We start from the raw sequence: 54850 nt of genomic DNA on the forward strand, positions 1-54850 counted from the left end.
TCTTGACCGCGCTGCCGCCGTTGTTCTGCTGGGCGTTCTGCGCGCTCCCGGTCACCACGAGCCACGCCAGGGCGCCGGCCGCCGCGGCGGCCCCCAGGGTGCGGCCGATCAGGCGCTTTCGTCGTGCCACGTGGGTGGTACCTGCCTTCATCACAGTCCTAGTCGTCGATTCCGAGCCCAAAGGCCTGAAACGTTCTAAAAAGGGCGGGAAGGCTACGGCGCCGCAATGAGGAAATTAGGTGAAATTGACGCCGGGTACGCATGTCCCGAAATGCGCCTGGTCATGGAAATCCCCCTCATAACATGCGGCTCTTATCCGCAGCCTCTCGCATATAAGTGCGGGACTCCGACCCCTGTCCAACGGAAAAATGACTCGAAAAGCGGACGTAGGTAATCAGTCGAACGTGAACCACATCACACCCGGGAAAGGTTGCACGGGAACGTGTGTGGAAGTTGTGAAGAATACGTGAGACTTATGAAACTCAATTTCCCGGTGGGGCCGCACGCATTTCGACCCGTCAGATAGCGTCGCGGCTGTTTGCAGGAGCCTTTCCGACAACTGCCACCGGGGGACCACCTCTTGAACACCACGTACTGGAGCAGAAGGCGAATCCTGACCGTCGCCGGCGCGACCACCGCCGCCGCGGCCCTGCCCCTCACCACCGGCGCCCGCGCCCTCGCCGCCACCCTCGACGACGTACCGGCCATCCCCTCCCTGCCCGACACCGCACGCGGCAAGACGGTGTCCGCCTGGAAGGCCGGCGGCGCCGCGGTCAAACGAGCGGCCGCCGCCGCCCTCACCGGAACCCCCGCCGACGCCGAGCAGTTCGTCACCACCGCGCTGCCCGCCGCCGTCGCCGAGGACAACCGCGTCGCCCTCCTCAAAGCCCTCGCCGCCTCCGGCAAGGGCACCGCCGACGCCATCAGCACCGCCCTCGGCGCCGGCGACGACGCCATCGCCGCCTTCCTCGACGGCGGCTACACCACCGCCCAGCTCGAAGACCTCCGCGTCCTCACCCTCACCCTCAAGAACCAGGGCGAACGCGGCGTCCAGTCAGCCGCCGACACCGCCCTCGCCGACGGCACCCGCGACGCCCTGACGAACTTCGTCTCCGACACCCAGTTCACCGCCCGCTACGAGGACGAACAGGCACAGGTCTTCAAGATCCTCGCCAACGCCTCACCCGAGGTGGCCACCTACGCCCAACGCGCCCTCGACCAGGGCACGGCCGGCGCCATCCACTGGTTCCTCGAAATCGGACAGCACATCGCCCGCGCCCGCGACCAGGAGCGCGCCACCATCGACCAGCTCGTCGCCGTCGTCGAACGCGAGGGCAAGCGCGCCCAACTCACCACCGAACAGGCCAAGGCCGAGTCCGAGAAGGCCCAGACCGCCGCCGCCAAGGCCAAGCAGGCCGCGGAGGAAGCCGCCGCCGAGGCCCAGGCCGCACAGAACGACGTGGAGAAGTCCGGCCGCGCCGCCCGCAAGGCCGCAGGCGCCGCCAAGGGCGCCGCCCAGGCCGCCCGCACCGCCATCTCCGCCTCCCACGCCGCCCAGTCCGCCGCCCGCCGCGCCGCCTGGGCCGCCAACGCGGCCGCCGCCTCCGCCGCCAACGCCGCCCGCGCCGCCTCCGCCGCCTACCGGGCCGCCATCGCCGCCTCCAAGGACGCCACCAAGGCCCAGGCCGCCCGCGACGCCGCCGTGGGCGCCCGCAACGCCGCCGCCAAGGCCCGCACCGCGGCAGCCGCCGCGGACCACGCCGCCACCGCCGCCTCCCAGGCCTCCTCCGCCGGCAACGCCGCCGCCTCCGCCGCGCGCAACGCCGCCGTCGCCGCCAACTCCGCCGCCGCGGCCGCCACCTCCGCCGGCGCCGCCCAGGCCGAGGCCGCCGCCGCCCGCGCCGCCGCCGAGGAGGCCGACGCCCAGGCCGCCCGCGCCACCCGCGCCGCCTCCGCCGCCCAGTCCCTGGCCGCCACCGCCGCGAGCGCCGCACAAGCCGCCCGCAACGCCGCCAACTCCGCCGCCGACCACGCCGACAAGGCGGCCGACGCCGCCGACGAAGCCGCCAAGTACGCCGGCCAGGCCATCGACTACGCCAACCGCTCCACCCAGTACGCCGCCGAGGCCAAAGCCGCCGCCGACGCCGCCGTCCAGGCCGTCAACGACGCCAAGGAGGTCGAACGCCAGGCACGCGAGGCCGAACAGGACAAGATCGACCAACACACCGAGCAGGGCCTCGACGAGGCCCGCCGCCTCGCCGCCCTCCAGCAGCAGGACGTCGCCGCCGCCCGCGACCAACTCACCCAGCAACAGGCCCTCGACACCGCCACCCGCGACCTCATCGCCCAGGCCGAACAGGCACTCGCGGCCGGCGACCACGCCACCGCCCTCACCGCCGGCCGCCAGGCCTGCCTCAACCTGCTCACCTCCCACGGCACCTGGACCCGCGAGGCCGCCGAGTTCGCCCTCGCCGGCGACGACCAGTCCGTCCTCACCTGGATCGACACCGACCGCACCATCGCCCAGCACCAGGACGACCGGGAAACCGTCCTCTACATCGGCCAGATCTCCACCGCCAAGGTCGCCGAGGCAGCGCAACTCGCCCTCGAATCCACCGACACCGCCGCACCCGCCGCCTTCCTCACCGGCGGCATGATCGACGCGGCCAAGGACGACAACACCGTCGCCGTCTTCCGCATCCTCGACCAGAACCCCGGCCCGGCCGTCAAACAGGCCGCCGAACAAGCCCTCGCCGACGGCTCCGCCCAGGCCCTCCACGACTTCTTCGCCACCAAGTACGCCGCGGCGCAGAAGGAGGACGACCAGGTCGCCATCCTCTCCGTCCTGTCCACCGCCGCCCCCTACACCAAGATGGCCGCGAGCGTGGCACTGGAGGGCCCGGACTGGATGGTCCGCGACTTCCTCACCACCGTCCACCCGCGCATGCTCCAGCTCGACGCCGAGGCCGCAGCGCACATCGCCGCCATCCGTGCCTCCCTCGCCCACGCCGCGAAGGTCGCGCAGGACGCCGTCACCGACGCCGCCGAAGCGTCCAAGGCCGCCGCCGAAGCCCGCAAGGCCGCCGACGAGGCCCAGCAGTGGGCCGACGCCGCCAAGGCCTCCGCCACCCAGGCCGCCGCCTACGCACAGGAAGCCGACGCCAACGCCGACGCGGCCGAACAGTCCGCACAGGACGCCTCGGCCTCCGCCACCACCGCCAAGAACGCCGCACTCGCCGCCCGCGGCGCCGCCCGCCGCGCCAACTACTCCGCCAACCGCGCCACCGCCTCCGCCAGCGCGGCCGTCCTCTCCGCCAACCAGGCCCAGGCCTCCGCGAACGCCGCCCACGCCTCCGCCGTCCAGGCCGGCAAGAGCGCACAGGAGGCCGCCCAGGCCGCCTCCGAGGCCCGGCAGATCGCCCTCGACAAGTACCGGGCCGAACAGGAGGCCAAGGCCCGCGAGGCGGCCGAGAAGGCCCGGCAGAACGAACAGAACGGCGTCGACCCCTCCGACACCGCCGACAACGACAAGGCGGACCACCCCAAGACGTTCCTCGGCGGCGACAAGGAGGACTGGCAGGAGATCGCCAACGTCCTGTCCGCCGTCTCCACCGTCAGCGGCGGCATCGCCGCCGCCTCCCTCCTCATCCCGCCGCCCCTGGGCGAGGCGATCGCGGGCGTCGCCGGCGTCGTCTCCCTCACCACCGGCGCCGCCGCCGCCATCATCACCGGCTTCACCGACGGCTGGACCTCCAACGCGTTCCTCAGCTCCGCCGCCGGCGTCCTCATCGGCGTCTTCACCGGCGGTGTCCCCTTCGCCAAGTTCGGCAGCAAGCTCGGCGGGCTGTCCGGCCTCATCGACTGGGGTGCCGACGGCCTGCGCTCCGGAGCGGTCATCGCCGCGCGCCTGGAACAGGAACTGATATCCCCGGCCATCGGCGCCTTCACCACCAAGTGGGACCAGGCCGTGGACACCGTCGGCGACGCCGTCAGTGACACGTGGGACGCGCTGACTCCGTGGTAATGACCGACTGATACGATCCGGGACGGAATACGGACGAACGGACGAATGCGGACGCGAAATGACACGCGGTGAAATGCCGCATTACGCATCCGCATCCGCATCCGCATTCCGTCCCGGAGAGGACCGCTGCCGATGTTTCTGTCCTTGCCCAGCTACGCCTGGTTCCTGATAGCCGCCGCCGTCACCCCGCTCCACATCGCGGTGATGCGATGGGCCATGCCGACACCGAGCGGCAAGAAAAGCGTTTCCTTCATCCCCGTGGTCCTCGGCGCGACCTTGCTCCTGTTCGCCGTGGTGAAAAGCTATTCCGTCGCCACGACGCTCTACTTCTACAGCGCCACCCTGCTCATCTTCGTCGTGATGGTCGCCCCGGTACGCAACCGCGTGGCCGCCGACATCCTGAAGCAGGAACAGAACCCTGACATCAAGGTGAAACTGAACACGTTGTCCCTGGTGTGGGTCACCTTCTCGATGCTGCTGAGCATCGGAGTGGTGGTGGGCGTGTGGGCGGCGAACACATGAGGTGGGCCCGGTGGGACTCGAACCCACGACACACCGGACCTAAACCGGCGCCCTCTGGCCAGCTGGGGTACGGGCCCAACGCCGTTACTCTACTGGGCGCGCGAGGTTCGCGTGCGACGTGGTCGGGAGTGGGTCCTCGTCTGACTGTGACAGGACGGGCAGAGGTAGCGCAGGTTCTCCAGCCGGTTGTCCAGGTCGTCCCCGTTGATGTGGTCGATCTCCAGCACCAGAAGTCGGCCCTGCCATGTGCCACCGAGACCGCACGCGGCACAGCTGTGAGGGACGCCGAGGTCGTCGAGGGCGCGCCTCAGCAGAACGGTCTTCGTCCTGGGTGATCCAGGCGGCTGCCGACGAAGGATCTCCTCGGCGGGCTTGCGGTGCGGTGAGACGAGGCCCCTGCGGTGCGCCTGGCCGGTGAAGTGGTGCGTGGAGATTCGGTGCTTGTCCAGACTGAGCCTGACCCGCGTCCGGCTGGTGGTGTTGTCCGTCAGGCCCAGTGCGTTCAGGACCCCCGCCATGCTGCTGGAGCCGGCGACGGCCGCCGCTAGGGGCGCGGCCGGGAGGAGCCGCGGGCCGTATCCCCGGCCCGAAGTGAAGTGCGAGGTGTCGATCTCCCACCGCTCCAGCTTCTTCCGGATGTGACCGTACAGACTGTCGCTGACCGGGACGCCCAAGTGGTCCAGCACCTCCCGGATACTGGTGGACCGTGCTGCCGCGTCCGCCAGCACCTCACGGGAATAGGTCTGCCGCTCGCGAGGCGGCAGGGGCTCAGGGACGAAGTGCGAGACGTCGATCCCGTAGTGCTGGAGCCGGGACCGCACATAGCGCAGTGTCTGGCTGGTCAGGGGCGCGTCGATGTGGCGCAGCAGGTCGACGAGGCTGGTGGAGACGGCTGCCGAGGTGGCAAGCGTCTCACGGGGAAACCGGGCCCGGTTCATCCGAGCCTCCGCCTGCGGCCACGGTAGGTGTCGGTCACCGCGTGGCAGTTGGGACACAGCAGGCGCAGGTTCTCCGGCCGGTTGTCCCACCAGTTGCCGTCGACGTGGTCCACTTCCAGGGTCAACGGCTTGCCGTTCCACTCGCGACCGGTTCCGCACATCGCGCATCGGTCCCGCACGCCGATCCGCAGCAGTTCGCGTCGCAAGCGCTCTCCGGTGACCCGTCCGTCGTCGGGACTGCCCAGCGAGAGAAGTCCGCCGCGCGCTTCCTTGCGGGGGCGTGGTCCCCGGCCGGCCGTGAAGTGCGAGGTGTCGATACCGAGCGCCGCGATCCGACGAGCGATGTGGCTCTGGTTGCCCCCGACCTGACTGATGCCCAGGTGCCGGACGACATCCCGGAAGCTGGTCGACGCCGCGACTGCGGCGCGCAGGCGCTCTTCCGAATGGCGCACCTGGTTGGTCTCCAGATGCCTGATGTCCACGCCGGCCTCCGCCATCTTCCGGCGCAGGTACCTGCGCGTCCCGGGCGTGGGACGGCCTCCGCACCACCGGATGGCGTCGTCGATGTGCCGTGTCTCGCGGGCTGCCTCTGTCAGCAGCTCACGGGTGTAGCGCGCGCCCATGCCCCCTCCGACCGGATCGAACGTTCCCCTCTCGCACGGATCAACGAGCGGGCGGGGAACCGGTCACGCCCGGTCCGGTCGGTGGGGCGGAGGCGTCAGATGCCCAGGTCCTTGATGATCTTGGCGACGTGGCCGGTGGCGCGGACGTTGTAGAGGGCGTGCTCGACCTTGCCGTCCTCGTCGACGATCACCGTGGAGCGGATCACGCCGACGTAGGTCTTGCCGTAGTTCTTCTTCTCGCCCCAGGCGCCGTACGCCTCCAGGGCCTTCTTGTCCTGGTCGGCCAGGAGGGTGACCTTGAGGTTCTCCTTCTCGCGGAACTTCGCGAGCTTCTCCGGCTTGTCGGGGGAGATGCCGATCACGTCGTACCCCGCGCCGGCCAGCAGCTCCAGGTTGTCGGTGAAGTCGCAGGCCTGCTTGGTGCAGCCCGGGGTGAGGGCGGCCGGGTAGAAGTACACGATGACCTTGCGGCCCCGGTGGTCGGCGAGGGACACCTCGGTGCCGTCGGCGTCGGGCAGGGTGAAGTCGGGGGCCACGTCCCCGGGCTGCAGTCGTTCGCTCATGGCTCCGAGCGTAACCGGGGGTCCTGACAGTGCGGGCGGGCCGAGAGCTGACAGACTGTCCGCAGCAGTATTCCAGTCGACTTCGGAGGCCCCACGGTGGCGGACACGTCGGACACCAGAACCCCGGCGCAGATCGAGGCGGACATCAGGCGCCGCCGCGAAGTGCTGGCCGAGACGCTCGACGAGATCGGGGTGCGGGTGCATCCGAAGACCATCGTCGGCGATGCCAAGGCCAAGGTCGCGGCCAACGTCGACCACACCCTCGGCCGGGCGTACGTCCAGGTCAACCGGGTCGTGAGCGACGTCCGGGCGCAGTTCACGGACGAGGAGGGCGCGCCCCGGATGGAGCGCGTCCTGCCCGTCGCCCTGCTCGCGGTCGGCGTCGTGGGTCTGCTCGTGATGAGCGGCCGGCGGCGCAAGGACTGACCCGGTCGCGTGCGGCCGGGGCGAAGGCAGGTAGGTTCGAGTCGTGAGCGCCAACAGAGACGAGCAGAGCACTCCCCATCACGACAAGCTGCCCATTCGGATGCTGCACGACCGAGTCCTCGTGCGGCAGGACACGTCCGAGGGCGAGCGGCGTTCCGGCGGCGGCATCCTGATCCCCGCCACGGCGGCCGTCGGCCGTCGGCTGGCGTGGGCCGAGGTCGTCGCGGTGGGGCAGAACGTACGGACGGTGGAGACGGGTGACCGGGTCCTGTTCGATCCGGAGGACCGAGCCGAGGTCGAGGTGCGTGGCGTCGCCTACGTGCTGATGCGGGAGCGCGACCTGCACGCGGTCGCGGCCGACCGTTTCGAGGGCTCCGAGGACTCGACCGGCCTGTACCTCTAGATCCACGTACGTCCGCCGGTCGGGGTACGGCCGCGCAGGGCCAGAGACAGGGCCAGGGCCAGGGTCAGGGCCAGGGGCCGGCGGCGAAGGGCTGGTGACCGTCGTCACCAGCCCTTCGTGCTGCCCGCGCCGCCTTCTCGCGGGTCGCCGTCGTCGGCCGCAGGCGACCGGCGGCCACTGACCCCGGGCCGACCGGGCCGGCCGGTCTCGCGGCGGGGCGGGCCAGCCGGTCTCGCGGCGGCCGGGTCAGCCGATCTCGCGGCGGGTGGTCAGCTGGGTGCCCGGGCCGGTGGAACCCGTGCCGCCGCCGCCCGAGCCGCTGCCGCCGGTGGTGGTGCCGGTCGTCGTGCCGCCGGTGATCAGGCCGCCCGTCGAGCCGGTGTCCGTCGAGCCGCCCGTGGTGGTGTCCCCGGTGCTGCCGCCCGTCGTGGTGTCGCCGGTGGCGCCGCCCGTGGTGGTGCCGCCCGTCGTGCCTCCGGTGTCGCCGCCGGTGGTGGTGCCGGTCGTCGGGTCGCCGGTGGTGGCGCCGGGGTCCGTGCCGTCCCCGGTGGTGCCCTGCGAGGTCCCGCCCTCGCCGGAGTCCTGGCCGCCGGTGGACGGGTCGCCGCCGTCCTCGTCGCCGTCGGTGGTGCCGCTGTTCGACGGCTTGCCGCTGGGCACCTCGGTGACGACGTCGGCGCCTTCCTGCAGCTCCAGGTCGAAGTCGCTGACCGGGGTGTTCTTCAGGGCCTCCCGGGTGAACTGCGCCCAGATGTCCGTCGGTGCCCCGCCGCCGTTCATCCGGGGCAGGCCCAGCGCGCCGTACAGCTTCTTGTGCTCGGCGGTCACCGGGTCCTGGCCCATGACCGAGACCACCGTCGCCAGCTCGGGCGTGTACCCGGCGAACCAGGCCGCCTTGTCCTCCTCCGCCGTGCCGGTCTTGCCCGCGGCGGGCCGGCCGGCCTCCTGGGCGGCGGTCGCCGTGCCCTTCTCCACGACGCTCTGCAGGACCGCGGTGGTGGTGTCGGCGGCCTCCCGGCTGACGGCCTGGGTGGTCTTCCGCTCCGGCAGGGGCACCGAGACGCCGTCCTTGGTGACCTTGTCGACCAGCGTGTACGTGCCGTGCTTGCCGTGGTTGGCGAGGGTCGCGTACGCCTCCGCCATGTCCAGCACGCTGGCGTTGGCCACGCCCAGCGCGATCGACGGGTAGGGGTGCAGTTCGGGGGTGTCGGCGGGCAGGCCGAGGCCGATCGCGGTCTGCTTGACCTTCGCCGGGCCGACGTCCACCGCCATCTGCGCGTACACCGAGTTGACGGACTTGTCGGTGGCGGTGCGCACGGTGATGTCGCCGTAGGAGCGGTCGTCCTCGTTCGCCGGGTCGTAGCCGCCGCTCCAGCCCTGCACCGGGCGCTTGTTGGTGCCGTCGTACACCGTGTTGGGGGTGATCGGGCGGCCGTCCTGCGTCTCGGAGCCGTTCTGGACGGCCGAGGTGAACACGAACGGCTTGAAGGTGGAGCCGACCTGGAAGTCCCGGCGGGTGGCGTTGTTCGTGTACTGCTTGAGGTAGTCGATGCCGCCGTACATGGCGACGACGTGCCCGGTCTTCGGGTCGACGGCGGCGCCGCCCGCGCGGACGTAGGTGTCGACCTTGCGGTTCTTCTTGTCCAGCTTGGACATGAGCTGGTCGTTCACCGCGTCGACGAAGGCGTCCTGCTTGTTCTTCTGCAGGGTGGTGGTGATGCGGTAGCCGCCGGCGGCGAGCGACTCCTCGTCGACGATGTCGTGCTTGATCAGGTAGTCGCGGATGGCCCGCACGATGTAGCCGCGCTGCCCGGACATGCCGGTGTCGGCGGCGCTCTCCTCGCGGGGCGTGGGGAACTTGGCCGCGTCGCGCTCCGCGGGGCTCAGCCAGTTCTCCTTGACCATGCCGTCGAGGACGTAGTTCCAGCGCGCCTCGGCCGCCTTGCGGTTCTCCGGGTTGGCGACCACGTCGTACTCGCTGGGCGCGTTCAGCAGCGCGGCCAGGTAGGCGCCCTGCGCGGCGGTGAGTTCGGCGGCGTCGACGCCGTAGTAGGCCTGGGCGGCGGCCTGGATGCCGTAGGCGTTGCGGCCGAAGTAGCTGGTGTTGAGGTAGCCCTCCAGGATCTTGTCCTTGGACTGCTCCCGGTCCAGCTTGATCGAGATGAAGAACTCCTTCACCTTGCGGGTGACGGTCTGCTCCTGCGCCAGGTAGTAGTTCTTCACGTACTGCTGGGTGATCGTCGAGCCGGACTGCTTGCCCTTGCCGGTCGCGGTGTTCCAGCCGGCCCGCAGCATGGCCTTGAGGTCGACGGCGGACTCGGTGTAGAAGTCGCGGTCCTCGGCGGCCAGCACGGCGTACCGGGCGGCCTTGGAGACCTGGGCGAGGCCGACGTTCTCCCGGTTGACCTGCCCGTCGCGGGCGATCTCGGTGCCGTCGGCGTACAGGTACAGGTTGGACTGCTTGGTGGCGAGGGCGTTGGCCGGCGGGATCTTGACCATGGAGTAGCCGAGGAAGAACAGGCCGGCCAGCAGCGCCACGCCCACGACGAAGGTGGCGAGCACCATCCGCCAGGTGGGGATCAGCCGGCGCCAGCCGGTTCGCCTGGGCCGCTTGGCCTTCTTCGCCCCGCCTCCGGCGTCGTCGGCGGGCTGCTGCGGCTGCGGCTCGTCACTCATGTGCTGCACGGACTCCTGTTTCGCGTCGTACGTTCCCGTACGCCTCGTACGCCTTGTTGCGTCCCCCTCGTTGAAGACTCTCGCACCGGGCGATCCGTTCCCGGCAATCGGCGCGCGTTGCTGCGCGCGTTGCTGCGCTTCACTTCGCCCGGTGCGCCCGCACACCGGTGAAAACGCGTGGCACCGGGGCGCCGGGTCGCACTAGGGTCCTTCGCTTCGGTGTCTTTTCGGCGGTTCGGGCGGGTGACCCGGGCCGGTGGCTCGGAGTGTCCTGGGCCGGCTCCTCGCGGGCCGGCGGTCGAGGAGGGCGGTTGCCGTGGGATCGGCGCGGTTGTACGCGGCCGTCGTCTCGGGGGGATTCAGACGGTACGCGACGTATCGGGCGGCCACTGCCGCCGGTGTGTTCACCAACACGGTCTTCGGCCTGATCCTGGTGTACACGTATATGGCGCTGTGGGACGTCAAGCCCCACCTCGGAGGGTACGACCAGGCGCAGGCGGTGACGTTCGTCTGGCTGGGGCAGGCGCTGTTCGCGACGCTGGCGATCCAGGGGGGCGGCTTCGAGGTCGAGCTGATCGAGCGGATCCGCGACGGCGGGGTGGCGATCGACCTGTACCGGCCGGTCGACCTGCAACTGTGGTGGCTGGCGAACGACCTGGGGCGGGCGGTGTTCCAGTTGCTGGGGCGCGGCGTCGTGCCGTTCGTCTTCGGCTGGTTCTTCTTCCCCACGGCGCTGCCTGGCGATCCGGCGGTCTGGTCGGCCTTCGCGGTCGCGGTGGCGCTGGCGATGGTGGTGAGCTTCGCGATCCGCTATCTGGTGGCGCTCAGCGCGTTCTGGCTGCTGGACGGCACGGGCGCGCTGCAGGTGCTGATGGTCACCGGGGTCTTCTGCTCGGGCATGACGCTGCCGCTGAACGCCTTCCCCGGCCCGCTCGGTGACGTGGTGCGGGCCCTGCCGTGGGCGGCGCAGTTGCAGATGCCCGCCGACCTGCTGATGGGGGAGGCCGACCCGCTGCCGGTCTTCGCCTTCCAGGCGGTGTGGGCGCTGGTGCTGCTGGGGACGGGCCGGCTGCTGCAGTCGGCGGCGACGCGGCGGGTGGTGGTGCAGGGTGGCTGAGCGGACGGGGGATCCGGGGGGCGGCCCGGCTGTGGCCGGGGGCCGGGCCGGGAGACCGGCGGGGGATCGGGTTGGAAACGCGGCGGGAGAGGCGGCGGGAGAAGCGACGTGGGACCGGGCGGGGGAGAACAACCGTCTGGCGGAGGGGCTGCGGGCCTACGGGTTGATCTCCGGGATGTGGATCCGCTCCACCCTGGCCTACCGGGTGTCCTTCGTGATGACCGTGCTGGGCGGGCTGCTGGTGACGGGGCTGGACTTCGTCGCGATCGTGCTGATGTTCGCCCAGGTCGACACGTTGGGCGGCTGGACGCTGCCCGAGGTGGCCTTCCTGTACGGGCTGTCGGCGACCTCCTTCGGCCTGGCGGACCTCGCGATGGGCTCGGCGGGCCGGCTGGGCGGCCGGGTGCGCGACGGCACCCTCGACACGCTGCTGGTGCGGCCCGCGCCGGTACTCGCCCAGGTGGCCGCCGACCGCTTCGCCCTGCGCCGGGTGGCGCGGCTCGTCCAGGGGGCGCTGGTGCTCACGTACGCGCTCCTCGCGCTGGACGTGGGCTGGACGCCGGTCAAGGTGCTGCTGGTGCCGGTGATGCTGGTGTCCGGCGGCGCGATCTTCTGCGCGGTGCTGGTGGCGGGGGCGGCCTTCCAGTTCGTCACCCAGGACGCGGCGGAGGTGCAGAGCGCCTTCACCTATGGCGGTCAGACGCTGCTGCAGTATCCGCCGACGGTGTTCGGCAGGGAACTGGTGCGCGGGGTCACCTTCCTGTTCCCGCTGGCGTTCGTGAACTGGGTGCCCGCCGCGTACGTGCTGGACCGGCCGTACCCGCTGGGCCTGCCGGCGGGCGCCGCGTTCGCGCCGCCGCTGGTGGCCGGGGTGTGCTGCGCGCTGGCGGGACTGGCGTGGCGGGCGGGGCTGAGGTCGTATCGGAGCACGGGGAGTTAGGCGGGCGGTTGGGCATGGCCATGCGGCAGGACGGCGTCGGAGCCGACGCGTTCATCGAGGTGGACCGCCTCGAGAAGGTCTTCGACGTGCGCAGGCGGACGGGCCTGCTGAGGCGGGAGCGCCGGACGGTCCGGGCGGTCGACGCGATCTCCTTCACGGTGGCGCGCGGCGAGATGGTCGGCTACATCGGCCCGAACGGCGCCGGGAAGTCCACCACGATCAAGATGCTGACCGGCATCCTCACCCCGAGCGGCGGCCGGCTGCGCGTCGCCGGCCTCGACCCGTCCCGCGAGCGGTCGCGGCTCGCGCGGCGCATCGGCGTGGTGTTCGGGCAGCGCACGACCCTGTGGTGGGACCTGCCACTGATCGACTCCTACCGCCTGATGCACCGCATGTACCGCATCCCCGACGCCCGCTACCGGGAGAACCTGGACCGGCTGGTGGACCTGCTCGACCTGGCCGGCCTGCTGGACGTCCCGGTGCGCCAGCTCTCCCTGGGCCAGCGGATGCGCGGCGACATCGCGGCGGCCCTGCTGCACGACCCGGAGGTGCTGTACCTCGACGAGCCGACGATCGGGCTGGACGTGATCTCCAAGGCGAGGGTGCGGGAGTTCCTGCGCGAGCTGAACGCCGAGCGGGGCACCACGGTGCTGCTGACCACCCACGACCTCCAGGACATCGAGCAGCTGTGCTCGCGGGTGGTGGTCATCGACCACGGCCGGATCATGTACGACGGTTCGCCGGCCGGCCTGCACGAGGCGGGTGAGAGCGAGCGGATCCTGGTGGTCGACCTGGAGCGGGAACTGCCGCCCGTCCAGGCCGAACCCGCGCGGGTGGTGAAGGTCGAGGGCCCGCGGCAGTGGCTGGCGTTCCCGGCGGACCGGTCGGCGGCGCCGCTGGTGGCCCGGATCGCCGCGGAGTACCCGCTGGTGGACCTGTCGGTGCGGGAGCCGGACATCGAGGCGGTGATCGCCAGGATGTACGCCGGGGAGGGGCGGGAGGGGCGGGAGGGTCGAGAGGCGCCGAAGCCGGTTCGGTAGCGCCGGCGCGCTCCGGGCGGCGGGTGGCGGAACGGCGGATGGCGGGCGGTGGGTGGTGGGCGGTGGGCTCCTGGGGCGGTCGGGCCCATGACTTCCATGGCCTCCATGGCCTCCATGGCTTCCAAAGCTTCCATGGCCTCCATGCCCGGTCAGCTCGTAGGCTGCTTGCATGACCGACGAGTTGCCGGAGCTGCGCGCTTCCGACGCCGACCGTGAGCGTGTCGCCGAGATCCTGCGGGACGCCCTCGCCGAGGGGCGTCTCGACATGGCGGAGTTCGAGGAACGGCTGGAGGCCGCCTACCGGTCCCGCACCTACGGTGAGCTGGCCCCGCTCACCCGGGACCTGCCGGTCGCCGGGACTCCCGCACCGAAGATCGACATGGTCAAGCGGCCGGAGGACCGGGGCGGGTGGGCCGAGCGGATCGTCGGCGGCGAGGGCTCGTCGCACTGGGCCGTCGCCGTGATGTCAGGGTTCCAGCGCCGCGGCCGGTGGACCGCGCCCCGGCGGCTCAACTGCTTCACCCTGTTCGGCGGCGGCGAGGTCGACCTGCGCGACGCGTACTTCGCCGACCGCGAGGTGCAGGTCAACTGCGTCTCGGTCATGGGCGGGGTGAACGTGATCGTGCCGCCCGGCGTCGAGGTCGTGGTGCGGGGCTTCGGCATCATGGGCGGCTTCGACCACAAGGAGGACGGCGTCCCGGGCGAGCCGGGGGCGCCCCGGGTGGTCGTCACCGGGTTCGCGCTGTGGGGTGGCGTCGGCGTCGAGCGCAAGGTCACCCGCGAGGAGCGGCGGCGGATGCGCGAGGAGCGCCGCCTGGAGCGCGAGGAACGGCGCCGGGAGCGGGCGGAGCGGCGGCTGGAGCGCGGGAACGGCCGGCGCGGCAAGCAGCTGCCGGAGTAGCGCGGGCGGCCCGGGGCGGCGCGGGCCGGGTGGGCAGGCCGCTCAGGCAGGTCAGGCAGCTCAGGCCGCGAGGCGGGCCGGGGCCGGTGCCCTCAGCTCCCGCAGGTCCAGCAGCCCGGCCATCGCCCGGTAGCCCTCGTCACCGGGGTGCAGATGGTCCCCGGAGTCGTACTCCGGCAGCAGCCGCCGGGGGTCGGACGGATCGCGCAGCGCCTCGTCGAAGTCGACGACCGCGTCGTACACCCCGCCGCCCCGGATCTCCTCGTTGATGTGCTGCCGTACGGCCTCCCGCTGCGCGGTGTGGCCCCGGTGCCCCAGGAACGGCGTGAGGGTGCTCCCGATGACCTTGACGCCGTGCGCGTGGGCGCGGTCGACGAGCGTGCGCAGCCCGGCGAGGATCGCCTCCGGTGCGGCGGGCCCGCGCAGGATGTCGTTGATGCCGAGGTCGACCACCACGACCCGGACGTTCGGCCGGGACAGGACGTCCCGGTCGAAGCGGTGCAGCGCGCTGGGGTTCTTCAGGGGGGCCGTCTGGACGTCGGTGAGGACCCGGTTGCCTCCGACGCCCGCGTTGACGACGCCGTAGCGCGGCACGTCGGCCCCTTCCCGCGCGGCCTCGCGCAGCCGGTCGGCGAGGACGTCGGGCCAGCGGTGGTCGGCGTCGCGGGTGGCGGTGACCCCGTCGGTGATCGAGTCGCCGAAGGCGACGAGCGTGCCCTGCGCCTGCCGGCCGTACACGTCGAGCGCGGTCAGCCAGCGCCAGCGGTCGCCGTCCGCGGCGTACGCAGCCCCCGAGAGGTCGGCGGTCCGCTCGCCCTCGGCCACGTAGCCGGTCTGCCGGGCGAGGGGGTGGTGGGTCACCGGCCCGGCCCCGCCCGGCGCGTACACGCTGACCAGCACGTCGGAGTCGTACGGCACGGTCAGCGCCACCGCGTCGCTGACCACCTCCCCGCCGGCCGGCACCACGACCTCCGGGGACCCGCCGAAGGTGACCCGGCGCATGGTGCCGAGGGCGGCGGCAGCGCCGCGCCCGCCGGCCGGCCGCTCCCCGCCGGTCCGCTCCTCGCCGGTCCGCCGGTCGGCGGCGAGCGCGATGGTCGCGTGGGTGACGGTGAGGTCGGCGGTGCCGAAGAGGTTGGAGAGGGTGATCCGGGCGAGCACGCCGCCGACGCTGGTGTGCACGACGTTGCGCACGGTCCGGCCCGCCATGCCGTCGGTCTCGGTACCGGGTTCGCCGCTCACCGGGGAGGCCGACCAAGTGCCGGTCCAGACCCCGGCCGCGGCGGGTGCGGCGGGTGCGGCGGCGCCGCCGTTCTTGCCCGGGGCGGTCCCGTCCGAGGCCGCCGGCCTCCCGCCGGCGGGCAGCCCGGCGTACCACCAGGCGGCGGAGGCGGCCACGATCAGGGCGACGATCGCGGACAGGAGGGCACCACCACGTCGTTCGGCCATGAACTCATAGTGCGGCACGGGTGGGGAACACACCCGCAGAACCGGCGTGCCCGGTCCCTCTTCCGACCGAAGGCGGGAACTCCTGTCCGGTGTGGGGAGTAGGTCAGGAAGGACAATGGATCCGGCGCGCGGGTGGGCGGCGAACGGGCGGAGCGAGCGAATGGAACGCAGGGAAGCGACGGGCACGAGCCCCGAAGCGGGGACCGGTAGCGCGGCGACCGCGGGGCCGGGACCGAGCGCGAACTCGGGAGCGACGGCGGGTACCGGCTCGGCGGGTGCGGGTGCGGGTGCGGGTGCGGGCTCGGCGGGTGCGGGCTCGACCCGTACGGGAACGGCCGCCGGCACCGGCGCGGCGACCGCCGGCGGCCCGGCGGCCGGCACCGGCCCCGAGGCCGGTACGGAACCGGTGGCGGCGCCGGGCCGGTCCGGCACGCCGACCCACCGCACCATGACCGCCTTCACCCCCGCCGACGAGGAACGCCGGCGCGGTGTGCGGCGCATGAAGGTCACCGCGACCGGAATGCTGCTGTTCGTCGCCGTGGTGTACATCCTCGCCACGTGGGCCTCGCACGCCGGCGCCGGCGCCTGGGCCGGCTACGTGGCGGCGGCCGCCGAGGCGGGCATGGTGGGCGCGCTCGCCGACTGGTTCGCGGTCACCGCCCTCTTCCGACACCCCCTCGGCCTGCCCATCCCGCACACCGCGATCATCCCCACCAAGAAGGACGCGCTCGGTGTGTCGCTGGGCGAGTTCGTCGGCGAGAACTTCCTCTCCCGGGACGTCGTACGGCAGCGGCTGCGGGCCGTCGGCATCGGCAGCCGGCTGGGCGCGTGGCTCGCGGAGCCGGAACACGCCGACCGGGTCACCGCGGAACTGGCCACGGCCCTGCGCGGCGCGCTGACCGTACTGCGCGACTCCGATGTCAAGGCGGTCGTCGGCGAGGCGATCACGCGCCGCGCCGAGGCCCAGGAGATCGCGCCCGGCCTCGGCAAACTCCTGGAGCGCGTGGTCGCCGACGGCGGCCACAAGCGGGCCGTCGACCTGGTGATGACCCGGGCGCACGACTGGCTGGTGCTGCACAGCGACTCCGTCATGGACGCGGTCAAGGGGGGCGCGCCCGGCTGGACCCCGCGCTTCGTGGACCGGCGCGTGGGCGACCGCGTCTACAAGGAACTGCTGCGCTTCTGCGCCGAGATGCGCGACATGCCCTCCCATCCGGCCCGCGGCGCCCTCGACCGCTTCCTCACGGACTTCGCCGCCGACCTCCAGGGCGACACGGAGACGCGGGCGCGCGTCGAGCGCCTCAAGGGCGAGGTGCTGGGCCGGGGCGAGGTCCAGGACCTGATCACGTCCGCCTGGACCGCCGTCCGCGCGATGATCGTCGCCGCGGCCGAGGACGAGCGCAGCGAGCTCCGCCTGCGCGTGCGCGCCTCCCTGCTCTCGCTGGGCGCCCGCATGGCCCGCGAGCCCCACGTCCAGGAGAAGGTCGACAGCTGGGTCGAGGGAGCGGCGGTCCACGTCGTCACCACCTACCGCAAGGAGATCACCTCCCTGATCACCGACACCGTCGCCGGCTGGGACGCCGAGCACACCACCCGCAAGATCGAGGCGCACATCGGCCGCGACCTGCAGTTCATCCGCATCAACGGCACGGTGGTGGGCTCCCTGGCGGGCCTGGTGATCTACACGGTGTCGCGGGCGCTCGGCGGGTAGGGCACCCGGGCCCGGACTCTCCCGGGGCACGTCCCGGGCGTCACCGGCGGTTGCCGGGGAACCCGGCGCGGCGCATCGACGCCGAGCACAGGGAGGGAGCATGGCTCGCGACACCACCGTCGCCGAGACCGGCCGTACCGTCACCACCGACATCCCCGCCAGACTGGACCGCCTGCCCTGGTCCCCCTGGCACTGGACGATCGTCGTCGGGCTGGGCACCGTCTGGATCCTGGACGGCCTGGAGGTCACGGTCGTCGGCAACATCGCGAGCCGGCTCTCCGAGCCCGGCAGCGGACTGCCGATCACCTCCGGCCAGGTCACCGGCGTGGCCGCCGCGCTGTACGTGGCCGGCGCCTGCTCCGGCGCCCTGTTCTGGGGCAGGCTCACCGACCGGTTCGGCCGGAAGAACCTCTTCATGATCACGCTGGCGGTCTACCTGGCCGCCACCGCGCTGACCGCGGTCTCCTTCGACACGTGGTGGTTCCTGCTGTTCCGGTTCCTCACGGGCTTCGGCATCGGCGGCGAGTACGCGGCCATCAACTCCGCCATCGACGAGCTGATCCCGGCCCCCTACCGCGGCCGGGTCGACCTGGTCATCAACGGCAGCTTCTGGCTCGGCGCGGTCGGCGGGTCCCTGCTGTCGATCGTCGCGCTGGACACCTCGATCTTCGCCGCGAACGTCGGCTGGCGGCTGACGTTCGCGCTCGGCGCCGTCCTCGCCCTCGTCATCCTGCTGGTCCGCCGCCACGTCCCGGAGAGCCCGCGCTGGCTGCTGATCCACGGCCGCGACGAGGAGGCGGAGGAGATCGTCACCTCGATCGAACGAGAGGTGCGACAGCAGCACGGCGACACCCCACTGGAGCAACCCCGAGGCGAGATCACCATCCACCAGCGCCGCAGCGTCTCCTTCCTGGAGATCGGCCGGACCGTCTTCTCCCGCTACCGCCGCCGCGCGATCCTCGGCTTCGCCCTCTTCATCGGGCAGGCCTTCCTGTACAACGCGATCACCTTCGGCTTCGGCGCGATCCTGACCACGTTCTACGACGTCCCCGCCGCGCACACCGGCTACTACTTCGCCGTCATCGCCGTCGGCAACTTCTGCGGCCCGCTGCTGCTGGGCAAGCTGTTCGACACGGTCGGCCGCCGCGTGATGATCTCCTCCACCTACCTGCTGTCCGGCCTGCTCCTGTTCGGCACGGCCTGGCTGTTCGGCCTGGGCGTGCTGAGCGCGACCACCCTGACCGCCTGCTGGTGCGCGGTGCTGTTCTTCGCCTCGGCGGGCGCGAGCAGCGCCTACCTGACCGTGTCGGAGGTCTTCCCGATGGAGACCCGCGCGATGTCCATCGCCTTCTTCTACGCGCTCGGCACCGCGGCCGGCGGCATCAGCGGCCCGCTGCTCTTCGCGGACCTGACCGGCACGGGCCGGACCGGCGACACCGTCATCGCCTTCTGTATCGGCGCGTTCCTGATGTGCGCGGCCGGACTGGTGGCCGTCTTCCTCGCGGTACGGGCCGAGCGGCGCTCCCTGGAGGACATCGCCCAGCCGCTGACGGCGGTGAGCGGGTCGGCGGGGAAGAGCGCCGACGCGCCGGGCGGCGGCCGGGGAGGGCCCGGCTCGCGGCCCGCGACCGCCTGAGGCACGACGCCCGGGGCCGGGCCGTGCCGGGGCCGGGGCCGGGGCTGAGGCCGGGGCCGGGGCTGAGGCCGGGGCCGGGGCTGAGGCCGGGGCCGGGGCTGAGGCCGGGGTGGCGGCCGGGGGACACCCCGCCCCTCCCCGGCCCTGCCTCCCGGCCCCGCCCCGGCCGCACTCCGCGCACGCTTCCGCTCAGCGGTGGGGACGAGTCCCCGGGGCCGGAACCCTTCCGAGGCGGCGCCGCCGGGGCGCGTCACCCCTCGCCGGTCAGCCTGCCTGCCGGCTTGCCGGTCAACCTGCGTGTGGGCTTGCCGGCGAGTTCCGCCCTGCCGAACAGCAGCGCGTAGCCGGGCGGCAGTTCGGCGATCAACCGGTCGACGAGACCGTCCCCGACGAACTCCGGCAGCACACCGAGCACGGAGCTCACGTCCCAGCGGGCGGTGGCCGGTGTGGCCCCCTCCACGCGGGCGGCGACCCCGTCCACGAACCGGGCCGCCGTCTGCGGCCGGGTCACCGGAACCTGCGCGGCGACGACCGCGCCCCCCTCCGGGGGCAGCGCACGGGCCAGCGCGACCCGCTCGTCGCCGATCACATGACCGCCGAGGGCGGACAGCACGATACGGACGATCCGTTCCGCCTCCGCCGCGGTGGTGTACTGGCCGGCCTCCCGGACGCGCCCCACGAGCCGGGACCACCCGGCGCTCGCGGCCGCGCCCCCGGGCTGACCACGGCGGCCTCCGGCCGGGGCGGGGATCACCGCCCGGGCGGACGGGCCGGCGGGCTCCAGGACGGACGTCGTGAACGTCGTCGATGGCGCGGTCATCTACTGCGACTCCTCCTTTGCTCATGAAGCGCCGGCCCGGCGGGCACCGGACCGGCGCGACGGCAGACATCGGTTGGCCGGGCCGCCCGGTCGGCGGGCTGCCCGGTCGCTGGCCGCCCGGTCGGCGGGGCGGCCGGATCGATCAGCCGCTACTCAGCTGCCTGCGGTCGTCCGCGTCGCCGCCGGTGATCTGGATACGGCGGGGCTTGGCCTGTTCGGCCACCGGAATGCGCAGCGTGAGCACGCCCGCCTGGTACGAGGCGTCGATACGTTCCGTGTCGAGGGTGTCGCCGAGGAAGAGCTGCCGGGTGAAGGAACCCGTGGGCCGCTCGGAGACGATCATCTCCGCGCCCTCAGGGGCGGGGGTGCGGCGCTCGGCGCGGACGTTGAGGACGTTGCGTTCGACGTCCAGCTCGATCGTCTCGGGGTCGATGCCCGGAAGGTCGAAGTGGACGAGGAAGTCGTCCCCGGACCGGTAGGCGTCCATCGGCATGGCGGCCGGCCGCGCGGTGGAACCGAGTACCTGCTGCGCGAGGCGGTCGAACTCGCGGAACGGGTCGGTACGCATGAGCATCACAGTCCACTCCTCTCGTCGCTGTCACGAGTGCGATGCCCTACGACTTCTTATATAGCGCGGAGGAGGAAACTTGACAAGAAGAGACTCAGGTCCGCGCGGAGGTCCGGTGCGGGATAGCCTCGCGATCGGCGGCCCTGACCGCCGGCAGGCAAGGCATGAGGGATGAAGGAGACGGACATGGCGGCGAAGATCCCCAGCTCACTGATCGCCGCGGGCGGCCTGGTCGGCGGCTACGGCGTGGCCCGCTGGACCGGGAAGCGCCGGCTCGGCGGCGCCGTCCTGGCGGTGGCGGGCGCGGCGGCGGCCCAGCAGTGGCACCACCGGGCGGGCGGCAAGGCCGCCGGCGCCCTGACCGCCGCCTACGCGGCCGCGTTCGCCGGTTCCCACCCGCTGGCCAAGAAGGTGGGCGCCTGGCCCTCGGTCTTCGGCGTGGCGGGCGCGGTGGCCCTGGCGTCCTGGGCAGTGGCCGACCGCCGCGGCTGACCGCCCCGGCTGACCGGACACCGAGAACCGTGCATCCGAACCGGACCCGGGACGTGGACCTGGACCACGCGCTGGCCGTCGCCGAGGACCTCGCGGCACGGGCGGCGCGAGCGATCCGCACCCCGCACGAGGGCGGGGTCCGCGAGAAGGCGGGCCCCGCGGACATCGTCACCCGCACCGACGAGACGATCGAGGCGTACGTCCGCGAGGTCCTGCACCGGGAGTTCCCCGACCACGGCATCGAGGGCGAGGAGTACGCCGACCGGCCCCCGGCCGACCCGACCGCCCCTCACTGGGTGGTCGACCCCGTCGACGGCACCACGAACTACGCCCACGGCATCGGCTGGTGCTCCTTCTCCCTGGGCCTGGCCGCCCCCGACGGCACGCCCCTGCTCGGCTTGGTGGCGGACCCCTGGCGAGGCGAGACCTTCACCGCGCTGAAGGACCGGGGCGCCCACCTGAACGGCACCCCGATCCGCGCAGCCACCCACACCACCCTCACCGGCCACCTCTTCCTGACCGAATGGGCGGCCCACGCCCACTGGCCCGGCCTGGACCCCCTCCTCACCGCCCTGGCCGCCCGCCACTGCACCACCCGCGTCATGGGTTCCACGGCCCTCTCCCTCACCCAGGTGGCAGCGGGCAGAGCCACGGCAGCCGCCATCGGCGCCTTCCACGCGGTGGACGGCCTCCCGGCCTACCTGATCGCCAAGGAGGCGGGAGCCGTGGCACTCCCCGACCCCCCGGCCCTCGACGAGCCGTTGCTGTTGGCTGCGCCGGGGGTGGCGACGGAGATGACGGAGCTGTGGGCCAGGCACACCTTCCTCACCTGACTCCGCCAGCCGCAACGGCTACAGCGTCCCTACGGCGGTAACGGCCCGATCAATACCACCGGACGGTCCCCCCCCCGCTGCGACGGTGCCGAGGTGGAGCCGGGGGCGGCGTAACAGACAGGCCAGGTTACGGTCTGCGCATTTCCGCAGCGGTCAGTATCAGGGCTTCAGCGCTGGCTGGGGCACCGGACCTGAGGAGTTCCAGCGCGGTGCGCAGGACTTCACGGTCGGGCTTGTCTCGTCCATAGATGTGGAGAAGGTCCCTTACCAGATCCCTCTGGCCGTGCTGAGTCAGCAGGACGACCAGCAAGGCCGTTTCCGCCGGGCTGTAGGCGTCCGTCGTATGCCGTAGGAGCGCCAGCACCTCATCCGCTTGCCGGCCACCGTCGCACAGAGCTTCCGCTCGCCCGGCGACGTGCCGGGCGGCAGCCGTATCGAGTTCAGTCCGCTGCCGGTCCCCCGCCTGACGGGGTACCGGCAGCGGAGCGGCGGCCGGAGTGCCAGATGAGGGGGCTGGAGGAGCTGGTGAGCCGGCTTCGAGGAGGCTGACCCGTTTCTGTAGCGAGGCGGCTTTCCGGCGCAGCACCGCGTACTTCCGCTGGAGAGACCGCAACCTGGCGGCCTTCAGGGAGGCTTGCTGGCGCAGCTTGTCATGCTGGGCGCGCAGCTCCGTGCACGCGCTGCTGAGCTGCGCGTTCTCATCAAGAGCCGCGTTGAGTTGTCTGGACGTCGACTCCAGGTCCGTGCTCAGGCGCGTGGCGGTGATCCCGTTCTGATCCGCCGCCTCCTTGTGCAACTGGCACAAGTCGGCCAGGGTGATGCCGATCTCGATGCCCTGCTTTGAGGCGTCGGTGCTCGCCGCTTCGAAGAGGACCTCTACCGACCGCCTCACAGGCAGGACCTTTCCGCTGAGCGCCCTCGAAAGTGCGCTTTCGCTCATCGCGAGCCGGTTGGCGACCTCACCCTGGGTTGGGTTGGGGGTAGGCGCGTCGGCGCCATCCGGCGTGATGAGGACCAGAGCGCAGAGGCTCTGGAGGGCGGCAGCGAGTTCACGCCTTGCCGGTGAAAGGTCACTTTCGAAGGGCTTCTTCGCCCACGCGTATGGAGGGCGACTTGTTCTGCTGTACGGCACGCTCCTGAGACCTCCCCGTTCTCCGGCAAGTAGGCCTGCCAGCACCGCCGTTGCCGGGATTCATGCTCATTCTGCCGCAGTGGTGATGGAGTTGTGCTTGCTTTTGATGAGCAAGGCTTGCTTTGTGTCGGGCAAGTGTTCAAACGGGATTGATTCTCGGCATTCGTGGTGTTCACTGAAGCCCAGCCGCTCTTGAAGCGGGGGGTGGCCGAGAGGCAAACATCTGCATCACAACGGAGCCTTAAGTGCCGTTATGTGATGGTGCACGCCTTAAAGCCAGATTCAGGTGATTCCCATATGGGAGGGAACGGATGACCACGCTGCCGTCTTGGCGGGACACGACCTACGGGTCCAGCAAGCTCGGAACCAAGGCGCGCGTCGCGCTGTGGCTGATCCAGGAGGTGAAGGAGAGCGGCACCTTCACCAAGGCCGACCTGCGGGCCGCCTTCCCGGATGTGGCGCAGATCGACCGGCGTATGCGTGACCTGCGTGACCACGGGTGGGAGATCGCCACGAGCCGTGAGGACCCGACTTTGCGCCAGCAGGAGCACCGCTTCCGGACCAGAGGGGCTGACGTCTGGGTCCCTGGGAAGTCCAAGGCACCCGTCCACAAGGGCAGCATCACCAACGCCCAGCGGGCCAAGGTGTTGCAGGACGACGGCTACCTCTGCCGGACCTGCGGCGTGTCGGGTGGCGAGACGTACGGAGACGGGGGGCTGGAGCAGGCCGTGCTCAACGTGGCGCGCCGGCCGGTCGTTCAGCCGGACGGCAGCGTCATGCACCAGCTCGTCACGGAGTGCCAGCGGTGCGGCCGGGGCAACGTGGACCGGACCGTGCACATGGCGGACGTCCTGGCGGAGATCGAGTCGATGGCATTCGTGGAGCGGACGGTGCTCCGCGGGTGGATTGCCGCAGACCGTCGGTCCCCCAGCGCGCTGGAGAAGCTGTGGGGGTTGTACCGGACGTTGCCTGCGGACGTACGCAAGGCCGTGGCCGACAAGCTCGACGGTACGGACGACTGAGACAGGACGGGACGACGATGATGCGCGAGTTTCCGGCCCCGCCTAGGGCGGCCGAGTTCAGCGAACTGATCAGCAAGAAGGTCGAGGAGGTCAAGAAGGCTGGCGGTACGCGGGAGACGGTGACCGTTGACTGGAACGGGCAGCAGGCCCATGTCGAGGTGATCGATCTCCCGCTGAGCAGCCTGTACTTCAACCCCAGCACCCACCGGATTCGCGCCCAGCGCAGCCACGACGCTGAGCGGGACGCGCTGCTGGACAAGGACCCCTGGTGTGCGGAGAGCCAGGACTACCTCGGCTTTCTGCTCAAGGCTGACCCCGAGAACACGAACGTGCGGGACAAGGACTTCGATGTCCTCAAGGACAGCCTTGACCAGTTCGGGCAGAACGATCCCGGGCTCGTGACCTGGCAGGGGGTGCTGGTCAACGGCAACACCCGGGCGGCCGCGCTGCGGGAACTCGGTGCGCAGTCGATGCGCGTGGGTGTCCTGCCGGCGTCGTTCACCTGGGCCGACGTCAACGCCGTCGAGCTGGCCTTGCAGCTTCGCAAGGATCACCGGCGTGACTACTCCTACATCAACCGCCTTATCGCCATGGAGGAGCAGGCGGCGCTGGGCCGGACGCCGGAGCAGATCGCCAAGGACTTCCGCATCCAGGTACGCACTTATCACCAGGAGCGGTGGATCCTCAGCACGATCCGAGAACTGAACGAGCGCAGCCGCACGGGCGGGGGCAACGGACTGCGCCTGGTGGACTGGGAAGGCGCGCAGGAGCGGCTCAAGGAGCTTCACCGGCTGTACGTCAAGCTGGAAACGGTGGACCGTGACCAGGCCGAGGTCCTGAAGGAGCTGCGCCTGGCCGCGATCCTGCTCGACTTCTCGAAGACGGATGTCCGGCACATCAACGAAGACTTCCTGAAAGCGGGGCTTGAGCATCAGTTGCCCATGGGCGGTACGACGGTGGTGCAACCGCAGTCGGTGTCCATCCCCGGTCTGGACCTGGAAGTGCCCGCCGCCTCCTCCGCCGTCGCGGAGGCCAGGGCGATGAACGACGAGATCCTCCGTGCCGCCGCCCTGGTGAGGAACGAAGTCCCGGACATCGGTGACGAGCAGAAGGCCGCTGCGCAGGATGTCTGGGACGGCACGAAGAAGGCGTTCGACGAGGCGATCGACGCGGCGGGTCGCAACGCCCGGCTGCGCAAGCGCAAGCAGCTCGCCCCCGCCCGGCTGGCGGAAGCCAGCGCGAGCATCGACCAGTGCGTGAGCGACCTGGTGCAGGCACGGACCTCCCGCAGCCTGGACGAGGAGGCGTTCGATGAAGCGGTGGTCAAGCTGCGGGGCAGCCTCGTCAAGCTCGCTCAGCAGGCTGGCCGGGGGCTTCCGCAGCCAGGAGACGGTGTGGCCTGGCTACTGGAGGCGGTCGCGGCGGAGGGCTCCCGGTGATCAGTTCCGTCAGCGAGAAGTCGCTGCGCCTCGGGTTCGACGAGACCCGGACCCGAGTCGTCCTGCGGACTACGGAATCGTTCCAGCAGGAACTGGTACAGCTGGCCGCCCGGTTTCGCACCGGCGGCCAGCTCGGTCCGCTGAGTGCCTCGGTTTCCCTGGATGAGCTGCTTTCGGACCTCGCCCTGCTCGGCACCTGGTCCGACCCGGCCGGCGTGGAGTGGGCGGATGACCTGCGGGAGCTGGTCTCCGGTGTGGTTCAGGACGCACACACCGTGCAACAGCGGCTCGCGGGGCGGGACGCGCCCGGCGAAGTTGCGCCCGACGACGTGCCCGCCCTCCTCGGTGACGCCTGGAAGGCAGAACTCAGCGAGTTCCAACGCCGCGACATCGCGAAGCTGCTGTCGTTGCAGCACGGCGCGAACTTCAGCGTGCCCGGAGCCGGCAAGACCCGCGTCGCCCTCGCTGTGTACGCCGCGCAGAAGGCTGCCGGCAAGGTGAGTCGGCTGCTGGTCGTCTGCCCCAAGTCGGCCTACGAGTCCTGGCGTTACGAGACCGCCGAGTGCCTCATCCACCCCCTGCGGATCAACGTCCTGGACGGCTCGTGGGACGAATGGGCCGAAGTGCTCGTAGTCAATTACGAGCGTCTCGACCGGTCGTTGCCCATGCTGGCCGGCTGGCTCAAGTCGGGTTCCTCAATGATCATCCTGGACGAGGCGCACCGGATGAAGCTGGGCGCCCGGGGGACGTACGGGGCCGCCTGCATGGCTCTCGGCCCGCTGGCCGCACGCAGGCTGATCCTGACCGGCACGCCGGCCCCCAACGGTTCCAGGGACCTGGAAAACCTTCTGGGCTTCGTCTGGCCGGGGCACGGTCAGCGCACGGTGGTCCAGGCGGTGGCCGGCGGTGACCTCGCTCACGCCAGCGCGGTCCTCCGGCCGCTGTTCACGCGCACGACCAAGCAGGAACTCGGTCTGCCTCCGGTGCAGCTGGGGCTTCGCTTCGTTGACATGCCGCTCTTGCACGACGAGATCTACACGGCTCTCGTGGGCGGCGAGACCAGGGGCGCGGCGCGCGAGGACCTCAGCAGCCTGGGCAAAACGGCTCTGCGCCTCCTCATGGCGGCCACGAGTCCCGCCCTGCTCGTTGAGGGGGGCAGCCGGTACGAGCCGCTCGCCTACCAGCTGCCGCCGCTAGAGGCCCCCGAGGGCAGCCCCTTGTACTCGCTTCTGCAGAACCTCCCGGACTACGAGCTGTCGCCCAAGTACCAGGAGGCCATTGCGATCATCGCGCAGAACGCCGCGGAGGGCCGGAAGACGCTGGTCTGGACGACCTTCGTCAGGAGCCTCACCACGCTGGAACGCCTCTTGGAGAAGTACAGTCCGGCCGTCGTCCACGGCGGCACCGCGGACCGCGAGGAGCAGCTTCGGCGGTTTCGGGAGGACCCGGCGTGCATGGTGCTGATCTCGAACCCGGCCACCCTGGGAGAGGGGATCAGCTTGCACCATGTGTGCCATGACGCCGTCTACGTGGACCGGGACTTCATGGCAGGCCGCTTCCTGCAGAGCCTCGACCGGATCCACCGCCTTGGGCTGGCTCCCGACACGGAGACCCGGGTGACTGTCCTGGCCGTGAGGAATTCCATCGACGAGGTGGTGGCCGAGCGCCTGGAGCGGAAGCTCGACTTCATGGGGCGCATCCTGGATGACCCCACGGTCCAGCAGCTCGCTGACCTGGAGGAGGAGCCCTCGGTGGCGGCCGGTCTCGCACCGAGTGACATAGAGGCACTCCTCAGTCACATGGGAGGCCGCTAGGACGGGCGCCGCGTGCTGCGTGCCTCGTGGGACTACCCTCTGCGGTGTGTCCCACGATGCCGATTGGGAGGCCCCGGAAGGTTCCTGGGCTTCGTCCGCAGCACGCCGTCGCAACATGCAGGCGATCCGCAGCCGTGACACGAAGCCCGAGTGGCTCATCCGGAGGCTGGTCCACGCCAAGGGTCTCCGCTACCGCGTCGCTGCTCGGCCCTTGCCGGACCTGCGCCGGACGGCGGACTTGGTCTTCCGCCCGGCGAAAGTCGCCGTCTTTATAGACGGTTGTTACTGGCATGGCTGTCCAGAGCATTACGTGCCGCCCAGAACGAACTCAGGTTACTGGTCCGAGAAGGTCCTGCGGAACGTAAAACGGGACAGGGACACGGACCAGAAACTAGCGGCAGCCGGATGGTGCGTGCTCCGCTTCTGGGAGCATGAACCATCAGACGCCTGTGCCGACAAAATCGCTCTCACGGTCTTGAAGCGGCGCAAGCGGAGCCCGGGCGGCGACTGAAATCTCCAGCTGTCGTGGGGTGTCTTCAACGGGCGGCGCTCCTGCCGGTTCCATCTCGTATTCGGCAAGAAGTTCCTCGCTGTGTTGAGGGCGCAGAACAGCCGCGATAGCCCGTCCAACGGCTTCAGCCACCGGGGGCGGGAAAGCATTCCCGACCTGCCGGTAGCGGGCGGTCTTACGGCCCTGGAACTTCCAGTCCTCCGGGAAGCCTTGAATGATTGCAGCCTGAGCGACCGTGAGCATGGGCCCGTTCGGGCGGAACAGGTCGCGCTCCGGCACGCAGTCCTCGGGGTCGTTCGCGATCCCCATGCCGTCAATGCCCAGGTCGCGCCAAGCACGCTTGGCGCGAGTGGGGCCAAGGTCGGCGCCGCCGTGCTTCTTTGACCCGCCCACGAGAGTGGGGGCGATCTTCTTGCCTGAATTTGCCTTTTCCCACTTCTCGAAGATTTGCTGTCCCGTCTTCTCTCCAGGCCCTGCCGGCTGCCCGTGAAGATTCTTGTCCCAGAACTCCTTGCAGCGAGCTTTCATGCTGTCATGCAGTTCTCCCTGGACCGTTGCTGGATCACCCTTCATCCTTGCGGGCCACCTGAAATCCTGAGTGCCTGGACTTACGGCACTCTTGTGAATGGCCACCAGAATCGCGCGCGGCCGAAGCTGCGGGACACCGAAATAGCTAGCATCGAGGCGCCGCCAGACCGATCGCATAACGATGTCCTGCTCAGCGGCAGAAAGGTGCGGATCTACCTCGGGCACCAGGTAGCCGAGCTTGCGGAGCCTTTCGAGGATTGAAATCCGGTACTCGATAAAAAACTCCGGGGGTTCCAGGATTCCCCGAACGTTCTCAATCATCACTGCCTTGGGCAGCAGAGCCTCGATGATGTCAAGCGCCGCGGGGAAAAGATCGCGTTCGTCGTCAGGGCCGAGCCTTTGTCCCGCCAGGGAGAACGGAGGGCACGGCACCCCTCCGGCGAGCAGATCGAGGTCTCCGGGCTCCAAGCCGAGATTCTCCCGGGTTTCGGACTCCAGGAAATCCTTGACGTCCATAGGGCGGATGGCGTCAGCCTTCTCCTGGTCCCATCCGGGCCAGTCGCCCACGTTGGCCCGCAGGGTGGCCACGGCGTGCGGGTCCCACTCCACGAGCGCGCGGTGGTCGAAACCGGCATTGTGCAGCCCGACGGCTTGCCCACCGGCGCCCGCGCAGATCTCGATCGAGGTCAATGGCGAGGCGAACTGCGGTCGCTTCTGGCCGCTGCGGGGCATGCAGCTCCTCCTGGATGATCAAGTACAGGTCGGGAGCAGTGATGAGCAACTGCTCCCCAGCACCAAGAGTCTCGCACTTCCCACCCGGTTCATCCGAGCGTCGGCGGCAGGCTGGTCACCTGTTGTCGAACTCACGCGCGATCTTGCCATACGGTATACGCAGGAGCGTGTTTCCCATGGCCCCTTTCTCGCCCTGGGCTCCGGCGAGGTTGGCCGGGCAGGGCAGTGTCACTCGCCGTGGCACTCCCCATAAACCCGCCCCGCCCCACACCAGCACCCCGCCCCCCGCTGCGGCGGCCAGGCCACCGCGCGGCCTCGGGCCGCCAGTGTCGTCGCGTACTGCGGCAGCAGGGTCGCGTCCGCTGGGGACGAGCCCTCCGAGGCCGCGAAGGCCTCGTAGGAGGGGACGGTGGCGGTGACGATGCCGAGGTTCGGGGTGCCGGAGGCGGCGAGTTCGCGGAGGGAGGTCTCTATGGTCGCGAGGTGGTCGGAGTAGGACGGGTACTCCGCGGCCAGGGACGGGTAGTCGGCGACAAGTTCGGCCAGTTCGTCGGCCGGCCAGTGCAGGACCGCGACCGGGAAGGGGCGCGACAGGGCCTCGCGGTAGGTGCCGAGTTCGGCGCGGAGGCGGGAGATCTCCGCCTGGAGCTCGGCGGGGTTGGTCGAGCCGAGGGACCACACGCGCTTCGGGTCGTGGAGCTCGTCCAGGGAGACGGGGGCCGTGTTCAGGCGGTCCGCCAGGGTGTCCCAGGTGTCGTGGGGGGCGCCCAGCATGCGGCGGACGCGGTGGCGGCCGAAGAGGAGGGGGTGGGTGGAGTACGGGGGCTCCGGGACGTCCGTCAGGAGCAGGCGGGCGGCCTCCGTGAAGGTCTCCTGCGCCGCCTCCAGCTCGTCGTGGGCCTCCAGCGCCTCCGCCACGATCACCCAGGGGGCGGGGTCCCGCGGGGCCGTCGCGCGGATGCCGTCGATGATGGCCCTGGCCTCCGCCTCGTGGCCGTACTCCCAGAGGTTGGCGGCCTTCAGGGCGCGGACCAGGTGGGGGTCGTCCAGGCCGGCCGGGGAGGAGAGCAGCCGGTCGTAGAGGGCCGTCGCGGCGGGGCGGTCGCCGGCGAGTTCCCGGTGGGCCGCGGCCCGCAGGAGCAGGGCCTCGGCGTCCTCGGGGTACCGGCCGGCGGTTCGCTCCAGGCGGGCCGCTTCGGCGTTGTGGTCGACGGTCTCGGCGGGCGTGTCGGGGCGCATGCACGACACCGTACTGCCCGCCGGTGACAAAGGTGAGGCATCGGCGGGCCAGGTGGGCGGGCGATAGGTTGCGCGGTGTACCTGCCAGGCTTCGGACGCGAGGGGTGAGGGCCGTGCGGCTCGTCTTCGACGGTCGGGTGATCGAGTGGCGCGGGCCGGCGCCGTATTACTTCGTCCCGGTGCCCGAACCGGAGTCCGCCGACATCCGCGAGGTCGCCGCGATGGCCACCTACGGGTGGGGCGTGATCCCGGTCCGGGCCCGGATCGGCGGGGCCGACTTCGAGACCTCGCTGTTCCCCAAGGACGGCGGCTATCTGCTGCCGCTCAAGAACGCGGTGCGCAAGCCGCGGGGGCTGGGGGCGGGGGACGAGGTCCGGGTCGAGATGACGGTCCGGCTGCGGTGACGGTACGCGGTCAGGCGGTCACTCCGTCTATCTGCAGCGTCTGGACCGACTTCGGGGCGAAGCGCACCGCCACCGACTTTCCGTTCAGGCGGGTGTCGGAGTAGGCGCGGTAGCGGTCGCCGCCCGTCGTCACCGTGTTCCAGCGGGGGACGAGGCCGCCCGAGCCGCCGACGGCCGTCGCGAAGCGGGACAGGTCGAAGGTCAGGGTCTGGGCGGACGTGGAGGTGTTCGCGGCGACGATCACCAGGCGGTTCGCCTGCCGGTCCAGGGCCGCGACGGCGTAGCTGACCCCGGTGTCGAGGATCGTCATCCCGGGGCGGATGTGGCGGCTGAACTGGGCCATCACGTAGTACTTGGTCTGGACGGCGCCGGGCTGGAGGGTGTTCGCGTCGTACGCGATCATCGCCCAGTTCGAGGACGGGTCCATGACCTGCCAGTACACCCAGGCCGTGGGGTGCAGCCAGCGGAAGTCGTAGAGCAGATTGCCGGCCATGGTCATGCCGGTGCCGTCGTTGTCGCCGGTCTCCGAGTTCCACAGGGCCTTGCGGGAGGTCGTGACGACGTCCGTGTAGAGGAGGTCCCTGCGGCCGCCCGAGCCCTGGTAGCCGTGGACGTTGACGCGGTCGACGTAACCCTTGGTAGCCGAGGAGAAGGAGTTCCAGGTGGTGCGGGCGAGGTCGTAGCTGGTCTCGTCGGAGGCGGCGATCCGGGTCCCCGTCAGACCGCGCCTGTCCAGTTCGCTCCTCATGTGCGGCAGTACGGCCGCCTGCACCGAGGAGTCGATGTGGCAGCCCTCCTGGGTGCCGGTCGACTTCCACCAGGAGGAGGACGGCTCGTTGAAGGGTTCCACGGTCGCGAAGTCGACGCCCCAGTTGTCCCTGGCGTACAGGGCCGTCGCCGCGAGGTGGGAGGCGTGCTGACGGTAGTTCCAGGACTGGAGGTTGTTGCCGCCGTCCGCGGCGCCCGAAGGGTTGTGGTTGTAGCACATCCACCACATCGGGGAGTTGGCGAACAGCTCGGTCGTCGCGCCGCGCCGTGCCGCCTTCACCAGCATCGCGCGCTGCTTGGGGTCCGCCGACCAGTTCCAGGCCGAGGAGGCCGGGTCCTCGTTGTTCCAGTTCTGCCAGAAGCCCTCGATCTGCTTGAAGGCGGGGATGTTCGGCGACGCCACCATGGTCTCGCCGTTCACGCTGTTCCAGCTGCACGCGCCCAGGTTGTAGCGGGCGATGTTCAGGCCGAGGCCGGGCAGCGTGGTGCCGTCGTACGTCACCGACTTGGTGCTGAAGAAGATGTCGGCGAAGTCGTCGCGGTCGCCGAAGACGTTGGCCCACCAGGCCAGGGACGTGCCCCAGCCCTCCCAGGAGCCGTACGCCGTGGAGGGGCTGACGGCGATGGTCGCGTCGGCGTGGGCGGTGCCCGTCGCCAGGGCGCTGCCGACCAGGGCTCCGCCCGTGGCCGTCAGCAGTGTTCTGCGCCGGATCATGGATTCTCCGCTTCGGTTGCACTGGGGGAGGAGCAGTGCGGTGGTGGGGGTGCAGTGCGGTGGCGGGGGTGCAGTGCGGTGGCGGGGGTGCAGTGCGGTGGAGTGGGGGGCAGTGAGTGGGGGCGAGGGTGCAGGTGGGGTGACGGTGCGGTGTGTTGGTGGGGCGGGCGGCGGAACCGGGGGAGCTGTGTGTTGGTGGGGCGGCCGGCAGGATCGGGGGAGCTGTGTGTTGGTGGGGCGGGCAGCAGGATCGGGGGTGCCGGGCCGTGTTGTCGAGGGTTCTGACAGCCCTTTCGCAAACCTGTTGAGGAAGGGGTCGGGCGGTTCGGCCGTACGAACGTGAAGTGGTGCGCGTACGGGCCTGGTGGCCTTGTCGCCCGCGCCCTATCGTGCGGGCGTGCGGATTCCCGTCGTGCACCACGGCACCCGTCGGCGCCGCGCCCTCGGGCGACGTGTGCTGTTCGGCGGTGCCGAACTCCTCGTGACCACAGGTGTGTTGCTGCTTCTCCTCGTCGCGCATCAGATGTGGTGGACCAACTGGGAGGCCAGGGAGGGGGCCGCGCGCAAGGTCGAGGCGCTGGAGCGCGCGTGGGAGAGGGAGGGCGAGCCCGGGGACGGCGCCCAGGACGTGGACGCAGACACGAACGCCGGTGCCGACGCCGCCGCGGGGACGAGCGGGAGCGCCGCTCCCACGTCTCAGGCGTCCGGTTCCGGCTCGGGTTCCGGTAGGGGTTTCGGTTCGGGGGGCGGTCCTTCCCCGGCCCCCGCGACCGCCCGCCGCCCCCTCCCTTCCCAGGCGTACGCCGTCCTCACCGTGCCCCGCCTCCGCCTCCGTGTCCCCGTCGCCGAGGGCACCGGCAGGCGCAACGTCCTCGACAAGGGCTACGTCGGCCACTACCCCGGCACACAACAGCCCGGCCGGCCGGGGAACTTCGCCCTCGCCGGGCACCGCAACACCCACGGCGAGCCCTTCCGGCACCTCGACCGGCTCCGGCCCCGGGACACTGTCCGGGTCGAGACCGCGACAGCGGTCTTCACGTACGTCGTCGACCGGGTCCTGCCGCGGACCTCACCCGGCGACTCCGGCGTCCTGCGCCCCGTCCCGCGCTCCCTCACCAAGCCGGCCTACGGCTACAGCGCCCCGGGCCACTACCTCACGCTGACCACCTGCACCCCGGCGTACACCTCCACCTACCGTCTGGTGGTGTGGGGAAAGCTGACGTCCATGCGCCCTCGGAGCCAGTGATCCCGGTGACTCCGGTCATCCAGAGGACTCCGGTGCTCCCAGTGCTCCCGGTGCTCCCAGTGCTCCCGGTGATCGCGGTGACGCATTCGTCGGCGCGAGTGGGAACCGGCGCCGTCGTTCCGCCGTTTTCATAGACAGCCGGGGAAACGGACACGCAGCATCCGTCACACGACGGGAAGGGGGGGGGAGACGGTCATGTTCCGTGGTGGTCGTCGGGCCTCGCGCCCCCGCCCCTTCGGGAGCGTCGCGCTTCCGCTCGTCGCGCTGGACGTCCTCGTCGGTCTGCTTCTCTTCGACCTCGCGCAGTCCCACTCCGCCGGCCTCACCGCCGCCGTCGCCTTCGCCGCGACCGCCGCCGTCGGGGCGGCGCTCGTCGCCTCGGCCGTCCTCGCCGGGCGCAGCGCTCCGGTCCTGCCGCGCACCCGGGTGCGTACGGCGATACGCGACCGGGACCGTCGTACGGCGTTCCTGGCGCAGCGCGACCCGGACGCCCCCGGGCGCATACGGGCCAGAGCCCCGGGCGACGCCCTCCCGACGGCCGTCGCGTAGGGCAGCACCCCGCCATCAGTACCGGACCCTCTTCGGGGTCGGCCTTCCGTGCCGGTCGTCGTCATGCCGTGCGTCAACGCGCGCCGCCTACCGGCACGACCACCCATCCCTCGGAGGGCCTCCCGTCCATGTCCGTCTTCGTCCACCTCGTCGAGCAGATGGCCGAGCTGCTCGAACCCGTCTTCCACGCCTCCGCGGCCGCCGCCGCGATCGTCCTGTTCACCGCGCTCGTACGGCTGCTGGTGCACCCACTGTCCCGGGCCACGGCGCGGGGGCAGCGGGCGCGGGCCGCGCTGCAGCCGAAGGTCGCGGCACTGCGCGAGAAGTACGGAAAGGACCCCGAGCGGCTGCAGCGGGCCGTGCTCGAACTGCACGCCGAGGAAAAGGTGTCGCCGCTGGCCGGCTGTCTGCCCGGTGTGCTGCAACTTCCGGCCTTCTTCGTCCTCTACCACCTGTTCTCGCACACGACGATCGGCGGTGAGACCAACGAACTGCTCGGGCACCGGCTGTTCACCGCGCCTCTCGGCGGCCGATGGGCGGACGCGCTGGCCGACGGGGGCGTGTTCGGGGGCGCCGGACTGGTGTACCTCGGGCTGTTCGCCGTGGTGGCCTGCCTCGCGACCTTCACGTATCTGCGCACCAGGCGGACGATGGCCGAGACCCGGACCGCCGTCGCCGTGCCCGGCATGGGAGCCGTCGGGAAGGTGCTGCCGTTCACGTCCTTCCTGACGCTCGTGACCGTCGCCGTGGTGCCGCTGGCCGCCGCGCTGTACGTGGTGACCAGCACGGCGTGGGCCACCGTGGAGCGGGTCGTGCTGTATCGCTGACCGACGGCAGCGGCGGGCGTCCGGCTCGGCCGGCCTACGGTCCAGTACGTGAACCGGGTATTGCGGACTGGACGCCTGCCTTGGACGATCGACCAGTCCTCCGATGGCTGCGGGCTCCGGCCGCACTCCGGTCGCAGACTCGGGCGGGCGCCCGCGATCGAGGGAGACGGTGAGATTCCATGAAGCTGCTGCGAGTCGGTACGGCGGGTGCGGAGCGGCCCGCGCTGCTCGACGCCGACGGGACGCTGCGCGACCTGTCGGGCGTCGTCGCGGACGTCGACGGGGCGCTGCTCGCCGACGAGGCGGCGCTCGGCCTCGTCCGTGCCGCCGCGGACGCCGGCGAGTTGCCCGCGCTGGACGCGTCGGGGCTGCGCGTCGGGCCCCCGCTGGCGCGCATCGGCAAGATCGTGTGCATCGGGCTGAACTACCACGACCACGCCCGCGAGACCGGCGCCGAGCCGCCCGCCGAGCCGGTCGTCTTCTTCAAGGCGCCGGACACGGTCGTCGGGCCGTACGACACCGTGCTGGTGCCCCGGGGGTCGGCCAAGACCGACTGGGAGGTGGAGCTGGCCGTGGTCATCGGACGTACGGCCCGCTACCTGGGGTCGGCCGAGGAGGGCCTGGCACATGTCGCCGGGTACGCGGTCGCGCACGACGTGTCGGAGCGGGAGTTCCAGATCGAGCGGGGCGGGACCTGGGACAAGGGCAAGAACTGCGAGACCTTCAACCCGCTCGGGCCGTGGCTGGTGACCGCCGACGAGGTGCCCGACCCGCAGGACCTCTCCCTGCGACTCTGGGTCAACGGGGAGCTCAAGCAGGACGGGACCACCGCCGATCAGATCTTCCCGGTGGGGGAGGTCGTGCGGTACGTCAGCCGGTTCATGACGCTGTACCCCGGTGACGTCATCAACACGGGGACACCTGCCGGGGTGGCGCTGGGGCGTCCCGAGCCGAAGCCGTTCCTGCGGGCCGGTGATGTCGTGGAACTGGAGGTCGAGGGGCTCGGCCGGCAGCGGCAGGAGCTGAAGGACGCGTAGCGGTCGCCGACCGGCTCAGCCGAGCAGTGCTGCCAGTCTGCGCCAGCCCTCCCTCGGCAGGGACTCCCGGTCGCCGCCGTCCACCACCTGAAGGGCCAGGTGGTCGGCGCCGGCGGCTTCGAAGGCACGGATCCGTTCGCGGATCCGGTCCTCGTCGCCCCAGGCGAACACCGCGTCCACGAGCCGGTCGCTGCCGCCGCCCGCGAGGTCGGCCTCGGTGAAGCCCAGCCGGAGGAAGGTGTTGGTGTAGTTCGGCAGTTCGAGGTACATCGCCAGGTAGGCGCGGGCCAGCGCGCGGGCGCGGTCCGGGTCGGTCTCCAGGACGACCTTCAGCTCCGGCGCCAGCAGCGGGCCCGCGCCGAGGATCTCGCGGGCCTGAGCGGTGTGCTCGGCGGTCACCAGGTAGGGGATCGCGCCGGCGGCCCGCTCGCGGGACAGCTCCAGGGTGCGCGGACCGAGGGCCGCGAGGACGCGCCGGCCGGCCGGTACGCCGGCCGCGTCCAGGGCGTCGAGGTAGGTGACGAGTGCCGAGTAGGGGCGCCGGTACTGGGCGGCGAGCTTGGCGTGGCTCACCCCGAGGCCCAGCAGGAAGCGGCCGGGGTGGGTCTTCTCCAGGCCGGCGTACGCGGCGGCGGTGGCGTCGGCCTCGTGCTGCCAGATGCTCTGGATGCTGGTGCCGACGGCCAGGGTCGAGGTGGCCGTGAGGAGGGGTTCGGCGTGGTGGACGGCGCTGGAGCCGCCCAGCCAGACCGTGCCGAAGCCCAGCTCCTCCAACTCGGCGGCGGCCTCGGCGCGTTCGCCGGAGCGGTCCGGGTCCTCGGAGCGCAGGGCCACGCTCCAGACGCCGTACCGCCCGAGGCCCGGCCACCGCGCCGCCGCGCGCTGCCGGGGTTCGGGCTGGGGCTCGTTCGAGGTCATCGGTCGGGTTCCCTCCGTCAGGTTGCCTACGGCGATGCCAACCGGAGGGAACCCCCGCTTCATTCCTGCTTCAGGAACAACTCCAGTGCCTCCACCACGAATCGGTGGTCCTGCAGCTGCGGCAGCCCGGACACCGTCACCGCGCCGACGACGCCGACGCCCTCGACGTGGACCGGGAAGGAGCCGCCGTGCGCGGCGTAGACGTCCGGGTCGAGGCGGGAGGACTCCTCGAAGGTGGTGCCCTTGGCCCGGAAGCGCGCCCCGACCAGGTAGGAGGAGGCGCCGTAGCGCTCCACGACCCGGCGTTTGCGGGCGATCCAGGCGTCGTTGTCGGGGGTGGCGCCGCGCAGGGCCGCGTGGAAGAGCTGCTGTCCGGCGCGGTGGATGTCGACGGCCACCGGTGCCTGGCGCTCCCGGGCCATCTCGACCAGCAGCGAACCCAGCTCCCAGGCGTCCTCGTGGGTGAACTGCCGGAAGACGAGGCGCCGTTCCTGTGCCTCCAGCTCCTCGATCGTCGGGGTGATCTCGGGGCTGAACTTCGGGGTGACCCCGCTACCCGTCATCACAACGTCACCGCCACTCCGTCTCGTGCCGAACGGCGGGCCGCCTCCAGGACGTCGAGGGCGGCGGCCGCCTCCAGGGCGGTCACCGGGTTGGGGCCGCCGTGGATCAGTGCCTCGGCCACCGCAGCGTAGTAGGCCGGGTAGGCGCCGGGGAGGGTCCGTTCGGGTCGTCCGCCGCCGGTCGGCGGTGACTCCCCGGAGCCCACCCGGCCCCACAGCTCCTCGGGCTCCTCGCCCCAGCCGGGGCCGGGGCGCAGGCCCTCGCGCAGCGCCGCCTCCTGCGGATCGAGGCCGTACTTCACATAGCCGGCCCGCGAGCCCAGCACCCGCATGCGCGGCCCGAGCTGGGCGGCGGTCGCGGAGACGTACAGGTGGGAGCGGACGCCGCTCGCGTGGGTGACCGCGAGGAAGGTGTCGTCGTCGGTCTCGGCGCCCGGCCGGCGCACGTCCGTCTCCGCGTACACGGACACGGCGGGGCCGAACAGCACCAGCGCCTGGTCGACGACGTGGCTGCCGAGGTCGTAGAGCAGGCCTCCGATCTCCGCGGGGTCACCGGACTCCCGCCAGCCGCCCTTCGGCCTCGGCCGCCACCGCTCGAAGCGGGACTCGAAGCGCCACACGTCGCCCAGCTCGCCGTCGGCGAGCAGCCGGCGCAGGGTCAGGAAGTCGTTGTCCCAGCGGCGGTTCTGGAAGACGGACAGCAGCAGTCCCCGTTCGTCGGCGAGGGAGGCCAGGGCGCGCGCCTCGGCGGCCGTGCCCGCGACCGGCTTGTCGACGACGACCGGTAGACCGGCCTCCAGCGCGGTGGTGGCGAGCGGGACGTGGGTCTTGTTCGGGGAGGCGACGACGACCAGGTCCAGTTCGTCGGCACGGTCGAACAGTTCGCCGGCGCCGGAGACGGTCCGTACCCCGGGGTACGCGTCGCGCGCCTGCTTCTGGCGCTCGGGGTTCGACGTGACCACCGTGTCCAGAGCGAGTCCCTCGGTGGCGGCGATCAGCGGGGCGTGGAAGACGGAACCGGCCAGTCCGTAGCCGATCAGACCCACGCGCAGGGGTGTGTGAGGGGAGGGCGCCGCCGCTCGGGGGGCTCCGGTCGCGTGCGGCGTCATGGCGCCGGATGTCGTACGGCCTGCTGTCATACCGCCCACTTTCGCAACGGTGTTGCCAAAGTGCAAGCGGGGGGCACAATGGGTTGTGTGAACAGGACCAACGGCCACGCGCCCCGGCGCGGCGGAGTGAACCTGCCGGACCTGCGCAGTCACAACACCGCCCTGGTGCTCGACCTGCTGCGCACGGCCGGTCCCGACGGCGTGAGCAGACTGGAGCTGGCCGAACGCACCGGACTGACCCCCCAGGCCGTCAGCAAGATCACCGCGCGGCTCCGCGAGGAGGGCCTGGCCGCGGAGGCGGGCCGCCTGGCCTCCACCGGCGGCAAGCCGCGCACGGTCCTGCGGCTGGTGCCGGGCGCCGGACACGCGATCGGCATCCACCTGGACCGCGACGAACTGCGCACCGTGCTCGTCGACCTCGACGGCGACGTGGTCCGCCGGAGCCGGGTGCCGCTCGACCTGGGAGCCGGGGCCGAGGCGGTCGTCGGCGCCGTCGAGCGCGAGGCCCTGGACGCGGCGTCCGCCACGGCCGGGACGCTGCTCGGCGCCGGCGTCGCCCTGCCGGGGCCGCTGGACCACGTCGACGGGGTGCTGCGCCGCATCACCGGCTTCCCCGAGTGGGACAGCTTCCCGCTCCGCGACGAGCTGGAGCGCCGCCTGGAGATGCCGGTCGTGGTCGACAAGGACACCAACGCCGTCGCGCTCGGCCTCGCCGTGGCCGGCGAGCGCGGCTCCTTCGCCTACCTCCACCTCGGGACCGGGCTGGGAGCCGGCCTGGTGCTCGACGGAACCGTGCACCGGGGCGCCCGCACCAGGGCGGGGGAGTTCGGGCACCAGATCCTCCAGCTCGGCGGGCCGGTCTGCTCCTGCGGCAACCACGGGTGCGTCGAGGCCCTGTGCATGGCCGCCGTCGAGCGCGGCGACGTGGCGGACGCCGCCCTGGTGCTCGGGGCGGGCGCCGCCAACCTCGTCGGCCTGCTGGACATCGACCGGGTGCTGCTCGGCGGCCGCATGGTGGAGTCGGCACCCCAGGAGTACGTACGGGGGGTGGCGGCGGTGCTGGACGCGCGGGCGCTGCGGGAGGGGGCCGGGGCCGGGGCGGTGCCCGTCTCGATCGCGCCGGGGGGCGCGTGGGGCGTCGCCGAGGGAGCGGCGCAGCTGCTGCTGGCGCCGGTGTTCGGCTGGGCGCAGGGGTAGCCGAGGGCCGCGCCCTCACCGGGCGTATCAGTCGTATGAGCTGAACGGGCGGATTTCGTGCCCGCTTCGGGCTCCCGCCCGGAGTGGCGCCCCCACGCCGCCCTCGCGTTCCCGCAGGCTCACATGACCATGCGACTGCGACCCCTGCGACTGCGCAAGCGACCGACCTCGGGAATGCCACCGGCCCTACGACCACGACAGGCACGGCGACCGGCACCGCACGTGTCCTCCACCCCGCGACGACTGCCCCGGCCACGCACACCCGCCGCCGTCACCCTCGCCCTGACGGCCGCCCTCGTCACCTGGCCCGCGCACGCCGCCACCCTCGCACCGCCCCCGCCCCCCGCCGCCCCCGCCGGCTTCGCCGCCCCCCGGACCGCCCCCTTCTCCGTGCCCCGGCCCGTGCCCGCCTGCGCGGTCGCCGACGCACGGGTCTTCCCGCTCACCACCCGGCTGCGCGGCGGCCCGGCCGCCTACGAGGCCGGCGGCGGGTACGGCACCTGGCACCTGGACCTGACCAACACCACCGCCCGCACCTGCACCGACATCCATCCGGTCGTGGTGTTCGTCGACGGCGCCCGCGCGCTGCGGCCGTCCCAGGCGCGCCTGGAGTTCTACGCCGGGGGCCGCCCGCACCCGGTCACCTTCGAGACCACCGACCGCGACGAACTCGTCGGCGCCTTCGAGGGCTTCCCCGGCTTCACCGTGGGACCCCGGCAGACCGTGTCCGTCGAGGTGCGGTTGATGTTCACCTCCGACGCCGTCCCCAACCGGGTCACCGCCAACGCGGCCGTCGTCCAGCGGCACGGCGACGACGGCGACTGGGTCGGGCAGTCGAACGACTACCGCTTCACCGTCGGCACCGACCCGCTGCCCGTCCCGCACCCGGACGCCCCGGACGCCCCGGACGCCTCGGACCCCCCGGAGGCCACCCCGGACGCCGGGCGGACACCGTCCGACGGGGCCGGGGAACTCGCCCGCACCGGCCTGGGCGCCCCCGCGACCGTGTTCGGCGTGTCCACGACCGCCATCGGGGTGGCCTGCCTGATCACCGGCTGCCTCGCCGCCGCGGCGGTCGCGCTGCTGCCGGGCCGCGGACGCCGCTGACCCGGGCCCTGCTCCACCCTGCCGCCACGCCGCCGACCGGACGGTGAGACCGTGCCCTTCGGCCATTCCCTCAAGATCGGGCCTGTGATTAGGCTGGGCGGACGCAGCACCTCGCTCATGCGTACGGCAGGAGATCCCGCACATGGCAGACCGCAAGCCCATCGAGTCGTGGCTCACCGACATGGACGGTGTGCTGATCCACGAGGGCGTCCCGATCCCCGGCGCCGACGCGTTCGTCAAGAAGCTCCGCGAGTCCGGCAAGCCCTTCCTGGTGCTGACCAACAACTCCATCTACACCCCGCGCGACCTGCAGGCCCGGCTGAACCGCATGGGCCTGGAGGTGCCGGTCGAGAACATCTGGACCTCCGCGCTGGCCACCGCCAAGTTCCTGGACGACCAGCGCCCCGGCGGATCGGCGTACGTCATCGGCGAGGCCGGTCTGACCACGGCGCTGCACGACATCGGCTACATCCTCACCGACCACGAGCCGGACTACGTCGTCCTCGGCGAGACCCGCACCTACTCCTTCGAGGCGATGACCAAGGCGGTCCGGCTGATCAACGACGGGGCCCGGTTCATCTGCACCAACCCCGACGAGACCGGCCCCTCCACCGAGGGCCCGCTGCCCGCGACCGGCGCGGTGGCCGCGCTGATCACGAAGGCGACCGGCAAGCAGCCGTACTTCGCGGGCAAGCCCAACCCGCTGATGATGCGCACCGGGCTGAACGCGATCGGCGCCCACTCCGAGTCCAGCGCGATGATCGGCGACCGCATGGACACCGACGTCCTCGCCGGCATGGAGGCCGGGATGCAGACGTTCCTGGTGCTCACCGGTCTGACCCGGCCGGAGCAGGTGGAGAACTTCCCGTACCGCCCGTCGAAGGTCGTCGACTCCATCGCGGACCTGGTCGAGCGGATCTGAAAACCGCGCCCGGCCGGAATCCACCCGGACGGAGCAGCACGGCCCCGCAGCGGATGCGGCGCCGCGGCCCAGGCAGCAGCCTCCTGGTGAACAGGAGGTTCACAATGGGTCCACTGAAAACCACCCTCTGTACGTGCGCCGCGCTGGCCGCCGCCACCGCGCTCGCCCCCGTCGCCCAGGCGGCCGACGGCGGTGACCGGGGAAGCGTCTCGGTGACTCCGGCGACCCCTGCCGTGGGCGCCGATGTCTCCCTGCGGGTCAGCGGCTGCGTCGGCGAGAAGGCGGTCGCGGTGTCGGAGGCGTTCGTCGCGGACGTCCAGCTGGTCGGGGCGGACGGCGGCATCCTCACCGGCGAGACCCGGGTCCGCACCTCGCTGCGGGCCGGCTCCTACGACGTGCGGATCACCTGCGCCGACTTCCGGATCAAGGGCACCCTCAAGGTGGTGGCGGGATCGCCCGTCACCCACCCGCCCGACCGTCTCGCGCCCGCCGACACGCCCGCGTCCCCGGTGGCGCCCGTGCGGGCGGGCGGCGGCGGGACCGCCCAGCGGTTCACCGCCGACGCGGAACGCGTGTCCGGCCCCGGCACCGCCCAGGCGGTGACCGGCATCGTCCTGGCCGGCGCGGCGGCCGGCGCCGTGGCGCTGCGCGGCGCGCGCCGCCGGAGCCGCGGGACGGACTGACCGCCATGTCCGAAGGCGAACGCTCCTCCGGCACCACCCGCCTGATCACCGGCCTGGCCTGGGCGGTCCTGCTCCTGGGACTCTGGCTGTGGGGGCGGGAGGTGACCGACGTACCGCACGGCACGTCCGCCCCCACCACCGGTGACGTGGCCGCCGTGGGCCGTCCCGCGGGCGTGGAACTCCCGCCCCCGGCCCACCCCCTGGGCGCGGCCCGGCCGCAGCGCATCGACATCCCCGAGCTGGGCGTGCAGGCCCCCGTCGTGGCGCGCGGCCTCGACGCGCACGGCGGGATCGACCCGCCGCCCTACGAGCAGGCGGGTGTCGTCGGCTGGTACGCGGCCGGGGCGGCCCCGGGTGCCGAGGGCACCGCGCTGATGGTCGGCCACGTCGACACCGAGACCCGGCCCGCCGTCTTCTACAAGCTGAGCTCGATCCGCCCCGGCGAGTCGGTCCGGGTCGTGCGCGCCGACGGCAAGGTCGCCCGGTTCACGGTCGACGACGTGGAGGTGATCCGCCGGGACCTCTTCGACGCCGCGCACGTCTACGGCCCCCGGCAGCCCGGCCGCGCCGAGCTCCGCCTGATCACCTGCGGCGGCAGCTACGACCGGGTGAGCCGCAGCTACACGGCGAACGTGATCGTGTCGGCGTACCTGACGGGAACCAGCGCCTGAACGGCAGGCGCGACAGAAACGGCAGGCGCAACAGAGAAGCCCCCCGCTCGCGCGGAGGGCTTCTCTCGTCTGTGCGCCGCCAGGGACTCGAACCCCGGACCCGCTGATTAAGAGTCAGCTGCTCTAACCAACTGAGCTAGCGGCGCCTGCTGACGCGACAACTCTACAGGACCCCCCGGGGTGCTCCCGACCACCCGCGCGGCCCCGCCCGCCCCCTCGGGCCCGCGTACATCATTCGGACCGTCAACATGCGCGCGGACAGCAGGGTTGTGAGACTGATCAACGTGTACAGGTCCGACTTGTCCATCTGGAGTGTGAGGGGCATCTCATGGAGACTCCGGTACTCGGGACCCCCGCATTCGAGGAATGCGATCCCGCGAGCGACTGCGACTGCCCGGGATGCGCGCTGCGGCGGCTGAACCGGGAGGATCACCGCACTCCGGCCGGGCACCGGGCCGTCGTCGTGGTCGCGGCGGCCTCGGCGGCGCTGGCCGCGGGGCACGCGGCCCCCGCCCTGGCCACCTCCCACGGCCCGGCCCGGCCGGGCGTTCCCACGGGTGACGAGCCCACGACCCCGCAGGGCGGCACGGCCCCCCTGCACGGCCCGGCGGGCCACCCGGCGACCCCGCCGGACGCGCCGTCCGCCCCGGCACCGGCCGCGGCGAAACCCCCCGCCACCACCCGCGCCGACATCATCCGGCGGGCCAGGACCTGGGTCGCCGCGAAAGTGCCGTACAGCATGACCGCGTACTGGTCCGACGGCTACCGGCAGGACTGCTCCGGCTTCGTCTCCATGGCCTGGAACCTGCCGGGGAACGAGTGGACGGGCAGTCTCGGCCAGTACGGCACCCGCATCGCCAAGGAGGACCTCCAGCCCGGCGACATCCTGCTCTTCCACAACCCGGCGGACCCCCAGAAGGGCTCCCACGTGGTGATCTTCGGGGGCTGGACGGACTACACCCACAGCTACTACGTCGCCTACGAGCAGACCCGCCCGGCCACCCGCCGCCAGGCCACGCCGTACGCCTACTGGAGTCACTCGGACCGCTACGTCGCCTACCGCTACCGGGGTGTCACGGCGGACGCGGCGGGGCCGGAGCAGGACGGCGGCAACGCCGAGCCGGGTGCCGGACAGCCGTCGGACGCCTTCCCCGGGCGGTCCTCCTTCGGGCCGGGCGCGAACAACGCGTACGTCACCCGACTGGGCCGGATGCTCGTCGAGCGCGGCGGGAAACGTTTCTACAGTGTCGGACCCGGCCCGCGCTGGGGCGATGCGGACCGCAGGGCCACCCAGGCGTTCCAGCAGGCGCAGGGGTGGCGGGGCGCCGACGCCGACGGACTGCCCGGGCCGCTCACCTGGGCACTGCTGGTCGGCGGGCAGGGCCGGGACATCGCCCCCGGCACCGCGGGTCCGGCCGGGCCCGCGACGGGTGTCCCGGCGTTCCCCGGCCGGGCGATGTTCCGCCCCGGCGCGGACAACCCGTACGTCACCCAGCTGGGGAGGCAACTGGTGAAGAAGGGCTACGGCCGCTACTACGCCGTGGGTCCGGGGCCGCGGTGGGGCGCCGCGGACCGGCGGGCCGTAGAGGCCTTCCAGCGCGCCCAGGGCTGGCGCGGCGCGGCGGCGGACGGCTACCCGGGCCCGGAGACCTGGCGGCGGCTGTTCTCCTGAGGCCCGCTGAGCGCCGGTCCCGCCCCACCCCCGACCGGATCCCACCCGCACCCATCGTTGTCCCGCATCTGGCGCGGAGGCTGGAGGCAGGCATGACCAGTACGACCACCACACGCACCCCCGAGCCGCCCGACGAGGGGCAGCCCCGGCCGGCTCGGCTCATCCACACCGAGTCGACCACCGAGATCCCCGTCCACCTCCTCTTCCGCGACGAACCGGCACCGGTGCCGGAACCGGCCGGCACCGCCACGGTGACCCGCACCCCCGCCCCCGCCCCCGCCACCGGCGAGCGGCCGAGGCTGCGCCGACCGGTACCGCCCAGGCCCCGCCCGGTGGCCGAGGTCGACCCGGCGCTCGTCGAACGGCCCGCCCGGGTGCTGCCCGGCGCCGTGGGCGTGCTGGCAGGCGCCTGCGGGGCGGCCGGGTGCGCGGTCACCTCCTGGTGGGCGGGCGTGCTGCCGCCGCTGGTGACGGAGGCGCTGCGGCTGCCGGTGTCCGCCGGGGCCGGGCTGGGCCCGGCCCAGTGGGCGGCGTACGCGGGAGCGGGCGCGCTCGGTCTGTTCGGGATCGGCGGGCTGGCGCGCGGCCGGACCGGGCGGGCCTGGGTGCTCGGGCTGTTCGGCCGCTACCGCGGGACGGTGCGCCGCACCGGGCTGCTCTGGGTGAACCCGCTGCTGTTGCGGCGCCGGGTGGACGTGCGGCTGCGGCACTGGCGCAGCGAGCCGATGCCGGCCGCCGACAGCAGCGGGGTCGCGCTGCGGGTGGTGGTGCTGGTGGTGTGGCGGGTGCGGGACACCGCGCGGGCCACGCTCGGGGTCGAGGACCACGAGACCTATCTGCGCGAGTGCGTGGAGGCGGCGCTGGCCCGGGTGCCGGTGGAGATGCCGGGGTCCGGGCGCGGCCCGGTCGGTGCGGCCGTGGAGCCGCTGACCCGGCTGGTGGCGCGGGACGCGGGCGCGGTCGGGCTGGAGGTCTACGCGGTGCAGCCGGTGCGCGCCGAGTACGCGCCGGAGGTGGCCGCGGCGATGCACCGCCGGCGGATCGCGGCGCTGGACGCCCAGCAGCGGGCCTCCATGCTCACCTCGGTGGTCGACTCCGTCGAGGACACGGTGACCCGGCTGACCATGCGGGGCCTGGTGGAACTGGACGACTACGAGCGCAAGGCACTGGTGAAGGACCTCACGGTGGCGTTCTGCGCGGGGCGCGGGGAACAGGGCGCGTGATTGGTATGGACATGCCCAGGTGACGCCCATACTCTCGGACTTGGTCTAGACCTGCACGTCTCATGGCACTCCCCGGGGCGCCCCGGGCTCCCCAGAACTCCCCACGTTCTCCAGGAGCGGCAGCATGCGCACAAGGACCAAGCTGTACGCGGCCGTGCTGGGCCTCGCCACCACCGGAGCCTTCGTGCTCTCCTCCGGCGGCGCCAGCGGCCACGGCTACACCGACCTGCCGGTCAGCCGGCAGAAGCTCTGCCAGAACGGCACCGTCACCAACTGCGGCGGCATCCAGTGGGAGCCGCAGAGCGTCGAGGGGCCCAAGGGCTTCCCGGCGGCCGGACCGTCGGACGGCACGATCTGCTCGGGCGGCAACTCCCGGTTCGCCCCGCTCGACGGCCCGCGCACCCCGAACGGCGGCGCGTGGCCGACCACCCGGGTGACCGGCGGGCAGAGCTACACCTTCCGCTGGCAGTTCACCGCCATGCACGCGACCACCGACTTCAAGTACTACGTCACCCGGCCGGGCTGGAACCAGGACCACCGCCTCTCCCGCTCCGACCTCACCCTGACCCCCTTCCTCACCGTCCCCTACGGCGGCCGGCGCCCCCCGTCCACCCTCTCCCACAGCGGCACCCTTCCCACCGGCCTCTCCGGCCACCACGTCATCCTCGGGGTGTGGACGATCGCCGACACGGGCAACGCGTTCTACGCCTGTTCGGACGTCACGTTCTGAGCCCCGTACGGGCGTTCGGGTAAGGTCCGCGTGCGCCGGTCGTGCCGCCGACGGCCCCGGCGCACGTGGATCCGACACCGACGTACGGGGGTACGCAGGGCCATGGAAGCACTCTTCGACCTATCGGTCTTCGCCGTGATCGCCATCTGCGTGGGGGGCGCGATCGCGATCGTGCGCCGCACCCGGCAGCGGCGGGCCGCTTGGGAGAGCGGGCTGACGGCGCGCGCCCGGGTGGTGCGCGCCTGGGCGACCACCCAGATGGTGAACAACGTGGCCCGGCGCGTCCAGTGGCACGAGTACGACTACACCACGCACGCCGGCGCCGCCGTCCGCTTCAAGGAGAGCGGCGGCCCGAACGGCCGGGCCGTCGGCGAGGAGGTGCTCGTGTACTACGCGCCCGACGCGCCGGACCGGGCCACCGCGTCCGAGCCGCAGCCCGGCAAGGACACGGCCGCGATGATCTTCTGGCTGGTCATCCTGCTCGGCGCGGCCGCCTACGCCCTGCACTTCTGGGCGACCATGCCGGACCTGTGAGCTCACTCGGGCGAGCCCGGCGGGCGGCGCGGACACGCCTTCCCCGGCCCCTGGACACGCCGAAGGGCCTCCCGCTCCCACGAGAGGCCCTTCACCGGTGCGCCGCCAGGGACTCGAACCCCGGACCCGCTGATTAAGAGTCAGCTGCTCTAACCAACTGAGCTAGCGGCGCAGACCCTCGCCGTCCGCTTCCCGCGGCCGGCGACGAAGAAAATACTACCTGGTCCCGACGGGTGCTCCTGACCACCCGCGACGCCGCGGAGATCCGTCGGAAAGACCCTAGATCGCCAGCGACAGCAGGACCGGGGTCGCGCTCCGGTTGAGCCGGTCGGCGGCCTGGCGCAGCCGGTGCGCGTGCTCGACCGGGAGGGAGAGCGCGAGGCAGCCCACCGCCGAACCGGCGGTGATCGGGACGGCGGCGCACACCGTGCCGATCGCGTACTCCTGGAGGTCCAGCACCGGCACCGTCGGCGGCTGCGCCGCCAGCCGGGACAGCAGCAGCTTGTCGCTGGTGATGGTGCGGGAGGTCAGCCGGGCCATCTTGTGCCGGGAGAGGTGGTCGCGCCGGCCGTTGTGGTCGAGCTGGGTGAGCAGGCTCTTGCCGACCGCGGTGGCGTGCGCCGAGTAGCGGAAGTCCACCCACTCGTTGACCGCGGGCGTGCCCGGCCCGGCGGCGTACTGGGTGACCCTGACCTCCCCGTCCACGTACCGGCTGAGGTAGACGGCCGCGCGGACGGAGTCGCGCAGCCGGTCCAGCGTCTGCTGGAGCTTCTCCCGCAGGGCCTCCTCGCGGTCGTGCGCGGAGCCCAGGCGGCCGAGCGCCGCCCCGGCGACGTACGCGCCGTCGGTGATCTGCTCGACGTACCCCTCCCGGCGCAGCATCCGCAGGAGCGCGGTCGACCGCTGAGTGCCGAAGCCGGTCTGCCGGGCGAGTTCGGTGTCGGTGACGCCGGTGGTGTGCCGCGCCACGGTCTCCAGGACGCGCAGGGCGTCCTGCGCCGAGTGGTGGGGCGTGGTCGGCTCGAGTTTCACGTCAGTTCCCCTCGCCTGGTGAACCCGCGGTCGAACGGGCTCGGCCGGGGGTCCGGCCCGCCGCGCAGCGGCAGTCGGGCGCGGCGTCCCCCGGCGTAACACAGCAGCGCCACGGTGTTCCCCCTGCGGTCGCTCTCTGGCCGTGATCCGGGCAGCGAATCAACTCCACGATAGCCGCCAAGGGTGGCGGACGGAGGGGGAGTTGACGAGAATCTCCGCCGGTCCCGGGGCCGCGGGCTGCGGCAACGAGCCTCTGGCGTATGCCAGCGACATGCCCCGCGGACGCGACCTGCGGTGTTCGCGCGCACCCCCCGTAGTCACCGTCCGGGCGTCACAGCACCGCGCTGAGGAACTCCCGCGTCCGCCGGTGTTCCGGCTCACCGAAGATCTGCTCCGGCGGACCCGACTCGACGACCTTGCCCTTGTCGAACATCATCACCGTGTCGGAGATGTCCCGGGCGAAGTTCATCTCGTGCGTCACGCAGAGCATGGTGATGTCGGTGGTGTGCGCGATGTCCCGCAGCAGGTCCAGCACGCCCGCCACCAGCTCCGGGTCGAGCGCCGAGGTCACCTCGTCCAGGAGCAGGATCTCCGGCCGCATGGCGAGCGCCCGGGCGATGGCCACCCGCTGCTGCTGGCCGCCGGACAGCTGGGTCGGATGCGCGGTGATCTTCTCCCGCAGCCCGACCATCTCCAGCAGCTCCTCGGCCCGCGCCTCCGCCTCGGCCCGCTCCAGGCCGAGCACGTTGACCGGCGCCTCGGTGATGTTCTGCAGCACGTTCATGTTGGGGAACAGGTTGAACTGCTGGAAGACCATGCCGATGCGCTTGCGGATCTCCCGCTGGTGCTTCTCGGTGGCCGGCTTGAGCGAGCCGTTCGAGCCGGGCATGTGGGACAGCGGCTGCCCGCCCACCATGATCATGCCGCCGCTGACCTGCTCCAGCGTCATCAGCAGCCGCAGGATCGTCGTCTTGCCCGAGCCGCTCGGCCCGATCAGCGTCACATGCCGGCCCCGCTCCACCGAGAAGTCCAGGTGGTCGAGGACTACGTGGTCGCCGTAGCGCTTGACGACCTGGTCGAACACGATCAGGTCCCCGGCGGGCGCGGCGTCCTCGGGTTCGGCGAGGGGCGTCTTCTGCAGAGGGTCAGTGGCCAAGGCGCTTCTCCAGCTTTCTCATCAGAAGCGAGGTCGGGTAGCTAGCCGCCAGGAAGATCAGCCCGGCGAGGGTGAACGTCTCGGCGTAGGTGAAGTGGTCGGCGCCGTACTCCCGGGCCGCGGCGGCCATCTCCGTCACGGTGATGACGGCCAGGAACGGTGTCTCCTTGAACATGGAGATGCCGTAGTTGCCCAGCGCCGGCAGTACGTTGCGTACCGCCTGCGGCAGGATCACGGCCTGCCAGGTGCGCCGACGCGACAGCGACAGCGCGTGACACGCCTCCCACTGCCCCTTGGGCACCCCGTCGATGCCCGCCCGGTACACCTCGGACAGGTACGACGCGTAGTGGACGCCGAGCACCGTGATGCCGATGGTGAGCGGCCGAACGGTGTTGAACACCGCCCAGGCGCCGACGAGTTGCACCAGCAGCGGGGTGGAGCGGACGAACTCGGTCGCCGCCCGCACCGGCACCGACACCCACCGCGTCGGGGCCCGGCCGGCCATGGCCACCACCAGCCCCAGCACGGCGGCCACCAGGAGGCCGAACACGGTCGCCAGCAGGGTGGTCTTGAAGCCCTCCAGCAGCAGCGGCAGGGAGTCGCGGACGGCGTCCCAGTCCCACTGGTAGTTCATCGGGCACCCCCCGCCATCTCAGGGGCCGTCGCCGACTCGGCGCTGCGCGGACGCAGCAGCCCCCGCGTGCCCTCATGCCGGCCCAGCTTGGCCTTGGCGTGCCGTTCCAGCAGGTTCATCAGCAGGGTCAGCGCGTAGGCGAGCACGAAGTAGATCACCAGCAGGGTCACATAGGCCCAGGTGGTGGCGCCGGTGCGGTCACGCATCTGCTGCACCACCGTGGTCAGGTCGGCCGCCGAGATCAGCCACAGCAGCGGGGTGCACTTCAGCAGCTGGATCAGCAGGTTGGTGAACGGGGGGATCATCTGCACCCACGCCTGAGGGAGGATCACCTTCCGCATCCGCTGCCACGGCGTCATGTTCAGCGCGATGGCCGCCTCCCGCTGCCCCTTGGGTACGGAGTTCAGCGCGCCCCGCACCACCTCGGAGCCGTACGCCCCGTAGTTCATGCCGAACGCCAGCACCCCGCAGAACAGCGGGGTCAGCTCGTAGCCCAGCAGCAGCGGGAAGGCGTAGTACAGCCAGAACAGCTGCACGTACAGCGAGGTGCCGCGGAAGAACTCCACGATCACCCGGGACACCCCGCGCACCAGCACCGGCCGGCTGTTCGCCATGAAGCCGAAGGCGAAGGAGAGCAGCAGGGCCACGAGCGCGCCGAGGACCGTCGCCTCGACCGTCACCCACAGCCCCGACCCCACGTCCGGCAGATGGTCGAAGAAGTAGGAGTAGAAGTCACCCATGCGCAGGTGCCCCCATCAGGCCGGGCGCCCCCGTCGGCCCGGGCACACCGGTCACGCCTTGCACAGCTCTGCCGTCTTCAGGTCCGCCGGCGGGATCGTCTCCTTGCCGAAGCCGTACTGCCCGATCAGCTGGACGTAGCGGTCCGGGTCGGACGTGATCTTCTTGAGCTGCTCGTTGAAGGCGTCCCGCAGCTCCTCCTGGCCCTTGCGGAAGACGGCGCCGCCGGGGCTGTACTGCTTCTTGCCGTCCAGCTCGGGGATGAACGGCTCGGTGACCTCCAGGTCGCCGTTGTTCTTCACGAGCCAGTTCAGCGAGATGCTGGTCAGCAGGAAGGCGTCCACCCGGCCGCCCTTGACCGCGTCCGCGCCGTCCTGCGGCTTCTGCAGCGTCTTGATGTTGCCGTCGGAGATCCCGGCGCCGGCCGCGTAGTCCTTCTCGACCGCACCCGACATCACACCGACGGTGACCCCGGCCGCCTTCGCCGACGCCAGGTCGGTCAGCTTCTTCGGGTTGCCCTTCTTCACCAGCATGGCGGTCGGCGAGACGAACTCCGGCTCGGAGAACAGGGCCTTCTCGCAGCGGTCCGGCAGGATCGCCATACCGGCGCTGATCACGTCGTACTTGCCGGCCTGCAGACCCGGGATCAGGCCGTCCCACTCGGAGAAGGTCGGGCGCAGCTCGGGCACGCCGAGCGCCTTGAAGATCTCCCGGTGCAGGGTGGGCGCCTCGCCCTTGAGCTCGCCGTCCTCCTCGTAGCCGTACGGCGCTTCGTTGGCGTAGGCCACCTCCACGTAGCCCTGCTTCTTCAGCTGGTCCAGCTTCGAGCCCTCGCCGTCGCCGCTGTCGGTCTTGCTGCAGGCGGTGAGCAGGCCGGGGACGGTGAGCAGGCCGCCGACGGCGGCGGTTCTGGTGAGGAAGCCCCTGCGGGAGAGATTCGGGAACTCGGTCATGGACGTGCAACCTCCGGGAGACCTTGCCTGGTTGGGCCGGTGACGGCCAGTGGTGGCGCCTGCCCGATTCCCGGGGGCTATGCGCGAAGGGCGGACGATGTGATGCAACGGTGACCGGAGCGAGATGCTCCCGTTGTCCGCAGGTCGCGCCGCCGGGTCAGTGCCCCGGCACGTAACCGCGCCGCTTGTCGACCACGTTGCGCAGCGGCCGGCCCGCCGCCCAGCGCTCGTACAGGTCCACGAACTGCGCGGCCAGCTCGTCGTGCCGGCCGACCGCGGCGCCACCCACCCGCGGGGAGACCAGCAGCCCCGGCGTCCGCCACAGCGGGCTGTCCGGCGGCGGCTCGGCCGTGGCGCCGTCCAGCGCCGCCCCCGCGATCCACCGGCTGGTCAGCGCCCGCACCAGCGCCGCCTCGTCGACCAGCGGAGCGCGGCCGACGTTGACGAAGTACGCCGAGGGCTGCATCACCCCGAACCGGCGGGTGTCGAACATGCCCCGGGTCTCGGCGGTGAGCGGAGCCGCCGCCACCACCCAGTCGGCGCGGGCGAGCAGCCGGTCCAGGTCGTCCGGGCCGTGGATGCCGGTCCGCGGCAGCCGGCCCACGACGGCCGGGGTCACCCCGAGCGCCTTCAGGGCGCTGGCGACGGCTCGGCCCACCGGACCCGAGCCGACCACCACGGCGCGCGTCCCGGCCACCCGGCGGGTCTCGCGGTGCCGCCACTCCCCGCTGCGCTGGAGCGTCAGACCGCGCGCCAGGTCCTTGGCGTGCGCCAGCACCAGGGCGGCCACGTACTCGGCGACCGACTGCTCGAAGACGCCCCGCGCGTTCGTCACCACCGTGTCGCAGGCGATCAGCTCGGGGCGCAGCAGGTGGTCCACGTCCGGCCCGGCCACGTGCACCCAGCGCGGGCGCCGGGCCCCGCCCGGCCACGCCCGCCGTACCGCGCGGGAGGCGGCGTCCCACACCAGCAGCACATCGGCGCCCGGCAGCCGCCCGGTGAGCCCGTCCGCGTCCGTGTGCTCGACCCGCGCGCGGCCGATGAGGCGCCCGAGCCGGGGCGGCGGCTCGGCGTCCAGCACCAGCACGGTGGGAGCGCGGGGTTCCAGCGGCATCCACGGCCCTTTCGTCGGCTTCCTCGGCGGCGGCCAAGGCCCTGACGTGCGGGGATCGTCCACGTTCGCAGCCGCCGCCCACGCCGTCAACACGGCCTCGCCGCACCGCTCGCAGATCTCGCCGCCCAGCCCGGACCGCCTCACTCCACGGCCCCGGACCGCCTCGCCGGACGGCCCGGCGCCCGGACGGCCCAGCGCGGTGTGGTCGTGGCCCCGATACCCGGGTACCCGACTGACAGCAACGGCGAGCCGCAGCAGAGAGGCTGGACATGACCGCACTCGGATTCCTGTACCCGGGCCACGCGGCCGAGGACGACTATCCCCGCATGGAGCAGCTCCTGGGCAGCGACGTCCGAGTCGACCTCGTGCACACGGATGTCACGGACGACACGGACACCGCCGAGGAGGACCGGGACACGGCCGGGGACGACGCCGTACGCCGGCTGGGTGACCCCGAACGGCTCTCGGCCGCCGCGGAGCAGCTGCGGCTGGCCGGCGCCGAGGCCGTCGTGTGGGCCAGCGCGGAGGGCAGCTTCCGCTACGGCTGGGAGGGCGCCCAGCGGCAGGTGCGCGCCCTGGCGCTCGCGGCGGGCATGCCGGCCTCCTCGACGTCGGTCGGCTTCGCGCACGCGGTGGCCGAGCTGCGGGTGCGGCGGGTCGCGGTCGGCGCGACCTGCCCGGCGGAGGTGGCGGACTTGTTCGCGCGGTTCCTGCGGGCGGCGGACATCGAGGCGGTGGCCGTGCACGCCGCCGGGGACCGGGCGCCGGAGCAGGTCGCCGCCTGGGGCCGTGAGGAACTGCTCGCCCTCGCCCGCGCCGCCGACCACCCGGACGCGCAGGCCCTGCTCCTGCCCGACACCGGCCTGCGCACCGCCGGTCACATCCCGGCCCTGGAAGAGGCCCTCGGCAAGCCCGTGCTGACCGCCAACCAGGTCACCGTCCGCGAGGCCCTGCGCCTGACGGACCGCCGGGTCAACGCCCCCGAGCTCGGGGCGCTGTTCCGGCGGGAGCCGATCGTCCAGGTCTGAGCACCCGGCCGACCCCGGCGGGCCGGGAATAACCGGAGACAGTCCCCTGTTGGCTCGACGGGCCCACGCGGCGCCCGCACCAGGCACCCGGCCGGGCACCCGGCCCGGCACCCCAGGAACAACGCAGGAGGCTCCCCGGTGGACGAGATCCGAGGCACGGCACAGGGCACGGCGCCCGTACCCCTCTCCGTACTGGACCTGGTCACCGTGGGCTCCGGCCGGACCGCGAGCGACGCGCTGCGCACCAGTGTGGAGCTGGCCCGGCTGACCGAGTCCCGCGGCTTCCACCGGTACTGGGTCGCCGAGCACCACTCGATGCCCGGCGTCGCCTCCTCCTCGCCGGCGGTGATCCTCGCCCACCTCGCCGCTCATACCGACCGCATACGCCTCGGCTCCGGCGGGGTGATGCTGCCCAACCACGCGCCGCTGGTGATCGCCGAGCAGTTCGGCACGCTGGAGGCGCTCGCCCCGCACCGGATCGACCTCGGCCTCGGACGCGCCCCCGGCACCGACGGCGCCACCGCCGCCGCCCTGCGCCGCACCGACACCCTGAACGAGGGCGCCGACGACTTCCCGCAGCAGCTCGCCGAGCTGACCCGCTTCCTCGACGACGACTTCCCCGACGGCCACCCCTACCGCCGTATCCACGCCGTCCCCGGCCCGGTCCAGGCGACCTCGCCCGGCGGGGTGCAGTCCCGGCACCGCCCGCCGGTCTGGCTGCTGGGCTCCTCCGGGTTCAGCGCCCGGCTGGCGGGCCTGCTGGGGCTGCCGTTCGCCTTCGCGCACCACTTCTCCGCGCAGAACACCGTCCCCGCCCTCGACCTGTACCGGGACTCCTTCAAGCCGTCCGCCGTGCTGGCCGAGCCGTACGCCCTGATCGGGGTCTCCGCCCTCGCCGCCGACGACGCGCGCGAGGCCCGCCGCCAGGTCCTAGCCACCGGCCTGAACATGGTGCGGCTGCGCACCGGCCGCCCCGGGCTCTTCCCGTCCCCGGAGGAGGCCGAGGCCCACCGCTTCAGCGAACTGGAGAGGGAGTTCGTCGACTCCTGGTCGGCGAACATCGTGCACGGCACCGCCGACGAGGTCCGCGCCGGCCTGGACGACCTGCACAAGCGCACCGGCGCCGACGAGCTGATGCTCACCAGCCACGCCCACCGCGGCGAACTGCGCCTGCGCTCCTACGAACTCGTCGCGGATGCCTACGGACTGCCCACCGGGTGA

At 72.0% G+C, this 54850-nt stretch carries 53 protein-coding genes and 3 tRNA genes (1 of these 56 cut by a window edge); 33 read left to right on the forward strand and 23 right to left on the reverse strand.

Annotation, left to right across the window (positions count from 1 at the left end; genetic code table 11):
* Positions 1-580 precede the first annotated feature (580 nt).
* Together ACSLTV_RS06995 and ACSLTV_RS07000 are read left to right on the forward strand one after the other, a co-directional pair.
* Entirely contained in the window at positions 581-4024 is a 3444-nt protein-coding gene (locus tag ACSLTV_RS06995) for an ALF repeat-containing protein (RefSeq protein ID WP_435611824.1), read from the forward strand.
* Between the two features lie 144 nt (positions 4025-4168).
* Positions 4169-4546, forward strand: a complete 378-nt coding sequence (locus tag ACSLTV_RS07000; protein WP_432133248.1) for a hypothetical protein — start codon at positions 4169-4171, stop codon at positions 4544-4546.
* 2 nt (positions 4547-4548) lie between these two features.
* On the opposite strand, the gene ACSLTV_RS07005 is transcribed toward ACSLTV_RS07000, so the two are convergent.
* From ACSLTV_RS07005 to bcp, 4 genes are all read right to left on the reverse strand, one after another.
* Positions 4549-4623 (reverse strand) — tRNA-Leu (locus tag ACSLTV_RS07005).
* 12 nt (positions 4624-4635) lie between these two features.
* A complete protein-coding gene (locus ACSLTV_RS07010) occupies positions 4636-5484 on the reverse strand; it encodes an HNH endonuclease (RefSeq protein WP_432133247.1) in 849 nt (282 codons plus the stop codon).
* Positions 5481-5966 (reverse strand): HNH endonuclease, encoded by a 486-nt coding sequence (locus tag ACSLTV_RS07015; RefSeq protein ID WP_432158904.1) that lies wholly within the window; start codon positions 5964-5966, stop codon positions 5481-5483. Before ACSLTV_RS07015 ends, ACSLTV_RS07010 begins: the two co-directional genes overlap by 4 nt.
* A 236-nt stretch (positions 5967-6202) precedes the next feature.
* Positions 6203-6670, reverse strand: coding sequence for a thioredoxin-dependent thiol peroxidase (gene bcp, locus ACSLTV_RS07020; protein ID WP_432133245.1), 468 nt, complete (start codon positions 6668-6670; stop codon positions 6203-6205).
* Positions 6671-6766: 96 nt separating this feature from the next.
* On the opposite strand from bcp, the gene ACSLTV_RS07025 reads away from it, so the two are divergent.
* Positions 6767-7096: a DUF3618 domain-containing protein gene (locus tag ACSLTV_RS07025; RefSeq protein ID WP_432133244.1), complete on the forward strand. Its 330-nt coding sequence runs from the start codon at positions 6767-6769 to the stop codon at positions 7094-7096.
* 100 nt (positions 7097-7196) lie between these two features.
* Complete coding sequence (locus ACSLTV_RS07030; protein ID WP_432133371.1) at positions 7197-7499, forward strand: GroES family chaperonin; 303 nt, start codon at positions 7197-7199, stop codon at positions 7497-7499.
* Positions 7500-7745: 246 nt separating this feature from the next.
* Here the strand turns inward: ACSLTV_RS07030 and ACSLTV_RS07035 are convergent, their stop codons facing one another.
* Positions 7746-10175 carry a transglycosylase domain-containing protein gene (locus ACSLTV_RS07035; RefSeq protein WP_432133243.1) on the reverse strand — a complete coding sequence of 810 codons (2430 nt, stop codon included), beginning with the start codon at positions 10173-10175 and terminating at the stop codon, positions 7746-7748.
* A 316-nt stretch (positions 10176-10491) separates the two neighbouring features.
* Between ACSLTV_RS07035 and ACSLTV_RS07040 the strand changes: the two genes are divergently transcribed.
* The 4 genes from ACSLTV_RS07040 (at position 10492) to ACSLTV_RS07055 (ending at position 14173) form a co-directional block, all read left to right on the forward strand.
* Positions 10492-11292 carry an ABC transporter permease gene (locus tag ACSLTV_RS07040; RefSeq protein ID WP_435611825.1) on the forward strand — a complete coding sequence of 267 codons (801 nt, stop codon included), beginning with the start codon at positions 10492-10494 and terminating at the stop codon, positions 11290-11292.
* Positions 11293-11467: 175 nt separating this feature from the next.
* Positions 11468-12232 (forward strand): ABC transporter permease, encoded by a 765-nt coding sequence (locus ACSLTV_RS07045; RefSeq protein WP_432133241.1) that lies wholly within the window; start codon positions 11468-11470, stop codon positions 12230-12232.
* Positions 12233-12246: 14 nt separating this feature from the next.
* Positions 12247-13272, forward strand: coding sequence for an ABC transporter ATP-binding protein (locus ACSLTV_RS07050; RefSeq protein WP_432133240.1), 1026 nt, complete (start codon positions 12247-12249; stop codon positions 13270-13272).
* Between the two features lie 169 nt (positions 13273-13441).
* Entirely contained in the window at positions 13442-14173 is a 732-nt protein-coding gene (locus ACSLTV_RS07055) for a DUF1707 SHOCT-like domain-containing protein (RefSeq protein ID WP_432133239.1), read from the forward strand.
* Positions 14174-14233: 60 nt separating this feature from the next.
* Here ACSLTV_RS07055 and ACSLTV_RS07060 read toward each other — a convergent pair whose 3' ends face one another.
* Positions 14234-15622, reverse strand: coding sequence for an SGNH/GDSL hydrolase family protein (locus ACSLTV_RS07060; protein ID WP_432158901.1), 1389 nt, complete (start codon positions 15620-15622; stop codon positions 14234-14236).
* 448 nt (positions 15623-16070) lie between these two features.
* Between ACSLTV_RS07060 and ACSLTV_RS07065 the strand changes: the two genes are divergently transcribed.
* Together ACSLTV_RS07065 and ACSLTV_RS07070 are read left to right on the forward strand one after the other, a co-directional pair.
* Positions 16071-17333 (forward strand): DUF445 domain-containing protein, encoded by a 1263-nt coding sequence (locus tag ACSLTV_RS07065; RefSeq protein ID WP_432158905.1) that lies wholly within the window; start codon positions 16071-16073, stop codon positions 17331-17333.
* 100 nt (positions 17334-17433) lie between these two features.
* Positions 17434-18969 carry an MFS transporter gene (locus ACSLTV_RS07070; RefSeq protein WP_432133237.1) on the forward strand — a complete coding sequence of 512 codons (1536 nt, stop codon included), beginning with the start codon at positions 17434-17436 and terminating at the stop codon, positions 18967-18969.
* A 250-nt stretch (positions 18970-19219) separates the two neighbouring features.
* Here the strand turns inward: ACSLTV_RS07070 and ACSLTV_RS07075 are convergent, their stop codons facing one another.
* Positions 19220-19789 (reverse strand): DUF2267 domain-containing protein, encoded by a 570-nt coding sequence (locus tag ACSLTV_RS07075; protein ID WP_432133236.1) that lies wholly within the window; start codon positions 19787-19789, stop codon positions 19220-19222.
* 142 nt (positions 19790-19931) lie between these two features.
* The gene (locus ACSLTV_RS07080) at positions 19932-20363 is read right to left on the reverse strand and encodes an Hsp20/alpha crystallin family protein (protein WP_432133235.1); all 432 of its coding nucleotides are present in this window, start codon (positions 20361-20363) and stop codon (positions 19932-19934) included.
* 180 nt (positions 20364-20543) lie between these two features.
* Between ACSLTV_RS07080 and ACSLTV_RS07085 the strand changes: the two genes are divergently transcribed.
* Together ACSLTV_RS07085 and ACSLTV_RS07090 are read left to right on the forward strand one after the other, a co-directional pair.
* Positions 20544-20849 (forward strand): hypothetical protein, encoded by a 306-nt coding sequence (locus ACSLTV_RS07085; RefSeq protein WP_432133234.1) that lies wholly within the window; start codon positions 20544-20546, stop codon positions 20847-20849.
* A gap of 29 nt (positions 20850-20878) precedes the next feature.
* Positions 20879-21682 carry an inositol monophosphatase family protein gene (locus ACSLTV_RS07090; protein ID WP_435611826.1) on the forward strand — a complete coding sequence of 268 codons (804 nt, stop codon included), beginning with the start codon at positions 20879-20881 and terminating at the stop codon, positions 21680-21682.
* Positions 21683-21809: 127 nt separating this feature from the next.
* Here the strand turns inward: ACSLTV_RS07090 and ACSLTV_RS07095 are convergent, their stop codons facing one another.
* Complete coding sequence (locus tag ACSLTV_RS07095; protein WP_435611827.1) at positions 21810-22814, reverse strand: hypothetical protein; 1005 nt, start codon at positions 22812-22814, stop codon at positions 21810-21812.
* A 311-nt stretch (positions 22815-23125) separates the two neighbouring features.
* On the opposite strand from ACSLTV_RS07095, the gene ACSLTV_RS07100 reads away from it, so the two are divergent.
* From ACSLTV_RS07100 to ACSLTV_RS07115, 4 genes are all read left to right on the forward strand, one after another.
* A complete protein-coding gene (locus ACSLTV_RS07100) occupies positions 23126-23836 on the forward strand; it encodes a hypothetical protein (RefSeq protein WP_435611828.1) in 711 nt (236 codons plus the stop codon).
* Between the two features lie 17 nt (positions 23837-23853).
* Entirely contained in the window at positions 23854-25275 is a 1422-nt protein-coding gene (locus ACSLTV_RS07105) for a hypothetical protein (RefSeq protein ID WP_435611829.1), read from the forward strand.
* Positions 25275-27089 carry a DEAD/DEAH box helicase gene (locus ACSLTV_RS07110; RefSeq protein ID WP_435611905.1) on the forward strand — a complete coding sequence of 605 codons (1815 nt, stop codon included), beginning with the start codon at positions 25275-25277 and terminating at the stop codon, positions 27087-27089. The genes ACSLTV_RS07105 and ACSLTV_RS07110 overlap by 1 nt, the downstream gene beginning before the upstream one ends.
* 115 nt (positions 27090-27204) lie before the next feature.
* On the forward strand, positions 27205-27600 hold the full coding sequence (locus ACSLTV_RS07115; RefSeq protein WP_435611830.1) for a very short patch repair endonuclease: 396 nt from the start codon (positions 27205-27207) through the stop codon (positions 27598-27600).
* Here the strand turns inward: ACSLTV_RS07115 and ACSLTV_RS07120 are convergent.
* Both ACSLTV_RS07120 and ACSLTV_RS07125 read right to left on the reverse strand, forming a co-directional pair.
* On the reverse strand, positions 27529-28860 hold the full coding sequence (locus ACSLTV_RS07120) for a DNA cytosine methyltransferase (RefSeq protein ID WP_435611831.1): 1332 nt from the start codon (positions 28858-28860) through the stop codon (positions 27529-27531). The two genes, ACSLTV_RS07115 and ACSLTV_RS07120, sit on opposite strands and share 72 nt — an antisense overlap.
* A gap of 228 nt (positions 28861-29088) precedes the next feature.
* Positions 29089-30099 (reverse strand): hypothetical protein, encoded by a 1011-nt coding sequence (locus tag ACSLTV_RS07125; RefSeq protein WP_435611832.1) that lies wholly within the window; start codon positions 30097-30099, stop codon positions 29089-29091.
* 113 nt (positions 30100-30212) lie between these two features.
* On the opposite strand from ACSLTV_RS07125, the gene ACSLTV_RS07130 reads away from it, so the two are divergent.
* The gene (locus ACSLTV_RS07130; RefSeq protein WP_432133220.1) at positions 30213-30503 is read left to right on the forward strand and encodes a DUF1905 domain-containing protein; all 291 of its coding nucleotides are present in this window, start codon (positions 30213-30215) and stop codon (positions 30501-30503) included.
* Positions 30504-30513: 10 nt separating this feature from the next.
* Here the strand turns inward: ACSLTV_RS07130 and ACSLTV_RS07135 are convergent, their stop codons facing one another.
* A complete protein-coding gene (locus ACSLTV_RS07135; RefSeq protein ID WP_435611833.1) occupies positions 30514-31986 on the reverse strand; it encodes a beta-1,6-galactanase in 1473 nt (490 codons plus the stop codon).
* Between the two features lie 397 nt (positions 31987-32383).
* Between ACSLTV_RS07135 and ACSLTV_RS07140 the strand changes: the two genes are divergently transcribed.
* The 4 genes from ACSLTV_RS07140 to ACSLTV_RS07155 all read left to right on the forward strand — a co-directional run bounded on the left by ACSLTV_RS07140 (position 32384) and on the right by ACSLTV_RS07155 (position 35645).
* Positions 32384-33232: a class E sortase gene (locus ACSLTV_RS07140; protein ID WP_432133218.1), complete on the forward strand. Its 849-nt coding sequence runs from the start codon at positions 32384-32386 to the stop codon at positions 33230-33232.
* 195 nt (positions 33233-33427) lie between these two features.
* Positions 33428-33781, forward strand: a complete 354-nt coding sequence (locus ACSLTV_RS07145) for a DUF6412 domain-containing protein (protein ID WP_432133217.1) — start codon at positions 33428-33430, stop codon at positions 33779-33781.
* Positions 33782-33909: 128 nt separating this feature from the next.
* Positions 33910-34608, forward strand: a complete 699-nt coding sequence (locus ACSLTV_RS07150) for a YidC/Oxa1 family membrane protein insertase (protein WP_432133216.1) — start codon at positions 33910-33912, stop codon at positions 34606-34608.
* Between the two features lie 179 nt (positions 34609-34787).
* A complete protein-coding gene (locus tag ACSLTV_RS07155; protein WP_432133215.1) occupies positions 34788-35645 on the forward strand; it encodes a fumarylacetoacetate hydrolase family protein in 858 nt (285 codons plus the stop codon).
* A gap of 15 nt (positions 35646-35660) precedes the next feature.
* Here ACSLTV_RS07155 and ACSLTV_RS07160 read toward each other — a convergent pair whose 3' ends face one another.
* Genes ACSLTV_RS07160 through ACSLTV_RS07170 form a run of 3 tightly spaced genes read right to left on the reverse strand, consistent with a single transcriptional unit; the run spans position 35661 to position 38235 of the window.
* Complete coding sequence (locus tag ACSLTV_RS07160) at positions 35661-36563, reverse strand: LLM class F420-dependent oxidoreductase (RefSeq protein ID WP_432133214.1); 903 nt, start codon at positions 36561-36563, stop codon at positions 35661-35663.
* Between the two features lie 59 nt (positions 36564-36622).
* A complete protein-coding gene (locus tag ACSLTV_RS07165) occupies positions 36623-37126 on the reverse strand; it encodes a heme-degrading domain-containing protein (protein WP_432133213.1) in 504 nt (167 codons plus the stop codon).
* Entirely contained in the window at positions 37126-38235 is a 1110-nt protein-coding gene (locus ACSLTV_RS07170) for a Gfo/Idh/MocA family protein (RefSeq protein ID WP_432133369.1), read from the reverse strand. The genes ACSLTV_RS07165 and ACSLTV_RS07170 overlap by 1 nt, the downstream gene beginning before the upstream one ends.
* A gap of 78 nt (positions 38236-38313) precedes the next feature.
* Between ACSLTV_RS07170 and ACSLTV_RS07175 the strand changes: the two genes are divergently transcribed.
* From ACSLTV_RS07175 to ACSLTV_RS07195, 5 genes are all read left to right on the forward strand, one after another.
* Positions 38314-39432 (forward strand): ROK family transcriptional regulator, encoded by a 1119-nt coding sequence (locus tag ACSLTV_RS07175; protein WP_432156680.1) that lies wholly within the window; start codon positions 38314-38316, stop codon positions 39430-39432.
* A gap of 222 nt (positions 39433-39654) precedes the next feature.
* Positions 39655-40539, forward strand: coding sequence for a hypothetical protein (locus ACSLTV_RS07180; RefSeq protein WP_435611834.1), 885 nt, complete (start codon positions 39655-39657; stop codon positions 40537-40539).
* A gap of 142 nt (positions 40540-40681) precedes the next feature.
* Positions 40682-41461, forward strand: a complete 780-nt coding sequence (locus tag ACSLTV_RS07185; protein WP_432133210.1) for an HAD-IIA family hydrolase — start codon at positions 40682-40684, stop codon at positions 41459-41461.
* Positions 41462-41565: 104 nt separating this feature from the next.
* Entirely contained in the window at positions 41566-42144 is a 579-nt protein-coding gene (locus ACSLTV_RS07190) for a hypothetical protein (protein WP_435611835.1), read from the forward strand.
* 5 nt (positions 42145-42149) lie between these two features.
* Entirely contained in the window at positions 42150-42815 is a 666-nt protein-coding gene (locus ACSLTV_RS07195; protein ID WP_435611836.1) for a class F sortase, read from the forward strand.
* A 72-nt stretch (positions 42816-42887) separates the two neighbouring features.
* Here ACSLTV_RS07195 and ACSLTV_RS07200 read toward each other — a convergent pair.
* Positions 42888-42961 (reverse strand) — tRNA-Lys (locus ACSLTV_RS07200).
* A gap of 182 nt (positions 42962-43143) precedes the next feature.
* Between ACSLTV_RS07200 and ACSLTV_RS07205 the strand changes: the two genes are divergently transcribed.
* The 4 genes from ACSLTV_RS07205 (at position 43144) to ACSLTV_RS07220 (ending at position 46974) form a co-directional block, all read left to right on the forward strand.
* Entirely contained in the window at positions 43144-44487 is a 1344-nt protein-coding gene (locus ACSLTV_RS07205; protein WP_432133207.1) for a peptidoglycan-binding protein, read from the forward strand.
* Between the two features lie 92 nt (positions 44488-44579).
* Positions 44580-45710, forward strand: a complete 1131-nt coding sequence (locus tag ACSLTV_RS07210) for an SPFH domain-containing protein (RefSeq protein ID WP_435611837.1) — start codon at positions 44580-44582, stop codon at positions 45708-45710.
* Positions 45711-45834: 124 nt separating this feature from the next.
* A complete protein-coding gene (locus ACSLTV_RS07215) occupies positions 45835-46440 on the forward strand; it encodes a lytic polysaccharide monooxygenase auxiliary activity family 9 protein (protein ID WP_432133205.1) in 606 nt (201 codons plus the stop codon).
* A gap of 102 nt (positions 46441-46542) precedes the next feature.
* Positions 46543-46974: a hypothetical protein gene (locus ACSLTV_RS07220; RefSeq protein WP_435611838.1), complete on the forward strand. Its 432-nt coding sequence runs from the start codon at positions 46543-46545 to the stop codon at positions 46972-46974.
* A 98-nt stretch (positions 46975-47072) separates the two neighbouring features.
* Here ACSLTV_RS07220 and ACSLTV_RS07225 read toward each other — a convergent pair.
* The 7 genes from ACSLTV_RS07225 to ACSLTV_RS07255 all read right to left on the reverse strand — a co-directional run bounded on the left by ACSLTV_RS07225 (position 47073) and on the right by ACSLTV_RS07255 (position 52601).
* Positions 47073-47146: transfer RNA gene (locus ACSLTV_RS07225), tRNA-Lys, on the reverse strand.
* A gap of 107 nt (positions 47147-47253) precedes the next feature.
* Positions 47254-48006: an IclR family transcriptional regulator gene (locus ACSLTV_RS07230; protein WP_432133203.1), complete on the reverse strand. Its 753-nt coding sequence runs from the start codon at positions 48004-48006 to the stop codon at positions 47254-47256.
* A gap of 331 nt (positions 48007-48337) precedes the next feature.
* On the reverse strand, positions 48338-49162 hold the full coding sequence (gene ehuA, locus ACSLTV_RS07235; RefSeq protein WP_432133202.1) for an ectoine/hydroxyectoine ABC transporter ATP-binding protein EhuA: 825 nt from the start codon (positions 49160-49162) through the stop codon (positions 48338-48340).
* On the reverse strand, positions 49152-49796 hold the full coding sequence (gene ehuD, locus ACSLTV_RS07240) for an ectoine/hydroxyectoine ABC transporter permease subunit EhuD (protein WP_432133201.1): 645 nt from the start codon (positions 49794-49796) through the stop codon (positions 49152-49154). Before ehuD ends, ehuA begins: the two co-directional genes overlap by 11 nt.
* Positions 49793-50536 carry an ectoine/hydroxyectoine ABC transporter permease subunit EhuC gene (gene ehuC, locus ACSLTV_RS07245; protein ID WP_432133200.1) on the reverse strand — a complete coding sequence of 248 codons (744 nt, stop codon included), beginning with the start codon at positions 50534-50536 and terminating at the stop codon, positions 49793-49795. The genes ehuD and ehuC overlap by 4 nt, the downstream gene beginning before the upstream one ends.
* Before the next feature lie 51 nt (positions 50537-50587).
* Positions 50588-51487 (reverse strand): ectoine/hydroxyectoine ABC transporter substrate-binding protein EhuB, encoded by a 900-nt coding sequence (ehuB, locus tag ACSLTV_RS07250; protein ID WP_435611839.1) that lies wholly within the window; start codon positions 51485-51487, stop codon positions 50588-50590.
* Between the two features lie 157 nt (positions 51488-51644).
* On the reverse strand, positions 51645-52601 hold the full coding sequence (locus ACSLTV_RS07255) for a D-2-hydroxyacid dehydrogenase (protein ID WP_435611840.1): 957 nt from the start codon (positions 52599-52601) through the stop codon (positions 51645-51647).
* Between the two features lie 269 nt (positions 52602-52870).
* On the opposite strand from ACSLTV_RS07255, the gene ACSLTV_RS07260 reads away from it, so the two are divergent.
* Positions 52871-53629 (forward strand): maleate cis-trans isomerase family protein, encoded by a 759-nt coding sequence (locus tag ACSLTV_RS07260; RefSeq protein ID WP_432133197.1) that lies wholly within the window; start codon positions 52871-52873, stop codon positions 53627-53629.
* 138 nt (positions 53630-53767) lie between these two features.
* Positions 53768-54850, forward strand: coding sequence for an LLM class flavin-dependent oxidoreductase (locus tag ACSLTV_RS07265; RefSeq protein WP_432133196.1), 1083 nt, complete (start codon positions 53768-53770; stop codon positions 54848-54850).
* Positions 54825-54850 carry the 5' end (the start) of a hypothetical protein gene (locus tag ACSLTV_RS07270; RefSeq protein ID WP_432133195.1) on the forward strand. The gene runs 166 nt beyond the window's last position, so only the first 26 of its 192 coding nucleotides appear in the window; the start codon lies at positions 54825-54827; the stop codon falls past the right edge of the window. The genes ACSLTV_RS07265 and ACSLTV_RS07270 overlap by 26 nt, the downstream gene beginning before the upstream one ends.

The organism is Streptomyces sp. bgisy159 (assembly GCF_965341775.1).
Classification (GTDB): Bacteria; Actinomycetota; Actinomycetes; order Streptomycetales; family Streptomycetaceae; genus Streptomyces.

Bases quoted from the DNA above. Each gene is read 5' to 3' on its own strand.
- ACSLTV_RS07215 (WP_432133205.1), top strand. From the start codon at position 45,835: ATGCGCACAAGGACCAAGCTGTACGCGGCCGTGCTGGGCCTCGCCACC.
- ACSLTV_RS07255 (WP_435611840.1), bottom strand. From the start codon at position 52,601: ATGCCGCTGGAACCCCGCGCTCCCACCGTGCTGGTGCTGGACGCCGAG.
- ACSLTV_RS07065 (WP_432158905.1), top strand. From the start codon at position 16,071: ATGACCGCCTTCACCCCCGCCGACGAGGAACGCCGGCGCGGTGTGCGG.
- ACSLTV_RS07075 (WP_432133236.1), bottom strand. From the start codon at position 19,789: ATGACCGCGCCATCGACGACGTTCACGACGTCCGTCCTGGAGCCCGCC.
- ACSLTV_RS07135 (WP_435611833.1), bottom strand. From the start codon at position 31,986: ATGATCCGGCGCAGAACACTGCTGACGGCCACGGGCGGAGCCCTGGTC.
- bcp (WP_432133245.1), bottom strand. From the start codon at position 6,670: ATGAGCGAACGACTGCAGCCCGGGGACGTGGCCCCCGACTTCACCCTG.
- ACSLTV_RS07030 (WP_432133371.1), top strand. From the start codon at position 7,197: ATGCTGCACGACCGAGTCCTCGTGCGGCAGGACACGTCCGAGGGCGAG.
- ACSLTV_RS07060 (WP_432158901.1), bottom strand. From the start codon at position 15,622: ATGGCCGAACGACGTGGTGGTGCCCTCCTGTCCGCGATCGTCGCCCTG.
- ACSLTV_RS07085 (WP_432133234.1), top strand. From the start codon at position 20,544: ATGGCGGCGAAGATCCCCAGCTCACTGATCGCCGCGGGCGGCCTGGTC.
- ACSLTV_RS07190 (WP_435611835.1), top strand. From the start codon at position 41,566: ATGGGTCCACTGAAAACCACCCTCTGTACGTGCGCCGCGCTGGCCGCC.
- ACSLTV_RS07150 (WP_432133216.1), top strand. From the start codon at position 33,910: ATGTCCGTCTTCGTCCACCTCGTCGAGCAGATGGCCGAGCTGCTCGAA.
- ehuC (WP_432133200.1), bottom strand. From the start codon at position 50,536: ATGGGTGACTTCTACTCCTACTTCTTCGACCATCTGCCGGACGTGGGG.
- ACSLTV_RS07210 (WP_435611837.1), top strand. From the start codon at position 44,580: ATGACCAGTACGACCACCACACGCACCCCCGAGCCGCCCGACGAGGGG.
- ACSLTV_RS07070 (WP_432133237.1), top strand. From the start codon at position 17,434: ATGGCTCGCGACACCACCGTCGCCGAGACCGGCCGTACCGTCACCACC.
- ACSLTV_RS07055 (WP_432133239.1), top strand. From the start codon at position 13,442: ATGACCGACGAGTTGCCGGAGCTGCGCGCTTCCGACGCCGACCGTGAG.
- ACSLTV_RS07160 (WP_432133214.1), bottom strand. From the start codon at position 36,563: ATGACCTCGAACGAGCCCCAGCCCGAACCCCGGCAGCGCGCGGCGGCG.
- ACSLTV_RS07170 (WP_432133369.1), bottom strand. From the start codon at position 38,235: ATGACGCCGCACGCGACCGGAGCCCCCCGAGCGGCGGCGCCCTCCCCT.
- ehuD (WP_432133201.1), bottom strand. From the start codon at position 49,796: ATGAACTACCAGTGGGACTGGGACGCCGTCCGCGACTCCCTGCCGCTG.
- ACSLTV_RS07125 (WP_435611832.1), bottom strand. From the start codon at position 30,099: ATGCGCCCCGACACGCCCGCCGAGACCGTCGACCACAACGCCGAAGCG.
- ACSLTV_RS07105 (WP_435611829.1), top strand. From the start codon at position 23,854: ATGATGCGCGAGTTTCCGGCCCCGCCTAGGGCGGCCGAGTTCAGCGAA.
- ACSLTV_RS07205 (WP_432133207.1), top strand. From the start codon at position 43,144: ATGGAGACTCCGGTACTCGGGACCCCCGCATTCGAGGAATGCGATCCC.
- ACSLTV_RS07195 (WP_435611836.1), top strand. From the start codon at position 42,150: ATGTCCGAAGGCGAACGCTCCTCCGGCACCACCCGCCTGATCACCGGC.
- ACSLTV_RS07045 (WP_432133241.1), top strand. From the start codon at position 11,468: ATGTGGATCCGCTCCACCCTGGCCTACCGGGTGTCCTTCGTGATGACC.
- ACSLTV_RS07185 (WP_432133210.1), top strand. From the start codon at position 40,682: ATGGCAGACCGCAAGCCCATCGAGTCGTGGCTCACCGACATGGACGGT.
- ACSLTV_RS07175 (WP_432156680.1), top strand. From the start codon at position 38,314: ATGGGTTGTGTGAACAGGACCAACGGCCACGCGCCCCGGCGCGGCGGA.
- ACSLTV_RS07155 (WP_432133215.1), top strand. From the start codon at position 34,788: ATGAAGCTGCTGCGAGTCGGTACGGCGGGTGCGGAGCGGCCCGCGCTG.
- ACSLTV_RS07120 (WP_435611831.1), bottom strand. From the start codon at position 28,860: ATGCCCCGCAGCGGCCAGAAGCGACCGCAGTTCGCCTCGCCATTGACC.
- ACSLTV_RS07145 (WP_432133217.1), top strand. From the start codon at position 33,428: ATGTTCCGTGGTGGTCGTCGGGCCTCGCGCCCCCGCCCCTTCGGGAGC.
- ACSLTV_RS07080 (WP_432133235.1), bottom strand. From the start codon at position 20,363: ATGCTCATGCGTACCGACCCGTTCCGCGAGTTCGACCGCCTCGCGCAG.
- ACSLTV_RS07165 (WP_432133213.1), bottom strand. From the start codon at position 37,126: ATGACGGGTAGCGGGGTCACCCCGAAGTTCAGCCCCGAGATCACCCCG.
- ACSLTV_RS07050 (WP_432133240.1), top strand. From the start codon at position 12,247: ATGGCCATGCGGCAGGACGGCGTCGGAGCCGACGCGTTCATCGAGGTG.
- ACSLTV_RS07260 (WP_432133197.1), top strand. From the start codon at position 52,871: ATGACCGCACTCGGATTCCTGTACCCGGGCCACGCGGCCGAGGACGAC.
- ACSLTV_RS07010 (WP_432133247.1), bottom strand. From the start codon at position 5,484: ATGAACCGGGCCCGGTTTCCCCGTGAGACGCTTGCCACCTCGGCAGCC.
- ACSLTV_RS07035 (WP_432133243.1), bottom strand. From the start codon at position 10,175: ATGAGTGACGAGCCGCAGCCGCAGCAGCCCGCCGACGACGCCGGAGGC.
- ACSLTV_RS07115 (WP_435611830.1), top strand. From the start codon at position 27,205: ATGCAGGCGATCCGCAGCCGTGACACGAAGCCCGAGTGGCTCATCCGG.
- ACSLTV_RS07220 (WP_435611838.1), top strand. From the start codon at position 46,543: ATGGAAGCACTCTTCGACCTATCGGTCTTCGCCGTGATCGCCATCTGC.
- ACSLTV_RS07100 (WP_435611828.1), top strand. From the start codon at position 23,126: ATGACCACGCTGCCGTCTTGGCGGGACACGACCTACGGGTCCAGCAAG.
- ehuB (WP_435611839.1), bottom strand. From the start codon at position 51,487: ATGACCGAGTTCCCGAATCTCTCCCGCAGGGGCTTCCTCACCAGAACC.